62 protein-coding genes and 1 riboswitch (2 of these 63 cut by a window edge) are annotated in these 54,259 nt (G+C 71.0%); of the genes, 39 read left to right on the top strand and 23 right to left on the bottom strand.

The window, feature by feature from the left end:
* From Aco03nite_RS17505 to Aco03nite_RS17475, 7 genes are all read left to right on the top strand, one after another.
* A protein-coding gene (locus tag Aco03nite_RS17505) for a chemotaxis protein CheA (RefSeq protein WP_203796410.1) crosses the window boundary here: on the top strand, positions 1-471 show its final stretch. It extends 1,875 nt beyond the left edge of the window; only the last 471 of its 2,346 coding nucleotides appear in the window; its start codon lies off the left edge, out of view; the stop codon is at positions 469-471.
* Positions 452-724 carry a hypothetical protein gene (locus Aco03nite_RS17500; protein ID WP_203796409.1) on the top strand — a complete coding sequence of 91 codons (273 nt, stop codon included), beginning with the start codon at positions 452-454 and terminating at the stop codon, positions 722-724. The genes Aco03nite_RS17505 and Aco03nite_RS17500 overlap by 20 nt, the downstream gene beginning before the upstream one ends.
* Complete coding sequence (locus Aco03nite_RS17495) at positions 721-1,092, top strand: response regulator (RefSeq protein ID WP_203796408.1); 372 nt, start codon at positions 721-723, stop codon at positions 1,090-1,092. The genes Aco03nite_RS17500 and Aco03nite_RS17495 overlap by 4 nt, the downstream gene beginning before the upstream one ends.
* 3 nt (positions 1,093-1,095) lie before the next feature.
* Positions 1,096-2,142, top strand: coding sequence for a methyl-accepting chemotaxis protein (locus Aco03nite_RS17490; RefSeq protein ID WP_203796407.1), 1,047 nt, complete (start codon positions 1,096-1,098; stop codon positions 2,140-2,142).
* Positions 2,142-2,399 carry a hypothetical protein gene (locus Aco03nite_RS17485; protein ID WP_203796406.1) on the top strand — a complete coding sequence of 86 codons (258 nt, stop codon included), beginning with the start codon at positions 2,142-2,144 and terminating at the stop codon, positions 2,397-2,399. The genes Aco03nite_RS17490 and Aco03nite_RS17485 overlap by 1 nt, the downstream gene beginning before the upstream one ends.
* Before the next feature lie 47 nt (positions 2,400-2,446).
* A complete protein-coding gene (locus tag Aco03nite_RS17480; RefSeq protein WP_203796405.1) occupies positions 2,447-3,025 on the top strand; it encodes an HhH-GPD-type base excision DNA repair protein in 579 nt (192 codons plus the stop codon).
* Between the two features lie 121 nt (positions 3,026-3,146).
* A complete protein-coding gene (locus tag Aco03nite_RS17475; RefSeq protein ID WP_203796404.1) occupies positions 3,147-3,527 on the top strand; it encodes a DUF3099 domain-containing protein in 381 nt (126 codons plus the stop codon).
* Between the two features lie 86 nt (positions 3,528-3,613).
* On the opposite strand, the gene Aco03nite_RS17470 is transcribed toward Aco03nite_RS17475, so the two are convergent.
* Together Aco03nite_RS17470 and Aco03nite_RS17465 are read right to left on the bottom strand one after the other, a co-directional pair.
* Positions 3,614-4,504 carry a carbohydrate kinase family protein gene (locus Aco03nite_RS17470; RefSeq protein ID WP_239145226.1) on the bottom strand — a complete coding sequence of 297 codons (891 nt, stop codon included), beginning with the start codon at positions 4,502-4,504 and terminating at the stop codon, positions 3,614-3,616.
* Positions 4,501-5,451: a pseudouridine-5'-phosphate glycosidase gene (locus Aco03nite_RS17465; protein WP_203796403.1), complete on the bottom strand. Its 951-nt coding sequence runs from the start codon at positions 5,449-5,451 to the stop codon at positions 4,501-4,503. The genes Aco03nite_RS17470 and Aco03nite_RS17465 overlap by 4 nt, the downstream gene beginning before the upstream one ends.
* A gap of 102 nt (positions 5,452-5,553) precedes the next feature.
* On the opposite strand from Aco03nite_RS17465, the gene Aco03nite_RS17460 reads away from it, so the two are divergent.
* The 5 genes from Aco03nite_RS17460 to Aco03nite_RS17440 all read left to right on the top strand — a co-directional run bounded on the left by Aco03nite_RS17460 (position 5,554) and on the right by Aco03nite_RS17440 (position 9,022).
* A complete protein-coding gene (locus tag Aco03nite_RS17460) occupies positions 5,554-5,778 on the top strand; it encodes a DUF3039 domain-containing protein (RefSeq protein ID WP_203796474.1) in 225 nt (74 codons plus the stop codon).
* A gap of 7 nt (positions 5,779-5,785) precedes the next feature.
* Positions 5,786-6,400: a trimeric intracellular cation channel family protein gene (locus tag Aco03nite_RS17455; protein WP_203796402.1), complete on the top strand. Its 615-nt coding sequence runs from the start codon at positions 5,786-5,788 to the stop codon at positions 6,398-6,400.
* A 92-nt stretch (positions 6,401-6,492) separates the two neighbouring features.
* Positions 6,493-8,223 carry a DEAD/DEAH box helicase gene (locus Aco03nite_RS17450; protein ID WP_203796401.1) on the top strand — a complete coding sequence of 577 codons (1,731 nt, stop codon included), beginning with the start codon at positions 6,493-6,495 and terminating at the stop codon, positions 8,221-8,223.
* Between the two features lie 68 nt (positions 8,224-8,291).
* Positions 8,292-8,789, top strand: coding sequence for a hypothetical protein (locus Aco03nite_RS17445; RefSeq protein WP_203796400.1), 498 nt, complete (start codon positions 8,292-8,294; stop codon positions 8,787-8,789).
* On the top strand, positions 8,789-9,022 hold the full coding sequence (locus tag Aco03nite_RS17440; protein WP_203796399.1) for a helix-turn-helix transcriptional regulator: 234 nt from the start codon (positions 8,789-8,791) through the stop codon (positions 9,020-9,022). Before Aco03nite_RS17445 ends, Aco03nite_RS17440 begins: the two co-directional genes overlap by 1 nt.
* An 87-nt stretch (positions 9,023-9,109) precedes the next feature.
* Here the strand turns inward: Aco03nite_RS17440 and Aco03nite_RS17435 are convergent, their stop codons facing one another.
* Positions 9,110-9,352, bottom strand: a complete 243-nt coding sequence (locus Aco03nite_RS17435; protein ID WP_092558336.1) for a DUF7455 domain-containing protein — start codon at positions 9,350-9,352, stop codon at positions 9,110-9,112.
* Between the two features lie 266 nt (positions 9,353-9,618).
* Entirely contained in the window at positions 9,619-11,157 is a 1,539-nt protein-coding gene (locus Aco03nite_RS17430; RefSeq protein WP_203796398.1) for an RNA polymerase sigma factor, read from the bottom strand.
* 255 nt (positions 11,158-11,412) lie between these two features.
* Between Aco03nite_RS17430 and Aco03nite_RS17425 the strand changes: the two genes are divergently transcribed.
* Complete coding sequence (locus Aco03nite_RS17425) at positions 11,413-12,234, top strand: inositol monophosphatase family protein (protein ID WP_203796397.1); 822 nt, start codon at positions 11,413-11,415, stop codon at positions 12,232-12,234.
* A gap of 2 nt (positions 12,235-12,236) precedes the next feature.
* Here the strand turns inward: Aco03nite_RS17425 and Aco03nite_RS17420 are convergent, their stop codons facing one another.
* Complete coding sequence (locus Aco03nite_RS17420) at positions 12,237-12,788, bottom strand: LytR C-terminal domain-containing protein (protein WP_203796396.1); 552 nt, start codon at positions 12,786-12,788, stop codon at positions 12,237-12,239.
* A 346-nt stretch (positions 12,789-13,134) separates the two neighbouring features.
* On the opposite strand from Aco03nite_RS17420, the gene Aco03nite_RS17415 reads away from it, so the two are divergent.
* Both Aco03nite_RS17415 and Aco03nite_RS17410 read left to right on the top strand, forming a co-directional pair.
* Positions 13,135-13,431 carry a DUF4193 domain-containing protein gene (locus tag Aco03nite_RS17415; protein ID WP_014446959.1) on the top strand — a complete coding sequence of 99 codons (297 nt, stop codon included), beginning with the start codon at positions 13,135-13,137 and terminating at the stop codon, positions 13,429-13,431.
* Between the two features lie 133 nt (positions 13,432-13,564).
* Positions 13,565-14,383 (top strand): hypothetical protein, encoded by an 819-nt coding sequence (locus Aco03nite_RS17410; protein WP_203796395.1) that lies wholly within the window; start codon positions 13,565-13,567, stop codon positions 14,381-14,383.
* On the opposite strand, the gene Aco03nite_RS17405 is transcribed toward Aco03nite_RS17410, so the two are convergent.
* The gene (locus Aco03nite_RS17405; protein WP_203796394.1) at positions 14,346-14,846 is read right to left on the bottom strand and encodes a DUF3093 domain-containing protein; all 501 of its coding nucleotides are present in this window, start codon (positions 14,844-14,846) and stop codon (positions 14,346-14,348) included. The two genes, Aco03nite_RS17410 and Aco03nite_RS17405, sit on opposite strands and share 38 nt — an antisense overlap.
* Before the next feature lie 93 nt (positions 14,847-14,939).
* Here Aco03nite_RS17405 and dut point away from each other — a divergent pair, with 93 nt between their 5' ends.
* From dut to Aco03nite_RS17385, 4 genes are read left to right on the top strand one after another with little or no spacing between them, the layout of a single operon-like run.
* Entirely contained in the window at positions 14,940-15,392 is a 453-nt protein-coding gene (dut, locus tag Aco03nite_RS17400; RefSeq protein ID WP_203796393.1) for a dUTP diphosphatase, read from the top strand.
* Between the two features lie 28 nt (positions 15,393-15,420).
* Complete coding sequence (locus Aco03nite_RS17395) at positions 15,421-16,083, top strand: DUF3710 domain-containing protein (RefSeq protein WP_203796392.1); 663 nt, start codon at positions 15,421-15,423, stop codon at positions 16,081-16,083.
* A gap of 60 nt (positions 16,084-16,143) precedes the next feature.
* Positions 16,144-16,521 (top strand): OB-fold nucleic acid binding domain-containing protein, encoded by a 378-nt coding sequence (locus Aco03nite_RS17390; RefSeq protein ID WP_203796391.1) that lies wholly within the window; start codon positions 16,144-16,146, stop codon positions 16,519-16,521.
* Positions 16,518-17,375, top strand: coding sequence for a DUF3159 domain-containing protein (locus tag Aco03nite_RS17385; protein ID WP_203796390.1), 858 nt, complete (start codon positions 16,518-16,520; stop codon positions 17,373-17,375). Before Aco03nite_RS17390 ends, Aco03nite_RS17385 begins: the two co-directional genes overlap by 4 nt.
* Here the strand turns inward: Aco03nite_RS17385 and Aco03nite_RS17380 are convergent.
* Both Aco03nite_RS17380 and Aco03nite_RS17375 read right to left on the bottom strand, forming a co-directional pair.
* A complete protein-coding gene (locus Aco03nite_RS17380; RefSeq protein WP_203796473.1) occupies positions 17,372-18,040 on the bottom strand; it encodes a potassium channel family protein in 669 nt (222 codons plus the stop codon). The genes Aco03nite_RS17385 and Aco03nite_RS17380 overlap by 4 nt on opposite strands.
* Positions 18,037-18,702: a potassium channel family protein gene (locus Aco03nite_RS17375; protein ID WP_203796389.1), complete on the bottom strand. Its 666-nt coding sequence runs from the start codon at positions 18,700-18,702 to the stop codon at positions 18,037-18,039. The genes Aco03nite_RS17380 and Aco03nite_RS17375 overlap by 4 nt, the downstream gene beginning before the upstream one ends.
* A 90-nt stretch (positions 18,703-18,792) precedes the next feature.
* On the opposite strand from Aco03nite_RS17375, the gene Aco03nite_RS17370 reads away from it, so the two are divergent.
* Complete coding sequence (locus Aco03nite_RS17370; protein ID WP_203796388.1) at positions 18,793-20,823, top strand: APC family permease; 2,031 nt, start codon at positions 18,793-18,795, stop codon at positions 20,821-20,823.
* Positions 20,820-22,301 carry a class I SAM-dependent RNA methyltransferase gene (locus Aco03nite_RS17365; protein ID WP_239145225.1) on the top strand — a complete coding sequence of 494 codons (1,482 nt, stop codon included), beginning with the start codon at positions 20,820-20,822 and terminating at the stop codon, positions 22,299-22,301. Before Aco03nite_RS17370 ends, Aco03nite_RS17365 begins: the two co-directional genes overlap by 4 nt.
* 346 nt (positions 22,302-22,647) lie before the next feature.
* Here Aco03nite_RS17365 and Aco03nite_RS17360 read toward each other — a convergent pair whose 3' ends face one another.
* Entirely contained in the window at positions 22,648-23,508 is an 861-nt protein-coding gene (locus Aco03nite_RS17360) for a bifunctional 5,10-methylenetetrahydrofolate dehydrogenase/5,10-methenyltetrahydrofolate cyclohydrolase (protein ID WP_203796387.1), read from the bottom strand.
* 15 nt (positions 23,509-23,523) lie between these two features.
* Positions 23,524-23,606: riboswitch (ZMP/ZTP riboswitch) on the bottom strand.
* A 142-nt stretch (positions 23,607-23,748) separates the two neighbouring features.
* On the opposite strand from Aco03nite_RS17360, the gene dxs reads away from it, so the two are divergent.
* The 6 genes from dxs to Aco03nite_RS17330 are packed head-to-tail and all read left to right on the top strand — an operon-like array spanning position 23,749 to position 31,694.
* Positions 23,749-25,659: a 1-deoxy-D-xylulose-5-phosphate synthase gene (gene dxs, locus Aco03nite_RS17355; RefSeq protein ID WP_203796386.1), complete on the top strand. Its 1,911-nt coding sequence runs from the start codon at positions 23,749-23,751 to the stop codon at positions 25,657-25,659.
* 40 nt (positions 25,660-25,699) lie between these two features.
* Complete coding sequence (locus Aco03nite_RS17350) at positions 25,700-26,998, top strand: outer membrane protein assembly factor BamB family protein (RefSeq protein ID WP_203796385.1); 1,299 nt, start codon at positions 25,700-25,702, stop codon at positions 26,996-26,998.
* A 23-nt stretch (positions 26,999-27,021) separates the two neighbouring features.
* Complete coding sequence (locus tag Aco03nite_RS17345; protein WP_203796384.1) at positions 27,022-28,413, top strand: outer membrane protein assembly factor BamB family protein; 1,392 nt, start codon at positions 27,022-27,024, stop codon at positions 28,411-28,413.
* Positions 28,414-28,437: 24 nt separating this feature from the next.
* Positions 28,438-29,781 carry an outer membrane protein assembly factor BamB family protein gene (locus Aco03nite_RS17340; protein WP_203796383.1) on the top strand — a complete coding sequence of 448 codons (1,344 nt, stop codon included), beginning with the start codon at positions 28,438-28,440 and terminating at the stop codon, positions 29,779-29,781.
* Between the two features lie 36 nt (positions 29,782-29,817).
* Positions 29,818-30,492, top strand: a complete 675-nt coding sequence (locus tag Aco03nite_RS17335; protein ID WP_203796382.1) for a response regulator transcription factor — start codon at positions 29,818-29,820, stop codon at positions 30,490-30,492.
* A 26-nt stretch (positions 30,493-30,518) separates the two neighbouring features.
* The gene (locus Aco03nite_RS17330) at positions 30,519-31,694 is read left to right on the top strand and encodes a sensor histidine kinase (protein ID WP_203796471.1); all 1,176 of its coding nucleotides are present in this window, start codon (positions 30,519-30,521) and stop codon (positions 31,692-31,694) included.
* A 47-nt stretch (positions 31,695-31,741) separates the two neighbouring features.
* Here Aco03nite_RS17330 and Aco03nite_RS17325 read toward each other — a convergent pair whose 3' ends face one another.
* The 4 genes from Aco03nite_RS17325 to Aco03nite_RS17310 all read right to left on the bottom strand — a co-directional run bounded on the left by Aco03nite_RS17325 (position 31,742) and on the right by Aco03nite_RS17310 (position 37,539).
* The gene (locus Aco03nite_RS17325; RefSeq protein ID WP_203796381.1) at positions 31,742-32,638 is read right to left on the bottom strand and encodes a hypothetical protein; all 897 of its coding nucleotides are present in this window, start codon (positions 32,636-32,638) and stop codon (positions 31,742-31,744) included.
* A gap of 129 nt (positions 32,639-32,767) precedes the next feature.
* On the bottom strand, positions 32,768-34,828 hold the full coding sequence (locus tag Aco03nite_RS17320) for a 3-hydroxyacyl-CoA dehydrogenase NAD-binding domain-containing protein (protein ID WP_203796380.1): 2,061 nt from the start codon (positions 34,826-34,828) through the stop codon (positions 32,768-32,770).
* Entirely contained in the window at positions 34,825-36,021 is a 1,197-nt protein-coding gene (locus Aco03nite_RS17315) for a thiolase family protein (protein WP_203796379.1), read from the bottom strand. Before Aco03nite_RS17315 ends, Aco03nite_RS17320 begins: the two co-directional genes overlap by 4 nt.
* A gap of 213 nt (positions 36,022-36,234) precedes the next feature.
* On the bottom strand, positions 36,235-37,539 hold the full coding sequence (locus tag Aco03nite_RS17310) for a ribonuclease D (RefSeq protein ID WP_203796378.1): 1,305 nt from the start codon (positions 37,537-37,539) through the stop codon (positions 36,235-36,237).
* Between the two features lie 146 nt (positions 37,540-37,685).
* Between Aco03nite_RS17310 and Aco03nite_RS17305 the strand changes: the two genes are divergently transcribed.
* Entirely contained in the window at positions 37,686-38,729 is a 1,044-nt protein-coding gene (locus tag Aco03nite_RS17305; RefSeq protein ID WP_203796377.1) for a S1C family serine protease, read from the top strand.
* Between the two features lie 15 nt (positions 38,730-38,744).
* Here the strand turns inward: Aco03nite_RS17305 and Aco03nite_RS17300 are convergent, their stop codons facing one another.
* Entirely contained in the window at positions 38,745-39,311 is a 567-nt protein-coding gene (locus Aco03nite_RS17300; protein ID WP_203796376.1) for a DUF3000 domain-containing protein, read from the bottom strand.
* An 83-nt stretch (positions 39,312-39,394) separates the two neighbouring features.
* Here Aco03nite_RS17300 and hemE point away from each other — a divergent pair, with 83 nt between their 5' ends.
* Genes hemE through hemQ form a run of 3 tightly spaced genes read left to right on the top strand, consistent with a single transcriptional unit; the run spans position 39,395 to position 42,528 of the window.
* Entirely contained in the window at positions 39,395-40,429 is a 1,035-nt protein-coding gene (gene hemE / locus Aco03nite_RS17295) for a uroporphyrinogen decarboxylase (RefSeq protein WP_203796375.1), read from the top strand.
* 42 nt (positions 40,430-40,471) lie between these two features.
* Positions 40,472-41,830 carry a protoporphyrinogen oxidase gene (gene hemG / locus Aco03nite_RS17290; protein WP_239145224.1) on the top strand — a complete coding sequence of 453 codons (1,359 nt, stop codon included), beginning with the start codon at positions 40,472-40,474 and terminating at the stop codon, positions 41,828-41,830.
* The gene (gene hemQ / locus Aco03nite_RS17285) at positions 41,827-42,528 is read left to right on the top strand and encodes a hydrogen peroxide-dependent heme synthase (protein WP_203796373.1); all 702 of its coding nucleotides are present in this window, start codon (positions 41,827-41,829) and stop codon (positions 42,526-42,528) included. The genes hemG and hemQ overlap by 4 nt, the downstream gene beginning before the upstream one ends.
* Here hemQ and Aco03nite_RS17280 read toward each other — a convergent pair.
* On the bottom strand, positions 42,500-42,964 hold the full coding sequence (locus tag Aco03nite_RS17280; RefSeq protein WP_203796372.1) for a GNAT family N-acetyltransferase: 465 nt from the start codon (positions 42,962-42,964) through the stop codon (positions 42,500-42,502). The genes hemQ and Aco03nite_RS17280 overlap by 29 nt on opposite strands.
* Positions 42,965-43,018: 54 nt before the next feature.
* Here Aco03nite_RS17280 and Aco03nite_RS17275 point away from each other — a divergent pair, with 54 nt between their 5' ends.
* The 4 genes from Aco03nite_RS17275 to Aco03nite_RS17260 are packed head-to-tail and all read left to right on the top strand — an operon-like array spanning position 43,019 to position 45,195.
* On the top strand, positions 43,019-43,273 hold the full coding sequence (locus Aco03nite_RS17275) for an isoamylase early set domain-containing protein (protein ID WP_203796371.1): 255 nt from the start codon (positions 43,019-43,021) through the stop codon (positions 43,271-43,273).
* 38 nt (positions 43,274-43,311) lie between these two features.
* Positions 43,312-43,914 (top strand): NAD(P)H:quinone oxidoreductase, encoded by a 603-nt coding sequence (gene wrbA / locus Aco03nite_RS17270; RefSeq protein WP_203796370.1) that lies wholly within the window; start codon positions 43,312-43,314, stop codon positions 43,912-43,914.
* A gap of 10 nt (positions 43,915-43,924) precedes the next feature.
* Positions 43,925-44,722: a thymidylate synthase gene (locus Aco03nite_RS17265; RefSeq protein WP_203796369.1), complete on the top strand. Its 798-nt coding sequence runs from the start codon at positions 43,925-43,927 to the stop codon at positions 44,720-44,722.
* The gene (locus Aco03nite_RS17260) at positions 44,719-45,195 is read left to right on the top strand and encodes a dihydrofolate reductase (RefSeq protein WP_203796368.1); all 477 of its coding nucleotides are present in this window, start codon (positions 44,719-44,721) and stop codon (positions 45,193-45,195) included. The genes Aco03nite_RS17265 and Aco03nite_RS17260 overlap by 4 nt, the downstream gene beginning before the upstream one ends.
* Here the strand turns inward: Aco03nite_RS17260 and msrB are convergent.
* Entirely contained in the window at positions 45,173-45,571 is a 399-nt protein-coding gene (gene msrB, locus Aco03nite_RS17255; RefSeq protein WP_203796367.1) for a peptide-methionine (R)-S-oxide reductase MsrB, read from the bottom strand. The genes Aco03nite_RS17260 and msrB overlap by 23 nt on opposite strands.
* Positions 45,572-45,656: 85 nt before the next feature.
* Between msrB and Aco03nite_RS17250 the strand changes: the two genes are divergently transcribed.
* The 3 genes from Aco03nite_RS17250 (at position 45,657) to ligD (ending at position 48,118) form a co-directional block, all read left to right on the top strand.
* Positions 45,657-46,112 carry a hypothetical protein gene (locus tag Aco03nite_RS17250; protein ID WP_239145223.1) on the top strand — a complete coding sequence of 152 codons (456 nt, stop codon included), beginning with the start codon at positions 45,657-45,659 and terminating at the stop codon, positions 46,110-46,112.
* 96 nt (positions 46,113-46,208) lie between these two features.
* A complete protein-coding gene (locus Aco03nite_RS17245) occupies positions 46,209-47,021 on the top strand; it encodes an LPXTG cell wall anchor domain-containing protein (protein WP_203796365.1) in 813 nt (270 codons plus the stop codon).
* Positions 47,022-47,098: 77 nt separating this feature from the next.
* Entirely contained in the window at positions 47,099-48,118 is a 1,020-nt protein-coding gene (gene ligD, locus Aco03nite_RS17240) for a non-homologous end-joining DNA ligase (RefSeq protein WP_203796364.1), read from the top strand.
* Here the strand turns inward: ligD and Aco03nite_RS17235 are convergent.
* Genes Aco03nite_RS17235 through Aco03nite_RS17205 form a run of 7 tightly spaced genes read right to left on the bottom strand, consistent with a single transcriptional unit; the run spans position 48,107 to position 53,594 of the window.
* Positions 48,107-48,568: a GNAT family N-acetyltransferase gene (locus Aco03nite_RS17235; RefSeq protein ID WP_203796363.1), complete on the bottom strand. Its 462-nt coding sequence runs from the start codon at positions 48,566-48,568 to the stop codon at positions 48,107-48,109. The genes ligD and Aco03nite_RS17235 overlap by 12 nt on opposite strands.
* Complete coding sequence (locus Aco03nite_RS17230; RefSeq protein ID WP_203796362.1) at positions 48,565-50,133, bottom strand: alpha/beta hydrolase; 1,569 nt, start codon at positions 50,131-50,133, stop codon at positions 48,565-48,567. Before Aco03nite_RS17230 ends, Aco03nite_RS17235 begins: the two co-directional genes overlap by 4 nt.
* 36 nt (positions 50,134-50,169) lie before the next feature.
* Positions 50,170-51,237, bottom strand: coding sequence for an ATP-dependent DNA ligase (locus Aco03nite_RS17225; RefSeq protein WP_203796361.1), 1,068 nt, complete (start codon positions 51,235-51,237; stop codon positions 50,170-50,172).
* 25 nt (positions 51,238-51,262) lie between these two features.
* A complete protein-coding gene (locus tag Aco03nite_RS17220; protein ID WP_275415876.1) occupies positions 51,263-51,634 on the bottom strand; it encodes a DUF3037 domain-containing protein in 372 nt (123 codons plus the stop codon).
* Entirely contained in the window at positions 51,631-52,353 is a 723-nt protein-coding gene (locus tag Aco03nite_RS17215; protein WP_203796360.1) for a HipA family kinase, read from the bottom strand. Before Aco03nite_RS17215 ends, Aco03nite_RS17220 begins: the two co-directional genes overlap by 4 nt.
* A gap of 16 nt (positions 52,354-52,369) precedes the next feature.
* The gene (abmR, locus tag Aco03nite_RS17210) at positions 52,370-52,924 is read right to left on the bottom strand and encodes an ATP-binding transcription factor AbmR (RefSeq protein ID WP_203796359.1); all 555 of its coding nucleotides are present in this window, start codon (positions 52,922-52,924) and stop codon (positions 52,370-52,372) included.
* A gap of 37 nt (positions 52,925-52,961) precedes the next feature.
* Complete coding sequence (locus Aco03nite_RS17205) at positions 52,962-53,594, bottom strand: class I SAM-dependent methyltransferase (protein ID WP_203796358.1); 633 nt, start codon at positions 53,592-53,594, stop codon at positions 52,962-52,964.
* Positions 53,595-53,674: 80 nt separating this feature from the next.
* Between Aco03nite_RS17205 and Aco03nite_RS17200 the strand changes: the two genes are divergently transcribed.
* On the top strand, positions 53,675-54,259 hold the start of the coding sequence (locus tag Aco03nite_RS17200; protein WP_203796357.1) for a putative bifunctional diguanylate cyclase/phosphodiesterase. It continues 2,445 nt past the right edge of the window; the window shows 585 of its 3,030 coding nt (coding positions 1-585); the start codon lies at positions 53,675-53,677; the stop codon falls past the right edge of the window.

Genomic DNA, 54,259 nt, shown 5'->3' with positions numbered 1-54,259 from the left:
CGCTCCAAGCTGGGTCAGGGCACCTCCACCCGGCTGCGGCTGCCGCTGTCGATGGCGGTCACCCAGGTGATGGTGGTCAGCGTCGCCGGCCAGCGGTTCGGCATCCCGGTGGACCTGGTGGTCGAGACGGTCAAGGTCCCGGCCGGCGGGATGGGCCGGGTCCTGCACCAGGACGTGGTGATGATGCGCGGCGAGGTGGTGCCGGTGATCGACCTGGCCCGCGCCCTGGACATGCCCTGGTCGCTACCGGAGACCGCGGACCGGCCGATCCTGGTGGTGAGCGTCAACGGCCAGCGTGTCGGCCTGCTCGTCGAGCAGTTCCACCGCGAGGTCGACGTGATCCTCAAACCGATGGAGGGCCTGCTCGCGTACGCCGACGAGTTCTCCGGCACCGCACTGCTCGGTGACGGACTGGTCCTGCTGGTGCTCAACATGAAGGAGGTGCTCGGACTTGCCGCTCGAGTTGCATGAGGAGACCGCGAACCTGGTCGGCGTCGTCACCGTGGACGAGGTCGAACAGCTGGTGGGCTGGCTGCGGACCGCCAAGCGGCCGCGGGTGGCCCTGCGCCGTTGCAACCATCTGCACACCGGCGCACTCCAGGCTCTGCTTCTTTTCCGTCCGAAGATTTCCTCAGCACCGGCTGACGCGTTCCTCGCGGCACAGGTGCTGCCACTGCTCGCCGGGGGCGGTGGGCCAGCCAAACCGGGAAGTGAATCGCCATGACCACTGTGATGCTCGTCGACGACTCCGCCACCATGCTGATGAGCCTGAAGTCGATCCTGACCAAGGCCGGCTACTCCGTCGAGACGGCCGGCCACGGCAAGGAGGCTCTCGACAAGCTGGGCAAGGGCGTCAAGCCGAATCTGATCATCAGCGACGTCAACATGCCGCAGATGGACGGGATCACCTTCGCCCGCGAGGCCCGCAAGGCCCCCGGCATGCGGTTCACCCCGATCCTGATGCTGACCACCGAGTCGGAGCAGAGCAAGCGGGCCGAGGCGAAGGCCGCCGGCGCGACCGGATGGCTGGTCAAGCCGGTCGGGCCGGACCAGCTCCTGGGTGTCATCAAGCAGGTTCTGCCGGGCGCCTGAGACATGACGAATCTTCTCCGGAAGCTCTCGGTGACCTCCGCCGACCACGAGGACGACGGCCTGCGGGGGGACGTCGTGGCCGCGGCGCTCGACGAGGTCCCGGCGTACTGCGAGGTGGTCGACGGGCACCTGAAGGATGTCATCGAACAGACCGGGGAGGCGGCCGAGGCGATCGTCCACCAGCTCCTGAACGTCGACTCGCTGGCCGAGGTGATGGCCGGTGACGTCGCCCAGCTGGCCGGCACCCTGAGCCGGACCGAGACCGAGCTGAACCGGGTCACGTCCGGGAACGATCAGCTGGTCGGCCGGCTCATCGCCTACTTCCTGCACCGCGACCAGCAGATCCGCCGGCTGGTCGACCAGATGCGCGAGCTGGACCAGCACGTCAAGCAGATCGAGGAGGTCAGCCGGGCCACCAACATCCTCGCGCTGAACGCGATGATCGAGGCGGTCCGGGCCGGGGAGGCCGGCGAGGGTTTCTCGGTCGTCGCCGACGAGGTCCGCAAGCTGGCCCACCGGTCCGCCGAGGCCGCGCACGGCATCGGCTCCAGCATCGGCGACCTGACCGCCAAACTCGACGGGGTGCTCTCCGACGACAGCCAGTTCGACAGCGACCAGGCCGGGCCGGAGACCAGCGAGGAGACCGCGATGACCCGCCGGCTCGGTGGCATCGCCGACGCCCAGCGGGAGATGTCGGAGATGGTGGCCGGCATCCTCAAGGACACCGTGACCGCGGCCGGTCAGGTGCAGCGCAGTTCCTCGGCCCTGATCGCGGAGACCACCGGCGCGGTCGGGCACGTGCAGTTCCAGGACATCAGCCGGCAGATGCTCGAGCACGTGGCGGAGGCCGTCTCGGACGTCCGCCGGCAGTGCGAGGACGTGGCGTCGTACGTCCGGGACAGCCTGACCGAGGAGGATTTGCTGGCCCGGGTGATCAGCGTGGACGACCTGCGCCGCAAACACGTGATGTCCCGGCAGCGCACCACCCACTCCCAGCAGACCGGTGGCCCGGCCCACGACGACGCCGAACCACTCATCGAGCTGTTCTGATGGCCGTCCCGGACAGACCGACCGAACAGGACGCCGTGCGCGCCCTGGCCGACCTGGTCGGCCCGCAGATGGCCGAGGGCCTGTGGAACCTGTCGGTGCAGGCGCTGGGCCTGCACCGGCCGGTCGAGGACCCGGCCGACCTGCGGCGGATCGCCGAACACGTGATGGAGATCGGCGAGTTGAGCCGGGTCGCCGGCCGCTCCCTGAAGGTCCGGATCATCACGTACGAGTCCCTGACCCGCACGGTCCGGAACTGATCTCCCTGGTGGAACCGGGCACCGGGTGGGCGTAGCAAAATGGGCGCATGACGTTTTCGCTGCCCATCCCGGCCGAGGCCAACGAACTGCTCAACCGTGACCCGCTCGCGGTGACCCTCGGGATCGTGCTGGACCAGCAGATCACCCTGGAGAAGGCGTTCACCTCGCCGTGGGTGCTGGCGCAGCGGCTCGGGCACGAGCCCACCGCGGCCGAGCTGGCCGATTTCGATCCCGAGGCCCTGGTGGCGGTCTTCTCCGAGGCGCCCGCGCTGCACCGTTTCCCGAAGGCGATGGCGGCCCGGGCGCAGGAGGTCTGCCGGGTGCTCGCCGACGAGTACGACGGTGACGCCGCCGGCCTCTGGCGGGACGTGCCGACCGGCGCCGAGCTGTACCGGCGGATCTTCGCGCTGCCCGGTTTCGGCAAGCAGAAGGCGCAGATCTTCGTGGCCCTGCTGGGCAAGCTCTACGACGTGCGGCCGGACGGCTGGCGGGAGGCGGCCGGGGGTTACGGCGAGGACGGCTCCTACAAGTCGGTGGCCGATATCGTCGACGCCGAGTCGCTGGGGAAGGTCCGCGCCTACAAGAAGGCGGTCAAGGCCGAGGCGAAGGCCGCGAAAGAGGCGTAGGGCCGGTGGCGGGATTCGGCCGGGCCCGGCCGAATCCCCGGAACAGGGCCGTAGATCCCGGGCCCGCTGGGCGGTAGGTCCCGCCCGGTGGGAGGATGACGGGGTCGATCGGAGACCTCGCGTGAAGAAACACCCGGAGCGCCCGGTGTTGATCACCGACGCCGCTCGCAGCCAGGACGATCAGCTTCGCGGCCGGCAGATCCGCTACGTCACGATGATGAGTGTGCGGGTCGCCTGCCTGATCCTCGGCGGCATCCTGATCAGCGCCCAGGTCCCGCTGCTGCCACTCTGGCTGGTGCTGTGCGCTCTCGGCATGGCCCTGCTGCCGTGGATGGCGGTGCTGATCGCGAACGACCGCCCGCCCAAGACCAAGCAGGAGCGGGCGGCCGACGCGGCGGCCCGGGAGGACGTGCGCCGCGCCCTGACCCAGCCGGCCCCCGAGCCCACCAACATCACCATCGACGCCGACATCGTCGAAGAGTCCCGCCCCCGCACCGACTGACCCCAACTTCAAGATCAACCCCCGGCTGCGGTACGCGGGGAGAGGGTCAGCCCGCGCTACCTGTCGGTGGGGACGGCGAGACCGTGTTATCGGGCGGTGGGGGCCGGGCGGGCTCCGAAGTGGGAGACGGCCTGTGCGCCCAGGATGCCGCCGGACTTCAGGGCCGCCTCCGGGGACGCGCCGGAGCACCAGGAGCGCAGCAGGCCCGCCGCGAAGGCGTCGCCCGCCCCGGTCGGGTCGATCACCGGCACCGGGTCGGCGGTCACCGGGAAAACTCCGTCCGGGCCGGCCCACACCGCACCGCCCGCGCCCTGTTTGACGACCACGTTGCGGACGTGTGCGGTCAGCCGCGTGGCCTGCTCCTCCGGGCGGCCCGGCCCGGCCAGCACGTCCGCCTCGTCGGCGTTGCAGAGGAGCAGATCGATCCCTCGTACCCAAGCCAGGAAGGTCTGCGCCCCCACCGACCGCAACGGGGCCGCCGACGCCGCGTCGACGCTGACGGTGATCCCTCGCCCGGCCGCGGCGGAGAGGGCCGCCAGGCCCGCCGGACGGGAGCCGGCGTGCAGCAGCGGATAGCCGGACAGGTGCAGGTGCCCGGCGGCCGGACTGCCGGTGACCACCGCGGTCACGTGCTCCGCCCCGAGCCGCAGCGACGCGCCCCGGTCGGTGATCATGGTGCGCTCGGACGACCCGGTGAGCACCACCACGCTGCCGGTGGCCACCCCGGGCAGCGCCTCGACCGCGCAGCGCACCCCGGCCGCGGAGAGTTCCGCCACCCGGTCCCGGCCCGGCTGGTCGTCGCCGACCGCCGCGACCAGCGTCACCTGATGCCCGGCGTGGGCCAGCCAGGCCGCGGTGTTGGCGGCCTGACCGCCACCGGCGACCCGGATCGCGGCATCCGTGTCCGAGCCGGGCTGGATCGGCCCGTCGTGCTCGACCAGGACGTCGGTGACCAGGTCGCCGACGACGAGGATCACGCGGGGACGGCGAAACCGACGGGCGCGGCCGAACCGCTGGTGGCGGCCACCGCGATCTGCGCGGCCAGGGCGGCGTTGCGCAGGATGATCCGGATGTTGACCTCCAGGCTCTTCCCCTCGGTGCTGGCGTGGAAGTGGCCCAGCAGGAACGGGGTGACCGCCTTGCCGGTGATGTTCTGCTCGGCCAGCAGGTTCAGCCCGCTGGCCAGGGTGCGGTCGTGCAGAGCCGGGTCCAGCTGCTGGTCGGCCGGCAGCGGGTTGGCCAGGACCAGCGCGCCCTCGGTGACACCCTGCGCGGTGCGGGCGGCGATGAAGTCGGCCACCTGCTCCGGTGAGTCGAGCGCCCAGTCGATGTCGAAGCCGCCGTCGGTGATGAAGAAACCGGGGAACCGGCGGGTCCGGTAACCGGCCACCGACACGCCGAGCGTCTCCAGCCGCTCCAGCGTGGCGCCCACGTCGAGGATCGACTTGACCCCGGCGCAGACCACCACGATCGGCGTGCGGGCCAGGGCGGTCAGGTCGGCCGACTCGTCGTAGGTGACGTTCGCCTCCCGGTGCACCCCGCCGAGACCGCCGGTGGCGAACACGCCGATGCCCGCGGCGGCGGCGATCGCGCTGGTGGCGGCGACCGTGGTGGCCCCGTCGGCGCGCCGGGCGGCGGCGATCGCGAGGTCCCGCACCGACAGCTTGGCCACCGACTCGGCCGAGGCCAGCCGCTCGACCTGAGCGTCCTCCAGACCGACGATCACCTCGCCGTCGATCATGCCGATGGTGGCCGGGACGGCGCCGTTGTCCCGGACCGCCTGCTCGATCTCCCGGGCGACCCGGATGTTGTCGGGGTGCGGCAGGCCGTGCGAGATGATCGTGCTCTCCAGAGCCACCACCGGACGGCCGTCCCGGCGGGCACGGGTCACGTGCTCGCCGTATCGAATCGCGAAGTCAGTCACGGGGTTACGGTACGACGCTCGCGACCTGCGTTGTCGTTGGACCGGTCAGGCGTGAGGTGTCAGACTTACTGGCTGAGAACCGGCTCCTTTGATGAAGGGCAGATACCCGTGAGCACCCAGATCCTTGAGCGTCCGGAGACCCAGGACACCGATACCGGTCCGGAGATGTTCCATTACGTCCGTAAGGAGAAGATCGCCGAGAGCGCCGTCATGGGCAACCACGTGATCGCTCTCTGCGGCGAGACGTTCCCGGTGACCAAGTCGCCGAAGCCCGGATCCCCGGTGTGCCCGCAGTGCAAGGAGATCTACGAGGCGATGAGGGCCTGATCCTCCAGTGACGGGTGGGTACGCGCTGCTCGTCGCGGATCTGATCGGTGTAGCGGTGTTCGCCGCGTCGGGGGCCTCGGCCGCCGTCGCGAAACGGCTCGACCTGTTCGGGGTCGCATTCGTCGGTTTCGCGGCCGCGCTCGGGGGCGGCATCCTGCGCGACGTGGTGATCGGCGCGGTCCCTCCGCTGGCGTTCGCCGACTGGCGATATGCGGTGACCGCCGTCGTCGCCTCGGTCGCGGTCTTCTGGCTGCACCCGGCTCTGCACCGGGTGCGCCGGACCGTGCTGGTGCTGGACGCCGCTGGCTTGGGCCTGTTCACCGTGACCGGCACCCTGAAGGCCCTGGAGGCCGGTGTGCCGGCGGTCGGCGCCTGCCTGGTGGGAATGCTCACAGCCATCGGCGGCGGCCTGACCCGCGACCTGCTCACCGGGGAGATCCCGGCGGTTCTGCAACGAGAGATATACGCGGTGGTCGCCCTGGGCGGCGCCGTGCTGGTGACTGTCCTGTACCGGCTGGACCAGGCACACCTGCTGCCGCTGGCCGCCGCCGCGACACTGATCACAGGACTGCGGATCGTCGCGCTGTACCGGCGCTGGTCGGCTCCGGTGGCGGTGCCGTAACCCCGTGCAAGGGCCTTCCACGGCTATGCTGGATCCCGCCTCCGCGCCCCTTCACCGCGGAGGCTTTTCCGTGGAGAAGGGATCCTGGCAGCTTGAGTCCGCCTGTGCCGAACCTGGAGATCTTTCCGCCGCTGCGGGACTGGCAGCGCAAGGCGATGGTGACCTACCTCCGTCGTCGTTCCGAGGACTTCATGGCCGTGGCGACCCCCGGCGCCGGCAAGACCACCTTCGCGCTGCGGATCGCGGCCGAGATGCTCGTCGACGGCACCTGTGACGCGGTCACCGTGGTCTGCCCGACCGAGCACCTGAAGACCCAGTGGGCGCAGGCCGCCGCCCGGGTCGGCATCCAGCTCGACCCGAGGTTCCGCAACTCCGACGTGCACTCGTCGCGGGACTTCCACGGGGCGGTGCTCACCTACGCCCAGGTGGGCATGGCGCCGGCCGTGCACAAGCGGCGCACGCTGGCCCGCCGGACGTTCGTGATCCTGGACGAGATCCACCACGCCGGCGATGCCCGGACCTGGGGTGACGGGGTCAAGGACGCGTTCCTGCCGGCCGAGCGGCGGCTGCTGCTGACCGGCACCCCGTTCCGGTCCGACGAGAACCCGATCCCGTTCGTGACCTACGAGCGCGGTGGGGACGGGATTCAGCGATCAAAGGCCGATTCGGTGTACGGGTACGCCGACGCGCTGAAGGACCGGGTCGTCCGCCCGGTGCTGTTCATGGCGTACTCCGGCGAGACCCGCTGGCGTACCAACGCCGGTGACGAACTGGCCGCCCGCCTCGGCGACCCGATGACCAAGGACCTGGTCGCGCAGGCCTGGCGGACCGCCCTGGACTACCGGGGCGAGTGGATGCCGCAGGTGATGCGGGCCGCCGACGCCCGGCTCGCCAAGATCCGGGCGCACGGCATGCCCGATGCCGGTGGCCTGGTCATCGCGAGTGATCAGACCGCGGCCCGGGCGTACGCGAAACTGCTGCACGACATCACCGGCGAGCCGGCCACCATCGTGCTCTCCGACGACGACGGCTCGTCCGGCCGGATCGCCGAGTTCGCCGAGTCGGACAAGCGCTGGATGGTCGCGGTCCGGATGGTGTCCGAGGGTGTCGACATCCCGCGCCTGGCCGTCGGGGTCTACGCCACCAGCGCCTCCACCCCGCTCTACTTCGCGCAGGCGATCGGCCGCTTCGTGCGGGCCCGGCGCGAGGGCGAGACCGCCACGGTGTTCCTGCCGAGCGTCCCGCACCTGCTCGGGCTGGCCTCCGAGATGGAGGCGCAGCGCAACCATGTGTTGGGCGCGCCGAAGGAGAAGGACGGCCTCGACGACACCGCCCTGGAGCGGGCGCAGAAGGCCGAGGACGCGCTCGGTGACCTGGACAAGCAGTTCGAGGCGCTGTCCGCGGTGGCCGAGCTGGACCACGTCATCTACGACGGCACCGCGTTCGGCATGGCGACCCGGACCGGCACCGCCGAGGAGGCGGACTACCTGGGTCTGCCCGGTCTGCTCACGCCGGACGAGGTGACGGCGCTGCTGAACAAGCGGCAGTCCGAGCAGATGGCGGAGCGCAAGCGCCAGGCGGCCGAGGAGGCGCGGACGGCCGAGCCCGTGGTTGTCGAGAAGGTCGTCCCGATGAGTGCCGGGGAGCGCCGCAACAGTCTGCGCCGTCAGCTGAACACCCTGGTCGCGGCGCATCACCACCGGACCAACCTGCCGCACGGCAAGATCCACGCGGAGCTGCGCCGGATCTGTGGCGGGCCGCCGTCCGCCCAGGCCAGCATCGAGCAGCTGGAGGAGCGGATCGCGACGATCCAGTCGTTCTGACGTCTCTTCCGGCACCTGCGATGTTAAGTCGACTTGACGTCAAGTCGACTTAACATCATCATGGATCCATGACGACGACACTGCTGGATCGTTTCGCCGACTGGAACCTCGACCACGACGGTGATCTCTACGGGGACGAGCGCGAGCGGACCCGGTGGTATGAGGGGATCGCCGTCACCTGGCAGACCCAGATGATCCTGGTCCCGTGGACGATCACCGTGCTGGTCTGGGTGCTCGGCGGCTCCGCGGTCCTGCCGCTGGCCATTACGCTGGCGGTGCTGCTGGCACCCCTGTCGATCATGCAGATCTACGTGGCGCGCCGCCGGGTCGAGGTCACCCCGCGGGTCTGGACCACCAAGCGCAAGGTGATCGGCCTGCTCTCCGGCGCGCCGTACGTGCTCTTCATGATCGGCGTGGCGTTCCAGCTGGGCTGGCCGCAGGACGACTCCTGGATCTCGATGACCGTCGGCGCGCTCATCGGCCTGGCGTTCGGTGTCGTGATGCAGGCCCGGGCGTCCCGCAAGCGGCGCCTGGCCGAGGCCGCGATCGTCGCGGACGAGGACTGATGGCCCCGCCCGGCCCGGTCCGGGCCGCCGAGCCCGACGGCGCCACCGGTGCCCGGATCAAAGAGGCCCGCAAGGCCGCCGGGTTCACCCAGCAGAGCATGGCGGCCGAGATCGGGGTGAGCCGGCAGACGGTGATCGCGATGGAGAGCGGCGACTACGCTCCCTCGGTCTACCTGGCCCTGAAAGTGGCCCGGGTGCTCACCAGCACGGTCGAGGAACTCTGGGGCGCCTGAGAGGCTCTCAGGGCACGCAGGAAGGGCGCTCCCGGCTCGGGAACGCCCTTCCTTGTGTTCACGTCTTCAGTTGGGGGACCGCTGCTGCTAGTTGCTGGAGTTCGACATCATGTCCGCGCCACGCCAAGTGAATTCCGGATCGGCCTTGTACTGCACCGCGATCTTCACCAGGTCCTTGGCGTACCGGTTGGCGTGGTGGCCACAGAAAACCAGTTCACTGCCACCCGCCAGGGTCAAACGGAGCTTCCCGGCTGCATTGCAGCGGTCGCACCGTTCATCGGCTGCGGGGCCGGCCACACTTCCGGCCGGCGGCGTGAGGGTCGGGGTCATCGCCTTCCTCCTCTGTTCGTCACCGATGAACATGTTCCTCGGCTACTGCTCACACATCGTGCAACACCCTGCACCGTTGCAGCCTTCCCACTGTGCCCCGGGGGGACCGAGGTCACACCGGCAATTCAAGCCCGGCGTGCTGGTTCTAGCTAGTGTGCCGTGATCCAAGGGTGCCACGTCAACGATCACTTCTGCACAACGGTCTGATCACCACCCGTTGATGTACGGGTGGTGATCATTCAGACACGGACTGTTGACTGATCGGCCTAGTCCAGGTAATCGCGGAGAACCTGGGACCGGGACGGGTGCCGCAACTTCGACATCGTCTTGGACTCGATCTGCCGGATCCGCTCCCGGGTCACCCCGTAGACCTGGCCGATCTCGTCCAGCGTGCGGGGCTGACCGTCGGTGAGGCCGAACCGCAGCCGCACCACGCCCGCCTCGCGCTCGGAGAGCGTCTGCAGGACCTGCTGGAGCTGATCCTGCAGCAGGGAGAACGAGACCGCGTCGACGGCCACGACGGCTTCGGAGTCCTCGATGAAGTCACCGAGCTGGCTGTCGCCCTCGTCGCCGATCGTCTGGTCCAGGGAGATCGGCTCCCGGGCGTACTGCTGGATCTCCAGAACCTTCTCCGGAGTGATGTCCATCTCCTTGGCCAGCTCCTCCGGGGTGGGCTCACGGCCCAGGTCCTGGAGCAGCTCACGCTGGATGCGGCCCAGCTTGTTGATGACCTCGACCATGTGCACCGGGATGCGGATGGTGCGGGCCTGGTCGGCCATGGCGCGGGTGATGGCCTGCCGGATCCACCAGGTGGCGTACGTGGAGAACTTGTAGCCCTTGGTGTAGTCGAACTTCTCGACGGCGCGGATCAGGCCGAGGTTGCCCTCCTGGATCAGGTCGAGGAAGGCCATGCCACGACCGGTGTAGCGCTTCGCGAGCGACACCACGAGCCGGAGGTTGGCCTCGAGCAGGTGATTCTTGGCCCGCTCGCCGTCCCGGTTGATCCACTTGAGGTCCCGCTCGAAGTTGCGCTCGAGCGACTCCTCACCCTCGTCGGCGGCCCGCAGACGCTCGGCGGCGTAGAGGCCGGCCTCGATCCGCTTGGCGAGCTCGACCTCCTGCTCCGCGTTGAGCAGCGGGACCTTGCCGATCTGCTTGAGGTAGGCGCGGACCGAGTCGGCCGAGGCGGTCAGCTCCGCGTCGCGGCGGGCCTGCTTGAGGGCCTCGGACTCCTCGTCGTCCCACTCGAAGTCGCCGTCGGTGGCGGAGCTGGCGGCGTCGGTGGCGGCGGCGGCGACCATGGCGGGCGCTTCCTCGACCACCACATCGTCGACGACGGCGGCGAGCTCGGCGGGATCGATCTCCTCGCCGGGGCCCTCCTCGCCGGGCTTGCCGGCCACGGCCTTCTTGCCCGGGACGGCCTTGGCGGCGGCTGCCTTGCGGACCGGAGCGGCACGCTTGGCCGGGCCGGCGCCGTCACCACCGGGCGTGGACTGCTTGGGTGCGGGCGCCGCCTTCTTGACCGGCGCCGCCTTGGCGGTCGTCGCCCGGGAAGCGGGAGTCGTGGAACGGGCCGCGGCGACCTTGGGCCGCCGGGTGCTCGCCGACCCGTCGACGACGACGGTGATGCCCGCGTCCACCAACCCCCGCAGGATCTTCTTGGCCTGCGCCGGGTTTACCGCGGCGGACTCGAGCGTGTGCGCGACCTGGGCCGACGTGAGTTGCCCGCCCGCACCCTGAGCATGGGTGATCAAGGCCTCGGTGAGAGAGCGAACGTCGGCACCGTTCTGGTGGGCTTCTGTCACGAATGACCTTCCGGAGGCGATGAGGTTGGGCACGGCCAGATCCAGCGCAGCACGCGGGCGCGAGTGTCGCCGGAGTCGGTTTTTGGGGACTCCCGGGTCACGGACCATCCCGGTGTTGAGTGTCCGTGAAGCGGGTGCAGGGGTGAATTGTAGCGCCGCTTACCGAGATCCTCCGCCCACAGCACGCCGCCGGGGCCCGGCGACCTCGCCGGAAGTGCCGGACGCGAGAATGCTATCGGCGGAAAGGACCCATACGTGAGCGAGATTCCGGTGGTATCGACACCCGGCGAGTTGGCGGCGATCGCCCTCCGCGTGGCGCGGGAGGCGGCCGCGACGGCCCGGCGGATGCGCGACGAGGCGATCGTCGACGTCGAGACGAAGAGCACCGACACCGACGTGGTGACCGCGGCCGACAAGGCGGTCGAGCGCCAGGTGGTGGCGGCCCTGGCGGCCGAGCGCCCGGGCGACGCGGTGCTGGGGGAGGAGTACGGCGACTCGGCGGAGGTGGCCCCGGGCGCGGTGCGGTGGATCCTCGACCCGATCGACGGCACGGTGAACTACCTGTACGGCCTGCCCCAGTACGCGGTCTCGCTGGCCGCCGAGGTGGACGGCGAAGTGGTGGCCGGGGTGGTGATCAACGCGGCCACCGGTGACGAGTGGACGGCCACCAGGGGCGGCGGTGCGTGGCGCGCCGGGCGCCGGCTCACCGGCTCGGCCCGGACCACCCTGGACCAGACCCTGGTCGGCACCGGCTTCGGGTACGACTCGCGGAGAAGGGCCCATCAGGGCGAAGTTCTGGCCCGGCTGATCACCCGTGTGCGTGACATCCGCAGATTCGGCGCGGCGGCCCTGGACCTCTGCCAGGCTGCCGAGGGGTCGCTCGATGCCTATTTCGAGAAGGGACTGAATCTGTGGGACCACGCTGCCGGCGGCCTGATCGCGACGGAGGCCGGACTCGTCGTCGCCGGGCTCTCCGGGGCGCCGGCCGGCAAGCAGATGCTCGTGGCGGCGCCCCCGGCGATCTTCCCGGCCCTGCACGCGGCGCTGGTGGAGCTGGACGCCGCGGGCGGGCCGTAGGACTACTCGGCTTCCTTGCTGGGCGCCTCGACGGGCTTGAGGCAGGCGCCCGGCGGCAGCGTCGGCTCGCCCATCGCACCGAGGGACTGGTTGACCTCGGTGGTGGTGGCGAGCTGCTGGAACTGGTTGCCGATGACGATGTCGATGATGCCGTCGGTGCGCTTCGAGTTGTAGACCATCTTCGATTGGGCCAGGAAGTAGGCCCGCAGCAGCTGGGCGTCGCCGGCGGTCTCCGGTCCGAACCGGATCTCCGCGACGCCATCGAACTTGGTCTTGCTCTTGCCGGGATTCTTCACGGTGAACCGCCGGTTCTGGAACTCGGTGGTCACCTGCTCGGCCAGGCCGGCCCGGTTGGTGCCGTTGTAGACCTTGACGGTCACGTCCACCGGGTCGGTCGGCAGCCGGATGTCGGCGAGCGGGGCCCCGGCGGGACATTCGCCACCGGCGGACAGGCCACGCTGCGAGTCCCGGACGAGGGTGACGACGACGAAGACGATCGCGGCCACGGCCAGCACGCCGACGACGACGAGCGCTCGGACGCGGGCAAAGCTCATGGGGCTGGCTCCAGGATCGGACGGGGGACCCGGGTAAGGTGCCCGGACCTGTCGAGAGGTTAGCGTCTGTCCGCCAGGGGCGCGGAAACAGGGAATGCTTCCGGCGCGTTGACAATGATCCAGAGGCTGGTGCCCCTACTTTGATGTCGCCTCAGTCACATCGGGAACAATGTGCGGCCGGAGCGCGTACAAGCCTGCCGCGACAGCGGTAGGGTTCCGCGCTCACCAAGGCCGTTTCCGGTATAAGAACCGGTGTCAGAAATCGGCCGGCGGAACCGGGAACCGAAAGCCTGTCATCGGCGTTGACAACGCCAAATGACACATCGATACAGGAGAGTGAAGACCGATGGCCACCGACTACGACGCCCCGCGTCGCGATGAGGTCGACCTCGGCGAGGACAGCCTCGAAGAGCTCAAGGCCCGTCGCGCCGACTCACAGTCGGGCGCAGTGGACGTCGACGAGGTCGAGGTGGCGGAAAGCTTCGAGCTGCCCGGCGCCGACCTCGCCGACGAGGAGCTCACCGTCAAGGTCCTGCCCATGCAGACCGACGAGTTCCGCTGCTCCCGCTGTTTCCTCGTGCACCACCGCAGCCAGCTGGCGACGGAACGCAACGGGGAGCTGATCTGCCGCGAGTGCGCCTGAGCGCACTCGCGCGCAGCGCGGCACCACCAACCCGATCACGGCCGCCGTGGTCGGGCGTACGAGGTTTGACACGGGGTTTGACCCTGGGTCGTGACCGGGCATTGGACCGGTGACGACCACGGGAAGGACGACGATGAGCCAGCCGGATCGCGCGACCGAGCCTGAAACCGTGCCCGGGGCCGAGATCGTGCCCGTTGCCACCCCTGACGAGGTGGGCCGCACCGTCGCGGCCCTCACCGCGGACGACCTGGAGCCCGGCGGGCGACGCCGGCTCCTGGGGCGGCTGGCCGGCCACGTCCGCGGCAGCGGCGTCGGCCGGTTGTTCAAGCCGCGTTCCGCCGTGCGCTGGATGGCCGATCAGGTCGCCGAGGTGGCGCCGCACATCCCGGTCCGGGACCGGGAGACGCTGCGCCGGCACTTCCCCGGCCTGGGCGACTCCGAGCTGGCCGAACGCCTGATCCGCAACGCCGCCCGGGCCACCGCCGGGGTGGGTGCGGCCGGTGGCGGCATCGCCGCGGTGGAGTGGGTCGCCGCGCCCACCCTGCTCTCGGCGCCGGTGCTGCTGGCCACCGAGACGGTCGCGGTGGTCGCGATCGAGATCAAGCTGATCGGCGAGCTGCACGAGCTGTACGGGTACCCGGTCGCCGGCACCGGACCCGAGCGTGCCCTCAAACTGATCGAGGCGTGGTCCGGGCAGCGCGGGGTGAACCCGATGGTGCCCGGGGTGGGCGTGGCCAAGGTGCTGGGCACGGCGGCCCGCAAGGAGCTGCAGAAACAGCTGATGAAGCGGTTCGGGCGGAACCTGACCACGCTGGGCCCGATGCTGACCGGCGCGGCGGTGGCCAGTTACCTGAACCGGCGGGCCACCCGGACGGTCGGCGACAACGTGCACACCGACCTGCGGAAGAAGCCGATCAGGACGACGTCCGCTCGGCCCGCGCTCGACGGCTGACCTCCAGCAGGGCGGTCGCCAGCTCGACCGGCCGGCGGGTGCTGACCACCCAGTACGGCGTCGGGTCGGCCGGGTCGTCCAGGAGCACCTGCACGGCGGTGCCGATGGTGGATTTCTGCACCACGAAGGCGAGCGGGTGGGCGCCGACCCCGAGCACCTCGCGCTTGCCCGCGGCGTCCAGCGCCACCACACCGGAGATGAACTCGACCGGGAGCCGGGCGTCGTCGACCCGGAACTCGTCCGGGGTGACCTCGATCCGAAGTCGGCCCAGCGGGGCCAGGATCAGCAGACTCAGCGGGAGCAACACCGCGTACGGCAGCCAGATGGGTAGTTCCGGGGTGGCCAGCATCAGCTCGGTGGCCAGGACGGCACCCGCTCCGAGACTGGCGGGCCAGGCCCACCACGGGAGACTCAGCCGTTCCTGATGGGCCGCCACCACGCGGGCCGGGGACTCGGACGTCACTCCCGAAGGGTACGGCGCGCCTCCGTGGCCGGACGCGGCAGGATGGCAGGGTAGTTGCCGCCCGCAGTGCCCGCCCCAGTGAGGAACACCCCCGTGACCGATGTGAACGTCCAGGTTCTCCGGCTCGACCCGGACCTGCCCCTGCCGGCCTACTCGCACCCCGGTGACGCCGGGGCCGACCTGGTCGCGGCCGAGGAGGCCGAGCTCGCTCCGGGCGCCCGGGCGAAGGTCCGGACCGGGGTGGCGATCGCCCTTCCGGAGGGCTTCGTCGGCCTGGTTCACCCCCGCTCCGGTCTCGCCGCTCGGCTGGGGGTGACGGTCCTCAACGCGCCCGGTACGGTCGACGCCGGTTACCGCGGTGAGATCCTGGTGAATCTGATCAATCACGATCGGGAGAACACCGTCAAGATCTCCCGGGGCGACCGGATCGCCCAGCTCGTGATCCAGCGGGTGGAGCGGGCGGCGTTCCACCCGGTGGACGCCCTCGACGACACCGCGCGGGGCACCGGCGGGCACGGTTCGACCGGCGGCCACCAGGCACTCTGAGCTCGAAGACAAAGGAAGGCTGGCAATCATGTTCTCCCGTAAGCGCGGTGCCGCGAAGCATGTCCGCGCGACCGACGCGGCGCCCTCGAAGGCGCTCGCCGACAGCCTCGCCTCCGACGGTGAGCCGGTGGCTCCCGAGTTCGGCCCGTGGGACTCCCGGTTCGCCCCCGAGGGGGTGCAGCGTCTCGACCTCGGCAGCCTGTTGATCCCGGCGATCGAGGGTGTCGAGGTGCGGGTGCAGGCCAACCCGGAGGGCGGGGTGGAGCAGGTCGTCCTGGTGGACGGGGAGAGCGCTCTGCAGCTCGGCGTGTTCGCCGCCCCGAAGTCCGAGGGCATCTGGGTGGAGGTGCGGGAGGAGATCGCGTCCGCGATGGCGGCCGACGGTGTCACCCCGCGCGAGGTGCAGGGCCGCTACGGCGTCGAGCTGCACGCCCGGGTGAACACCCCGGACGGCCCGGCCGACGTCCGGTTCGTCGGTGTGGACGGGCCCCGCTGGATGGTCCGCGCGCTCTACCAGGGCGCCGCCGCGTCCGACCCGTCCCGTGAGGGTGTGCTCGGCGTGGTGCTCGAGGGCCTCGTGGTGATCCGGGACAACGAGCCGCGCCCGGTGCGTGAGCCGCTCCCGATGCGGCTGCCCAAGGAGATGGCCGAGCAGCAGCAACAGCAGCAGGCCGAGGCCGCCGGGCAGTGATCTGGATCACCGGGCGGGCCGGGCGTACCGTGGGCGTCGACGAAGGGTGACGGCGCAGTCATGACGACCGAAGAACGCACCGGGTTCCGCGGGTTCCTGAGCCGGCTGACGGCGACCGACTCGGAGCTCGACGCGGAGAAGTTGCAGCGGGACAGCGCCAAGTGCGGCGCCGTCCCGGCCGGGGCCTGCCACCGGGGCCAGATCGTCTCGGTATCGGGGCGTCTACGCACGGTGGCGTACACTCCACGGACCAACCTGCCTACGCTGGAGGCCGACCTCTACGACGGCAGTGACGTGGTCACGCTGGTCTTCCTGGGGCGCCGGTCCATCGTCGGCATCGAACCGGGGCGTCAGCTCACCGCGCGAGGCCGGATCGCGATCCGGGACGACCGCAAGGTGATCTACAACCCCTACTACGAGCTGGAGGCGCCCCGGTGAGTGGCACCGAGCCACGCCACGTCGCGCACGAGTCGGTCGAGGAACGTCTCTCCGAGGTGCTCGGTTCGGCCGAGGAGAAGATCGCCGAGGAGATCATCGCGGAGCACGATCTCCACGAGGTGAAGCAGCGGTCCGGTGACCTTCCCGCGGGGGAGAAGCCGGGAGAAAAGCCGGGGGAGAAGCAGGCCGACGACGAGGACGAGCTCCCGTCGATGAGCGAGCAGATCGCCGAGCAACTCGGCGGGGTGCGCGGTCTGATCGAGTCCAGCGTCCCGGTCCTGATGTTCGTGCTGCTCAACGTGATCCTCAGCATCGAGGCGCTGGGCCTGGAGAAGCGTGCGGCGCTGCTCTGGGCGATCGGTGGCTCGGTCGGTTCGGCGCTCGCCATCGGTGGTGTCCGGCTGGCCCGCAAGCAGCCGATCCGGCACGCGGTCAACGGCCTGTTCGGCATCGCGCTCGGCGCCTGGCTGGCCTGGCGCACCGGCGACGCGAAGAATTTCTACCTGCCCGGCATCCTGCTCACCTTCGGCCAGACCGCGGTGCTGCTGGCGTCGGTGGCGATCCGTAAGCCGCTGATCGGGTACGCCTGGGGCATCATGGCCAACAAGGGCCGCCAGGACTGGTTCGGCAACGGCCGGCTGTTCCGCACCTTCCAGTGGCTGACCGTGCTCTGGGCGGTTTCGCTCAGCGTCCGGGCCGGCATCCAGGCCTACCTTTACTGGCTCGGCGAGGCGAACGCGATCGGCGTGGTCCGGATCCTGGTGAGCTGGCCGATCTACGCCGCCACGTTCGCGTTCACCATCTGGGCCATCCACCGCGTGACGTCGGCCCAGAAACAGGAAGCCGGGGCCTAGGCGGAGCCGAGCACCACGGCCCGGATCTGCTCCTCGACCTCCGCGGTGCACACGAAGATCAGCTCGTCGCCGGCCTCGATCGGATCGTCCGGGGTCGGCACCAGCACCCGCTTGCCCCGCAGGATCGCGACCAGGGCGGCGTCCCGGGGCATCGGCACCGAACGGACCGGCTGACCCTCATACGGCGCGTCCTTCGGCAGGGTGATCTCCACCAGGTTCGCCTCGCCCTGCCGGAACGTCATCAGCCGGACCAGGTCGCCGACCGTCACCGCCTCCTCGACCAGCGCGGCCATCAGGCGGGGCTTGCTGACCGCGACGTCGACACCCCACTGCTCGGTGAAGAGCCACTCGTTCTCGGCGCGGTTCACCCGGGACACCACCCGCGGCACCGCGAACTCGGTCTTGGCCAGCAGCGACACCACCAGGTTGGCCTTGTCGTCGCCGGTGGCCGCGACCACCACGTCACAGCCGGCCAGGTCGGCCTCCTCCAGGCTGCTCAGCTCGCAGGCGTCGGCGAGCACCCAGCGGGCCTGCGGCACCCGCTCCGGGCACAGCTGCCGGGGGTGCCTCTCGATGAGCATGACCTCGTGCCCGTTGCCGATCAGTTCCTGGGCGATCGACCGGCCCACGTTGCCGGCTCCCGCGATGGCGATGCGCACCGTCAGTTCCCTTCCTTGTCGGCGCCCTGGGCGATGTCCAGCACCTGCTCCACGATCTCGTCGGTGACCAGCATGTAGACCTGGTCGCCGTCCTGCAGCACGGTGGACGGCTGGGCCAGGGTGCCGAGACCGAACCGGGACAGGTACGCCATCCGCGCGCCGGTCCGGTCCTCCAGCGACTTGACGGTCCGCCCGATCCAGTCCCGGTGCAGCGGCGTCTCCACGATGCTGACCACACTGGTCGGATCGCGGAACACCTCGACCCGGTCGTCCGGCACCAGGAACCGGTACATCCGCTCGGAGGCCCAGCGGATCGTCGCGATCGTCGGGATGCCCAGCCGCTCGTAGACCGCCGCGCGCCGGGAGTCGTAGATCCGGGCCACCACCCGGGAGACGCCGAACGTCTCACGGGCCAGCCGGGCCGCGATGATGTTGGAGTTGTCGCCGCTGGAGACCGCGGCGAACGCGTCGGCCCGCTCCACCCCGGCGGCCCGCAGCACGTCCCGGTCGAAGCCGATGCCGTTGACGGTGACGCCGCCGAAGTTGTCGCCGAGCCGGCGGAACGCGTCGGCATCCCGGTCGATCACCGCGACCTGATGACCCTCGGCGTCGAGCCGTTGCGCGAGCCCCGAACCGAGCCGCCCGCAACCCATGATGACCACGTGCACGGTTCGTCCCCTCCCGATTCTTCACGTACCGATGTGAGCCTGCCATGCCCTGGGCAACCGTGACGTCCGGGGCACGTACGCTTGGCAGTCGTGGCGAATACCACCTCCTTGGCCAAACGGCTTCTGCTCGGCCGGCCGTTCCGCTCCGACAAGCTGCAACACACGTTGCTGCCGAAGCGGATCGCCCTGCCGGTCTTCGCGAGCGACGCGCTCTCCAGCGTGGCGTACGCACCCGACGAGATCCTGCTGACGCTCTCGATCGCCGGTGCGGCCGCCTACGTGTTCTCCCCCTGGGTGACGCTCGCGGTCGCGGTGGTCATGGTGACGGTGGTCGCCAGCTATCGGCAGACGGTGCACGCGTACCCGTCCGGTGGCGGCGACTACGAGGTGGCCACGGTCAACCTCGGGCCGCGGGCCGGGCTCAGTGTGGCCAGCGCGCTGCTGGTCGACTACATCCTGACCGTGGCGGTGTCGATCTCGTCCGGGGTGAGCAACCTCGGCTCGGTGATCCCCTGGGTGGCCGAGCACAAGGTGATCATCGCGATCATCGCGATCGTGCTGCTCAGCTCGCTCAACCTGCGCGGGTTGCGGGAGTCCGGTGCGGCGTTCGCGGTGCCGACCTACCTCTTCATCGTCGTCATCGTCGGGATGATCCTGACCGGCCTGGTCCGGGTCTTCATCCTCGGCGAGGACCTGCGGGCGCCCAGCGCGGGCCTGACGATCGTGCCCGAGGAGGACCCGATCTCGCAGGCGATGTTCGCGTTCATCCTGTTGCGGACGTTCTCCTCCGGGTGCGCGGCGCTGACCGGGGTCGAGGCGATCTCCAACGGGGTGCCCGCCTTCAAGAAGCCCAAGAGCAAGAACGCGGCGACCACGCTGCTGCTGCTCGGGGGCCTGTCGATCGTGATGCTCTACGGCATCGTCCTGCTGGCCCAGGCGACGCACCTGAAGTTCGTCGAGAACCCGATGCTGCAGATCGTGCCGAACGCCGCCTCCGAGGGGTACGTCCAGAAGACCGTCACCACCCAGCTCGCCGAGACCGTCTTCGGTGACGGGTCGATGCTGCTCTACCTGGTCGGCGCGGTCACCGCTCTGATCCTGTTCCTGGCCGCGAACACCGCCTTCAACGGGTTCCCGGTGCTCGGCTCGATCCTCGCCCAGGACCGCTATCTGCCCCGGCAGCTGCACAACCGCGGCGACCGGCTGGCGTTCAGCAACGGCATCCTCTTCCTCGCGGTCGCCGCCATCGTGCTGATCGTCGCCTTCGAGGCCGAGGTCACCAAGCTGATCCAGCTCTACATCGTCGGCGTCTTCGTGTCGTTCACCCTCTCCCAGGCCGGCATGATCCGGCACTGGAACCGGCTGCTGCGGACCCAGCGTGACCCGGTCCGGCGCGGCCGGATGATCCGGTCCCGGGCGATCAACGCGTTCGGCATGTGCCTGACCGGCGCGGTCCTGATCGTCGTGCTGATCACCAAGTTCCTGCTCGGCGCGTGGATCGCGATCGCCGCGATGATCGTCATCTACGGGCTGATGGTCGCCATCCACCGGCACTACACCCGGGTCGCCGAAGAGCTGCGGCCCACCGACGAGCGGCCCGTCCTGCCCTCCCGCAACCACGCGATCGTGCTGGTCAGCAAGGTGCACCAGCCGACCCTCCGAGCGCTCGCCTATGCTCAGGCGACCCGGCCGGACACCCTCACCGCGGTCACCGTCAACGTCGACGACAACGACACCCGGGCCATCCAGGCCGAGTGGGAGCGCCGTCAGATCCCGGTGTCGCTGACCGTCATCGACTCGCCGTACCGGGAGATCACCCGCCCGATCCTCGACTTCGTGAAGAACACCCGCCGCGCCTCGCCGCGTGACGTGGTCACCGTCTTCGTCCCGGAGTACGTGGTCGGCCGCTGGTGGGAGAACCTGCTGCACAACCAGAGCGCCCTGCGGATCAAGGGGCGCCTGCTGTTCGAGAACGGCGTGATGGTCACCAGCGTGCCCTGGCAACTGCGCTCCAGCCAGGACCGGGACCTCGACCGCCTGGACCGGGTGCTCAGCCGTGCCCCCGCCCGTGGCCCGCGCAGCCACGGCACCGACGACCCCGGAGACAGTGACCCATCATGACCGTGCCGATCGAAATCCCCGGCGACGACCTGGTCGAAGGCGACCGGGTCGACGTCACCGTCGGCGCGCCCGCGCACGGCGGGCACTGCGTCGCCCGGATCGGCGGCCCCGGCGGCCGGGTGGTGTTCGTCCGGCACGCGCTGCCCGGCGAACGGGTCACCGTGGAGATCACCGAGCTGCACAAGGGCTGGCTGCGGGGCGACGCGGTGGAGATCCACGAGGCCTCCCCGGACCGGGTCACCCCGCCGTGCGCCTTCGCCCATCCCGGCGGTTGCGGTGGCTGCGACCTGCAGCACGCCTCCGGCGATGCCCAGCTGCGCTGGAAGACCGCGGTGGTCCGGGAGCAGCTGACCCGCCTGGCCGGTCTCACCGATCAAGAGCAGGACCAGCTTGCGGTACGCGTGGAGCCGCTCCCGCCCCGCCCGGCGACCGGACTGCCCCTCGCCCCGGCCGGCTGTCCCGCCCCGGCCGGGGAAGCCCACGGCGCGGCGGCCGACAGCGCGTCGACGCCGGCCGGGGGAGACCGTGACGCGGCGGTCGTGTCCCGGGAAAAAATCGGTGCGCCGGCGACGGCCGGGGGCGAGCGTGGGGTGGCGGGGCTGCTGGGGTGGCGCAGCCGGGTGCGGTACGCGATCGATGCGGCCGGGCGGCCGGGGCTGTTGCAGCACCGGTCGAACCAGGTGGTGGCGATCGACAGGTGTTTGATCGCGCATCCGGCCGTGCAGGAACTGGATCTTCTCGCCCGGGAGTGGCCGGACGACGACGCGGTGCAGGCCGTCGCCACCACCGGTGGGGACGTGGCGGTGCTGGCCCGGCCGTCGGGTTCGGCCTCGGGCTCCGGGCCGGGCGTGTCGCAGCCGGACGACGACCTGGGTGAGGCCGCCGAGTCGGGCCTGGTCCGGCTCTCCGGGCCGGCCGAGGTCACCGAGCAGGCCGCGGGGCGGGCCTGGCGGGTGCCGCCGCAGGGGTTCTGGCAGGTGCATCCGGCCGCCGCCGACACCCTGGTCGGCACGGTGCTGGAGATGCTGCGGCCGAAGTCCGGTGAGGTGTCCTGGGATCTCTACGGCGGGGCCGGCCTGTTCGCCGCGGCCCTGGCCGGCCGGACCGGGGCCCGCACGATCGTCGTCGAGTCGTCGCCGACCGGGGTGGCCGCCGCCCGGAACAACCTGGCCGATCTGACCGGGACCGAGATCGTCGAGGCCCGGGTGGAGCCGGCGCTGGCCCGCCGCCGGGTGACCGGGCCGGTCGACCTGGTCGTCCTGGACCCGCCCCGGGCCGGGGCCGGCGCCCGGGTGGTCCGCGCGATCGTCGCCGCCGGGCCACGGGCGGTTGCCTACGTGGCGTGCGACCCGGCCGCCCTGGCCCGGGACCTGAAGACGTTCCGGGCCGAGGGCTGGCGGGTCAGCGAATTCCGCGCCTTCGACTGTTTCCCGATGACCCAGCACGTCGAATGTGTGGCCCTGCTGCTCCCGGCCTGACGACCGGGGCTCGGATCGAACCCGGGGTCACCACGCGGGGCGCGGACCGGCCCGAACCCGGGGGCGCGGCTCGGCCTGAGCCCGTCACGCGGGGCGAGGCTCAGCTCGAACCCGCGTGCGGCCCGGGGGCTCACCCCGCGGGGTGCGGCCGGGCTCACCACGCGGGGCGCGGCCGGGCTCACCACGCGGGGTGCGGCCCGGGCTCACCACGCGGCGTGGGAGCGCAATCGGCTACCACGCCGGGGTGAACGGTGACCGCCGCCATCGGCCCGGCGGTCGCTGGGACGGCCTTGAGTCCCGCCCGCCTCGCGGGGACGGGACAGGGCTGTGACCGGCTCGTACAAAATCAGGGGTTGGCTCTTTCGGCGGCGGCCACCGCGTTGCGGAAGAGCATCGCGACAGTCGTCGGGCCCACGCCGCCGACCCTCGGGGTGATCGCCCCGGCGACCTCGGCGCACGACTCGTCGACGTCGGGGAGCAGGCGGCGGCCCTCGTAGCGGACACCCGCGCCGATCACCACCGCGCCCGGCTTGACGTGCTCCGGCTGGACGATGCCGGGGACGCCGACGGCGGCGATCAGGACGTCGGCACGCTGGGCGTACCGCGGCCAGTCCTTGACGCCGGTGTGCACGACGGTGACGGCGGCGTTGGCGGTCGGGCGTTTCTGGGCCAGCAGCATCGCCAGGGGGCGGCCCAGAGTGGCGCCGCGACCGAGAATGACCACCTCGCGGCCGGAGATCTCCACCCCGTGGAACGCCAGCAGCGCCTCGATGCCGGCCGGGGTGCAGGGCAGCGGGCCGGGCAGGCCGACGGCGAGCCGGCCCATGTTGAGCGGGTGCATGCCGTCGACGTCCTTGTCGGGGTCGAGGGTCTGCAGGGCCGCGTCGTAGTCCAGGTGGGCCGGGATCGGGTACTGGATCAGGACACCGTGCACGTCCTTGTCGTCGTTGTACCCGGCGATGACCTTGAGCAGGTCGGCCTGGGTGACGTCGCCGGCCAGGTGCTCGTGCGGGGACTCGAAGCCCAGCTCGGCGGCCTGCTTCTGCTTGATCCGGATGTAGCCGGCGCTGGCATCGTCGTCGCCGACCAGGATGGTGGCCAGGCTGGGCCGGACACCGCGGGCCTTCAGGGCGGTGACGCGCTCGCGCACGTCGCCGAGAACGGACTCCGCGACGGGGGCGCCGGGAAGAAGACGAGCAGTGGACATGCGTATCTCTCCTCAGGCGGGAGCCCAGGCGGTCGACTCCACGTGACTAGCTCCCCGATGGTTCGACCATCCCTGTGCCGCCAGTCGCTGCGTTCAGTCCAGGATGCCGGACGGCCCGATTCCGCAGCGACTCGGGGTGGTGAACCGCCGGGTAGGGGGATGTACCAATTGTGTGGAGGATTGGTGACGGTCCGTTCGCTCAAGTCGCGCCCCTGCGGTGCACGGATAGACTCGTGCCTCATGAGCGACTCCCCCTCGACCCCGGCCGGCCTGCTTTCCGGAATCACCGGCCCCGGTGATCTGAAGCGACTGTCCGCGGAGCAGCTGACCCTGCTCGCGGCCGAGATCCGTGACTTCCTGGTGACCAAGGTGTCCCGGACCGGCGGTCATCTCGGGCCGAACCTGGGTGTGGTCGAGACGACCCTGGCGATGCACCGGGTCTTCGACTCGCCGCGCGACAAGATCCTCTTCGACACCGGCCACCAGTCGTACGTGCACAAGATGCTCACCGGCCGGCAGGACGGGTTCGACCTGCTCCGCCAGCGGGGTGGCCTGACCGGCTACCCGAGCCAGGCCGAGAGCGAGCACGACCTGATCGAGAACTCGCACGCCTCCACCGCCCTGTCCTACGCCGACGGCCTGGCCAAGGCGTTCGCGCTGCGCGGCGAGGACCGGCACGTGGTCGCGGTCGTCGGTGACGGCGCGCTGACCGGCGGCATGTGCTGGGAGGCGCTCAACAACATCGCCGCCACGAAGAACCGTCTGGTGATCGTGGTCAACGACAACGGCCGGTCGTACGCGCCGACCATCGGCGGCCTGGCCGACCACCTCTCCACGCTGCGCCTCAACCCGGGCTACGAGAAGGTGCTCGACCTGGTCAAGGACGCGCTGGGCCAGACCCCGGTGGTGGGCAAGCCGGTGTTCGAGGTGCTGCACGCGGTCAAGAGGGGCATCAAGGACGCGGTCAGCCCGCAGCCGATGTTCGAGGACCTGGGCCTGAAGTACATCGGGCCGGTCGACGGCCACGACCAGCAGGCGATGGAGTCGGCGCTGCGCCGGGCCAAGGGCTTCAACGCGCCGGTGATCGTGCACGCGGTGACCCGCAAGGGCTACGGCTACCGCCCCGCCGAGACCGACGAGGCGGACTGCTGGCACAGCCCCAGCGCGTTCGACGTGGAGACCGGCAAGATGGTGCCGTCCTCCGCGCTGAAGTGGACCAAGGTCTTCGCCGAGGAGCTGGTCGCGATCGCCGACGAGCGCCCGGACGTGGTCGGCATCACCGCCGCGATGGCCGAGCCGACCGGGATCGCCGCGCTGGCCAAGAAGTACCCCGAGCGGACGTACGACGTGGGCATCGCCGAGCAGCACGCGGCGACCAGCGCGGCCGGCCTGGCGATGGGCGGCCTGCACCCGGTGGTGGCGGTCTACGCGACGTTCCTGAACCGGGCCTTCGACCAGGTGCTGCTCGACGTCGCGATGCACCGCCTGCCGGTGACGTTCGTCCTGGACCGGGCCGGGATCACCGGGCCGGACGGGCCGAGCCACTACGGCATGTGGGACATGAGCGTCTTCGGCGTGGTGCCCGGTCTGCGGATCGCCGCCCCGCGTGATGCCGCCACCCTGCGTGAGGAGCTGCGCGAGGCGGTCGCGGTGGAGGACGGCCCGACCATCGTGCGGTTCCCGACCGGCGCGGTGCCCTCGGACATCCCGGCGCTGCGCCGGGTGGGCCAGATCGACGTCCTGCGCTCCGACGACCGGCAGGACGTGCTGCTGGTGGCGGTGGGCTCGTTCGCGGGCCTGGCGCTGGACGCGGCCGAGCGGATCGCCGAGCAGGGTTACGGCGTGACGGTCGTCGACCCGCGCTGGGTGCGCCCGGTGCCGATCGAGCTGACCGGCCTGGCCGCGCAGCACCGTCTGGTGGTGACCGTCGAGGACGGTGTGCGGGCCGGCGGTGTCGGTGACGCGGTGGCCAGCGCGCTGCGGGACGCGGGTGTGACCACGCCGCTGCGCGACTTCGGGGTGCCGGTCGGCTTCCACCAGCACGGCACCCGCGCGCAGATCCTGGCCGACCTCGGCCTGACCGCGCAGGATGTGGCCCGCGAGGTCACCGCGACGGTGTCGAAGCTGGAGCCCGGCGAGCTTCACGTCTGACCCACTGGGCAGTTCGTTACTCAACCGTTACTTTTGACGGATGGGCGCGGACACCACCGTCATCATCGACCTCGGCCTCGACCGGGGCGAGCCGGAGAGTTATGCCCGGCCGGGGCGGCGCACCACGTCGCCCTGGTTCGGGCCGGCCCTCCTGGCCGTGCTGTTGCTGTTCTCCGTCACCGGCTCGGCGCCGCCGCCCGGCCCGCCGCTCAGCGCCCTGCTGCGGCTGCCGATCGGGCCCGGCGACCCGTTCACGACCAGCGGCGACCGGCTGCTGGTCCAGACCGCCGGTGAGCTGAGCGCCTACGACCTGGAGTCCGGCGCCCGCGAGTGGCGGGTGGACCAGGAGATTCCGGTCTACCGGCTGCGCACCGGCGGCGGGGTGCTCCTGCTGCGCCCCTGGTCACCCGGCCGGTCCGAGCCGGGCACCACCGCCCTCTCGGTCAGCAACGGCGGCCTGCGCTGGCACAACGGGCGCAACGTGATCGCGTTCCCGGGCAGTGGCCTGATGGTCGCCGTCGACGGTGTGCGCAGCGTCTACGGCTCCGGCCGCCGGGTGGAGCGATCGGTCGAGGTGCTCGACCCGCCGACCGGGTTCACCCGCTGGCGGCTGTGGGTGCCGTCGACGGCGGTGCTGCTCGGGATCCCGGCGCACGGCGACTCCCCGGCCCGGATGATGCTCGTCGGCGCCGACCTGACCGCCCAGCTCTACGACGTCGGCACCGGCGCGCTGCTGGCCCAGCGGAAACTGCCGTCGGCCAACTACGACCCGGACAACCCGGTGGTGGCCGGTGGGCTGGTGCTGATCCGGCATCCGGGCCCGTCCGGGGTGGAGATGTCGGCCCTGGACCCGGAGACGCTGCGGCCGCTGTGGACCAAACCGGCCGGCAGCCTCCGGGAGATCCGTGCGTGCGGGCGGCTGGCCTGCGTGATGGGGCTGGACGGGGTACGGATGATCGACCCGGCCACCGGTGACGAGCTCTGGCACCGGCCGGGCTGGCGCCGGGTCGAGGAGACCGGCGGGCATCTGGTGGCGTACGCGGACGGCCCGGACTCCCCGGCCGGAATAGTGCACCCGCGGACCGGCGAGGTCCAGGTCGACCTGACCGGCTGGCGGCCGGTGTCCGGGGTCACCGCCGACGGGAGTCTGCTGGTCGTCCGGGGGATCGCGCCCGGTCCGCGTACCATGATCGCGGTCGCGTCCCCGGGAGCGGCCCGGCCGCGGCTGCTCGCCGAGCTGCCCACCGGGACGGGGGAGTGCCAGACCGTTCCGGATCGGCTGATCTGCCGGTCGATGTACGGCGAGCTGAACGTCTGGGCGTACCGTTCCGGGTCCTGACGCCGACACCGGGAGGCCGTGCCGTGACACTGATCGAGCTGGACCGTGACGCCCCGCTCGATCCGGTCGCCGCGCCCGGCCCGCCTCCGCACCGCTACCGCCCGGCCGGGCTGCTGCTCGCGCTGGCCCTGGTGGTGCTGCTCGGCGGCGCGGCCCCGCCGTCCGGCACGATCTGGCGGCACCTGGGTGTGCTCCCGCCCACCGCCGGTCTGGAGACACCCATCCAGCTCGCCGGCGGCCGGCTGTTCACCGTCGCGCCGGTCGGCGGCCGGCGTGTGCTGACCGCCTGGACGCTGCAACCGGCGCCGGCCCGGCTGTGGAGCGCCGAACTGCCGCACGACCCGGCCGTCGACGCGAGCGTCCCGATCCCGGTCACCGTCCGGCAGCGCGGCGACCTGGTGCTGGCCACCGCGGGGATGACGACGGCGGCGCTGGAGAGCGCCACCGGCCGGCCCCGGTGGATCTTCGGGGCCCGGATCGCCGCGGCCGGCGGCGACCTCGGCGTGATGGTGGAGCGGATCTTCCGGCCCGGCACCGACTACGACCAGGAGTCCGGCGCACCGGGGCGGCTCTACTTCTCGGCCGACGGGCAGCCGCACACCGAGCCGCCGATCCGGACCGAGGTGCGCGGGATCGACCTGGCCACCGGCGCGGTGCTGTGGACCGCCACCCAGGCCGGCTCGGTCACCGCCGACCCGGTCCCCGGTGACCGCCCCGCGGTGCTGATCACCGCCTCGGACCGGCTCACCCTGCACGACGCCCGGACCGGCGCCGCGCTGCGTGAGACCGAGCTGCCGCAGCGCTCCGGTGCCGGGCCGGCCAGCAGCAGCGTGGTCGGTCCGGTGGCGGTGATCGGGTACGAGGAGGCCGGTGTGCAGGCCGGGTACGACACCCGGACCCTCGACCTGCTCTGGACCCGGGACCTGCACACCGAGATGGATCCGCCGTCCTGCGCCGGGCTGCTCTGCGCCGGGAGCCGGGACGCGACGGTGGTGCTGGACCCGCGGACCGGGCAGCCGCTCTGGGGTCTGGACCACCCGGCCGACCTGGAGGTCCGGGCCGGGTGGGTGGTGGACATCGATCCGTCCACCGGCGCCCCGGCACGGTTGCTGGATCCGGCGACCGGCGACCCCCGTACCGAGCTGACCGGCTGGACGGACCTGGTGGAGAGCTTCGCCGCCGACCGGCTGGTGCTGCGCCGCGACGGCCGGGCGTTCGGAGTCGTCCTGGCCGGGGGTCCGTCCGGCGCCGCCGGATCGGCCGGGGATCCGTTCGGTGCCGCGGGCCCGGCCGGGGATCCCGTGGTGCGGCTGCTGGGCGGGGCCGAACTCGACGGGCAGGAGTGCGCGGCCGACGACCGGTACGTGGTCTGCCGGGCCGTGCAGGGACTGCGGATCTGGGCATACCGCGTGTGAGCCCGGCGGCGGGACAATGAGGTCGTGCGCGAAGCCGTGATCGACCTCGGTGAGGTTCCGCCCGACGACCCGGGGGACACCGAGCCGGTGCGGCCACCGGGCTCGCCGCGGCACCGCTGGATCCTGACCCCGCTCACGGTGGCCCTGACCGTCGCGCTCGGCGGTGCCGTCCCGCCCCCGCCCGCACCGCCCGAGCCGCTCACCCTGGCGGTCACGTTGCGTGACTCGGTGCGGGTGTCCGGCGGCCGGGTGCACGTGATCGGGCCGGGGGAGGAGGCCGAGGGCACACCCCGGAGCCGCCGTCTGATGCGTTACCCGGTCCGCTCCTACACCCTGCCCGGCCTGACCCCGGCGAACTCCTGGACCACCGTGGTGGACGGCGACATCAGCTACGTCGGCGACGGGGTCGGCGACATCCTGCTCTACAGCTACCAGGGCAATTTCACCGGTGGGAACGCGGTGGCCGCGGTCCGGCCGGGCTCCGCGACGCCGGTGTGGGAACGGCAGGCGTTCTTCTACGCGGTCTCGCCGGACCGGGGCACCGTGCTCGCCTTCCGGGACACCACCGCCGAACCGGTCCGGCAGGACTGGCTCGGGGTGGACACCCGGACCGGTGCGATCCGCTGGCAGGTGGCGCAACCCGCCGGCGGGCACCTCACGCTGCGTGGCGCCGGGGATCCGGCCGCCTACCCGGCCCGGATCTACACCCTGCGGCCGGACGGGGTGATCGAGGCCCGGGACACCGCGGACGGGCGGCTCGCCGGATCGGTGCGGACCACGATCCCGGTGGACAAGGACACCCAGTTCTGGTCGGCGGGCGGTCTGCTGCTGGCCGGGCACCCGAGCACCGGGACGATCGCGTACGGCGACGACGATCTCGGCGAACGCTGGCGGCGGGGAGCGCCGGGTCTGCCGGAGAACAGCTCCCCGGCCGCGTGCCGTGCGGTGATCTGCCTGATCGAGAGGCCCGGGCAGCTGACCGGGGTCGATCCGGCCACCGGCCGGGAACTGTGGAGCGTGGCGGAGAGCCAGGTGTGGGGGCTCAGCCAGCCGGTCGGCGGCCACCTGTTGATCAGCGACGGCGATCCGGTCGACGCGAAGCTGTCCGTGCTGGACACGGCGACCGGCAGGTCCGTCGCCGTGCCCGGCGGCTGGCGCAGCGGCGGCCCGGGCCCGGAACCGGACACGGCGTGGGTCTACCTGGTCCGGACGCCGGGATACCAGATGCGGTACGGGGTTCTCGACCTGGCCACCGGGCAGGTCCGGGTGCTCGGGGCGGCCGACGAGATCGCCGGGGACTGCACGTTCGAGTCCGGGGCGCTGGTCTGCCGGCGTCTCGACTCGTCGGTGGGGGTGTGGCGACTCTGACGTAGTCTGCGGCTACAGCGGTTCATGGAGGCAGCGGTGCGTGTGCTGGTGGTGGAGGACGAGCGGGACATGGCCGACGCGATCGTGCGTGGGCTGCGCCGCAAGGGCATGGCGGTGGATGTCGCCTACGACGGGTCGATAGGCCACGAGATGGCCTACGTGACCCGGTACGACGTGGTCGTCCTCGACCGCGACCTGCCCGGCATGCACGGCGACGACATCTGCGCGGCCCTGGTCGCGTCCGGCGCCCTGACCCGGGTGCTGATGCTGACCGCCAGCGCCTCGGTGGAGGAGAAGGTCGAGGGCCTGGAGCTGGGCGCCGACGACTACCTGCCGAAACCGTTCGACTTCAAGGAGCTGGTGGCCCGGGTCCAGGCGCTGGGCCGTCGCGCCACCCCGGCCGCGCCACCCGTGCTCACCGTCGGCGACCTGGCGCTGGACCAGTCCCGTCGGGTGGTGACCCGGGGCGGTGTCGCGCTGGAGCTGACCAACAAGGAGTTCGGCGTCCTGGAGGAGCTGCTCAAGGCCAAGGGCGGGGTGGTCTCCACCGAGGAGCTGCTGGACCGGGTGTGGGACGCGAACACCGATCCGTTCACCACGACCGTCCGGGTCACCATCAACACCCTGCGCAAGAAGCTGGGCGACCCACCGCTGGTCGAGACCGTGGTGGGGGCCGGATACCGGATTCCCGACCCGGTCGTGGCCTCGTGACGCTCTACCCGGGGGTCAAACGGCGGATGCGGCCCACCCTGCGGCTGCGGCTCACCCTGCTCAACGGCATCCTGCTGGTCGGCGCCGGAGTGGTGCTGGTGCTGCTGGCCTGGCTGCTGGTCAGCGAGTCGCTGCATCCGGTCGACGAGCTGCGCGCCGGGTCCACCGTGACCCTGGCCGACGGCACCACCAAGGAGGCGCTGGTCTGGCAGGCCGAGATGGTCGCCCAGGCCTCCCGGGAGCTGCTGATCAAAGGGTTCAGCGCGCTGATCGCGGTCGGGATCATCGGGGTGGCGCTGGCCTACCTGATGGCCGGGCGGGCGCTGCGGCCGCTGCACTACGTCACCCAGACCGCGCAGCGGCTCGGTGAACAGACCCTGGACCAGCGGATCCGGTACTCGGGCGGGGACGACGAGGTGGCCGAGCTGGCCCGCACCTTCGACGCCATGCTGGACCGGCTGACCGCCGCCTTCGAGTCGCAGAAACGGTTCGTGGCCAACGCGTCGCACGAGCTGCGTACCCCGCTCGCGGTGATGCGCACCGAGATCGACGTGACGCTCAGCGACGACGAGGCCGACGTCGCCGAGTACCGGCGGATGGCCAAGGTGGTCCGCAACGCCTCCGAACGGGCCAACGGGCTGGTCGACGCGCTGCTGGTGCTGGCCCGGTCCGAGGCGCAGTCCGGGCGGCGGCTGGTCCGCAAGATGCCGGCCGACCTGTCGATGAGCGTCCACAACGCGCTGTCCGCGGTGAAGGCCGAGGCCGAGCGGCTGAAACTGGATGTCACCAAGGACCTGTCCCCGGCCCCGGTGGTCGGCGATCCGAGCCTGCTGGACCGGCTGGCCGGCAACCTGATCGAGAACGCGATCCGCTACAACCACCTGCTGGGCCGGCTGTGGCTGCGCACCGAGTCGGTGGACGGACGGTCCCTGCTGATCGTCGGCAACACCGGTTACGAGGTGGAGCCGGCCGACGTCCCCGGGCTGTTCGAGCCGTTCCAGCGCGGCGGCTGGGAACGGACCGGATCCCGCGGGTCGGGGCTGGGGCTCTCCATCGTGCGGGCGGTCTGCGACGCACACGGCGGCACCGTCTCGGCGGTGGCCCAGGTGGGCGGCGGCCTGGAGGTCACCGTGTCCCTGCCGGCCGCGGACACCACCCCGGTGGTGGCGGCGACCGCCAGCGTCCCGCGGGTCCGGACCTGAGAACGGGCCGGCACACGAGGCGCCGGCCCGTCCCTGTCAGCGCTGGATCAGCTCTTCGTCTCGATCTCGGCGCGCCGGTCCGGGAACTCGTCCTTGATGTCGGCGGCGGTCTTGAAGAAGTACATGATCATGCCGACGCTGCCCTCGTCGGCCCAGCCGCAGATCGCCACGTCGATGCCGGAGATCGCGCTGGTGCCGCACTGAGCGACGCCACCGAGGGTGCCGGTGCCGACGTCGACGATGCCGTTCACCTTCGAGCTCTGGCCGAACGTGGTGAACGAGGCGTCCAGTTCCTTCTGCGGGTCGGCGATCGTCGCCTTGGTGGCCAGGGCGGCGACCATGTTCTTGTCCTCGGGGGAGCCGTAGATGGCGCCGAAGGAGCTCTCCGCCCCCGGGTACTGGGCCAGCTCCTTCTCCATGTCCGCGGTGATCTCCTCGAACTCGGCGCTGTTCAGTTTCGCCAGGCCGCCCAGCGTGGCCGGCTCGGCGATGGAGATCTTGGCGGCGGCGTCCTCGGCGTTCTTGCCGATCAGGTAGAAGACGGTGGTGCCGCCGACACACAGGACCAGCACGATCGCCAGCGAGATCAGCACGATCGGGACGGCCTTGGACTTCTTCGCCGGCGGCTGCGGGAAACCGGGCGGCGGTGGGAAGCCGGGCTGGCCGAACGGCGGCTGCTGCGGCCCGCCGAACTGCGGCGGCTGGGGTGGCGGCGGCCCGCCGAACTGGGGCGGCTGCGGCGGCTGCGGCGGCTGCGGTCCACCGAACTGCGGCGGCTGCGGCTGACCGTACGGCGGGGGCTGCGGGGCGCCGAACTGCGGCGCGGGCGACTGCGGCTGGCCGTACTGCGGCTGCTGCGGCTGGCCGTAAGGCGGCTGGTATGGCTGATTCGGATCACCCTGGTTCGGGTATCCGGGCTGGCCGGGCGGAGGGGGGTAGGTCATCGACGCTCCATTGTTCGGTGGTCCCTATCGACGGCCGGAACGCCGACTGAAAGCTGAACGCTGAATTCGTGCACGATAACGCCGAAGGCCCCCACACCGGCAGTGCGGGGGCCTCGATCCGTCACCTGATCAGGCGCGGAGGTTCGCCACACCGTCGGCGAGGAACCTCTTGCCGGTGATCCGCTCGGCGGTGCCGCTGCGGTCCAGGTACGGCGTGATGCCACCCAGATGGAACGGGTAACCGGCGCCGAGGATCATGCACAGGTCGATGTCCTGGGCCTCGGCGACCACGCCTTCGTCCAGCATGAGGCGGATCTCCTGGGCCAGGCCGTCGAGCGCCTTCTGCCGGACCTCGTCGGCGGTCAGCGGGGAGTCGCCGACCTCCAGCAGCTCGATCACCGCCGGGTTGATCTCCTTGTCGACCATCACCGGAAGCTTGGAGTCGACGATCCGCTTGAGGTTCGGCGAGTCCACGTAACGGTCCGGGAAGGCCGTGTGCAAGGTCTCACCCACGTGGTACGCCACCGCCGGGCCGACCAGCTGCAGCAGCGCGATCGGGCGCATCGGCAGACCCAGCGGGTCCATCGCCACGTCCACCACGCTCAGCGGGGTGCCCGCGTCGATGGCCTGGAAGATCTCGCTGGTGACCCGGGTCAGCAGCCGGTTGACCACGAACGCCGGAGCGTCCTTGACCAGCACCGACGACTTCTTCAGGGTCTTGCCGACCTCGAACGCGGTGGCCAGCGTGGCGTCGTCGGTCTTCTCCCCGCGGATGATCTCCAGCAGCGGCAGGACGGCGACCGGGTTGAAGAAGTGGAAACCGACGAGCCGCTCCGGGTGCTCCAGATCGGCCGCCATCTCGGTGAGCGACAGCGAGCTGGTGTTGGTCGCCAGGATCGCCTCGGGCTTGACGATCTTCTCGAACTCGGCCCAGATCTGCTTCTTCAGCTCCAGGTTCTCGAAGACCGCCTCGATCACGAAGTCGGCGTCGGCGAACACCGACTTGTCCACCGAGCCGCTGACCAGCAGGCGCAGCCGGGCGGCGGTGCCCTCGTCCAGGCGCTTCTTGGCGACCAGCTTGTCGATCTCGGCGTGCACGTAGCCCACGCCCTTGTCGACCCGCTCCTGGTCCAGGTCGGTCAGCACCACCGGCACCTGGAGGCGGCGCACGAACAACAGGGCCAGCTGGGAGGCCATCAGGCCGGCGCCGATCACGCCGACCTTGGTGACCTTGCGGGCCAGCGAGCGGTCCGGAACCCCGACCGGGCGCTTGGCCCGGCGCTGGACCAGGTCGAACGAGTACAGGCTGGCCCGCGACTCGTCGCCCATGATCAGGTCGGCCAGGGCCTCGGTCTCGGCCGCCGTGCCGTCCTCGAACGACGCGGTCTTGGCCAGGGCCAGCAGCTCCAGAGCCTTGTTCGCGGACGGGACGGCGCCGTGCAGCTTCTCGTCCAGCACCGCCTTCGCGAACTCCAGGACGCCGTCCCAGTCCTTGCGCTCGATCTCCGGGCGCTCGACCGTGACGTCACCCTTGACCACACCGGCCGCCCAGGCCAGCGAGTCCTCCAGGAAGTCGGCCGCCTCGAACAGGGCGTCCGCGACACCCCACTCCTTGGCCTGCTTCGGGCGCAGCTGCTTCTGGGTCAGCGGGTTCTGCAGGATGACCGTGGCGGCGTTGATGATGCCGATCAGGTTCGGCAGGATCTGCGAGCCGCCCCAGCCGGGGATCAGGCCGATCGCGACCTCGGGCAGGGCCAGCGCGGCCGCGCCGGTGGAGACGGTCCGGTAGTGGCAGTGCAGCGCCACCTCCAGGCCGCCGCCCATCGCCGCGCCGTTGACGAACGCGAACGTCGGGATCGTGCTGTTCCGCAGCCGGGCGAACACCCGGTGGCCCATCTCACCGAGCGCGAGCGCCTGCTCGCGGGAGCTGATCAGCGGCATCCCGGTGATGTCGGCGCCGACGCAGAAGATGTACGGCTTGCCGGTCAGCGCGATGAACGCCGGATCCGCCTCGGTGGCCGCGGTGATCGCCTCGTCCAGCGAGGTCAGGCCGCCCGGGCCGAAGCTGTTCGGCTTCTTGTGGTCGAAACCGTTGTCCAGCGTGATCAGGGCGGCCGGCTTGTCCAGACCGGGCACCGGCACCAGGCGCAGCAGGGCCTTGGTGACTACCTCGTTCGGGTTCTCGATCACTTGGCCGCGCCTTCCCAGTACGGGTTCTCCCAGATCACGGTGCCGCCCATGCCGATACCGATGCACATGGCGTTGACGCCGTAGCGGACGTCGGGGCGCTCGGCGAACTGCCGGGCGAGCTGGGTCATCAGGCGGATCGCCGAGGACGCCAGCGGGTGACCGATGGCGATCGCGCCACCCCACGGGTTCACCCGGGGGTCGTCATCGGCGATGCCGTAGTGGTCCAGGAAGGCCAGTACCTGCACGGCGAACGCCTCGTTCAGCTCGAACAGGCCGATGTCGTCGATGGTGAGACCGGCCTTCTTCAGCGCCTTCTCGGTCGACGGGATCGGGCCGTAACCCATGATCTCCGGCTCGACACCGACGAACGCGTAGGAGACCAGCCGCATTGCCACCGGCAGGCCCAGCTCACGAGCGGTCTTCTCGTCCGCGATGATCGCCGCGGTGGCGCCGTCGTTCAGGCCCGCCGCGTTACCCGCGGTGACCCGGCCGTGCGGGCGGAACGGCGTCTTCAGCGTGGCCAGTTTCTCCAGCGACGTCTCGCGCGGTGCCTCGTCCACGGTGGCCAGGCCCCAGCCCAGCTCGGCGCTGCGGGTCGCGACCGGCACCAGGTCCGGCTGGATCTTGCCGTTGGCGTACGCCTTGGCCGTCTTGATCTGTGAATTGAGGCCGTAGAGGTCGGCCCGCTCCTTGGTGATGTGCGGCAGCCGGTCGTGCAGGTTCTCCGCGGTCGAGCCCATCACCAGGGCGGTCGGGTCGACCAGCTTCTCGGCCAGGATCCGCGGGTTCGGGTCGACGCCCTCGCCCATCGGGTGCCGGCCCATGTGCTCGACACCACCGGCGATGGCGATGTCGTACGCGCCCATCGCGATGCCGCCGGCGACGTTCGTCACCGCGGTCATGGCGCCCGCGCACATCCGGTCGACGGAGTAACCGGGCGTGGTCTTGGGCAGGCCGGAGAGCAGCGCGGCGGTCCGGCCGACGGTCAGGCCCTGGTCGCCGATCTGGGTGGTGGCCGCGATCGCGACCTCCTCCACCTTCTCCGGCGGGAGGTCCGGGTTCCGCTTGAGCAGCTCTCGGATGCAGCGGATCACCAGGTCGTCGGCGCGGGTCTCGGCATACATGCCGCCCGCTTTGCCGAACGGGGTGCGGACGCCGTCGACGAAGACGACCTCGCGTACTTCACGGGGCACAGCAAGCCTCCTTGCGGGCGTGAACCCAGAATGTGTCGGCAATGCTACTCGCCAGTAACTAGTAGCTGCCACACCCTCCGGGAATCGGCACCACGAAGGAGAAATGAAGCGGGACCACCGCATCCGGCCCGGCGGTCGCGATGCGGCCCGGTGGGGCCGCATCGCTCGCGCTGATGCCACGGTTGGTTCCGTTATTCGTACCGAAAAAGGGTTTTATTCCGGCAGGACCTTGGCCAGATCGTCGGCCAGCAGGACCACCTGCCAGTTCCGGGCGCCGAAGCCCAGCAGCAGGTCACCGACCGTGCGCGGAGTGACCTCGTTCGGCGGCGACCAGGCCAGCCGGCGGATGAAGTCCGGGCTGATCAGGTTCTCCGGCGGGAGATTGTGCTGCTCGGCGGTGCCCACCACGATCTGCCGGCAGCGGGCCAGCCGGGCCGCCGCGACCGGATCACGCTCGGCCCAGCGGTGCGGCGGCGGCGGTCCGTCCACCGGCTGGTTCACCGGCAGCGCGTCGTCCGGCAGGTCACGGGCCTGCTCCAGGGCGTCCAGCCAGATCTTGGCGAGCCGCCGCACCGAACGGCCACCGAAGCCGGAGATGCCCAGCAGGGTCCGCTCGTCCTTCGGATCGGCCTCGGCCGCGGCCACGATCGCCGAATCCGGCAGCACCCGGCCGGGAGCCGAGTCCCGGCGGGCGGCGACACCGTCCCGCGCGTACCAGAGCGCGCGCACCCGGGACTGCGCCCGCGCGCCACGCACCCGGTGGATGCCGGACGTGCGCCGCCACGGGTCCGGGCGCACCCGGGGTGGTCGGTCCGCGCCGGCCACCAGCGCGGCGAACTCCTCGGCCGCCCACGCGGTCTTGCCCTGCCGCTCCAGCTCGTCGGCGAGCAGATCACGCAGATCGGTGAGCAGCTCCACGTCGAGCGCGGCATAGGTCAGCCACGACTCCGGCAGCGGCCGGGTCGACCAGTCCGCCGCCGAGTGGTGTTTCTCCAGCGAGTAGCCGAGCAACTGCTCGGTCAGGGCGGCCAGCCCGACCCGCTCGAAACCGGCCAGCCGGGCCGCCAGCTCGGTGTCGAACAGGCGGCGCGGTTTCATGCCCAGCTCGGCCAGGCACGGCAGGTCCTGGCTGGCGGCGTGCAGCACCCACTCGGTGTCGGCGAGTGCCGCGTCCAGGGTGCGCAGATCGTCCAGCGGCATCGGGTCGATCAGCACCGTTCCGGCGCCGGCCCGGCGCAGCTGCACCAGGTAGGCGCGCTGGGTGTATCGATAGCCCGAGGCACGCTCGGCGTCCACGGCGACCGGGCCGGAGCCCGAGGCCATCCGGGCGACGATCTCGGCCAGCTCGGCCGAGGTCTCCACCGGTCGCGGCGTGCCGTCGCGAGGCGCGGTCAGGGGTGTCGAGGGACGGGGCTCTTCCTCGGGACCGCCAGATGTCGGGTCGGGCGGCACGAGGTGCGGTCCGTCTCCTGCCGTGTCCGGCGAGTCCCGACGGCGCAGGGGTGCTTCGTCGGTCACACCGTAACCGTACGGGGGTGGCACCCTTGCCGTGCGCAGCCGGGGTCCCGGCGCGTCGATTCTCGATCTTTCGGGGAGTTCATCCGTTCCGCCGTTTCATCCGTACCAATACCCGCAGCGCCGAATCGACCGGGAGGCCGCGCCGGATGAGCAACTCGTTCGAACCCTTCACGCCCGCCAACGGAGCCGGTGGAGGACGGCGATCCCAGGAGTGGTCCTGGCAGGAGTCGGACCGTTCCTGGAACGACACCCAGGCGCAGGATCCGTGGGCCCAGCAGCCCCCGGTTCAGCAGCAGCAGCCGGTCTACGAACAGCCCCAGGCCTGGTCGACCGGGTACCAGCAGCAGTATCAGCAGCCTTACCAGGAGCCGTATCAGCAGCCCTATCAGCAGCAGTCCTACACGCCGCCGCCGATGGAGGCCGCGCCGCCGCGGGCCGAGAGCCGGTCCAAGGGCGGCAAGCTCAAGGTGGCCGGCGTCGGCCTGGTCGCGGTCCTGGTGGCCGTCTCCGGCTGGCAGTTGCTGCGGATGGAGCGGGTGCTGGAGGCCAGTGAGGATCTGACCGAGGCGGTCGGCACCTCCCAGCAGCGCACCGAGGAGCTGGAGAAGAAGCTCACCTCGGTCTTCGACTCGGAGAGTGTCGCCGAGGGTGTGCTGCCCAGCGTCTTCCGGGTCCGGGCCGGCGAGTTCACCGGCACCGCCTTCTCGGTCGGCCAGTCCGACGGGCGCACCAGCCTCTTCACCAACTACCACGTGGTGGAGGAGACCTTCGAGGGCGGCGAGCGGCAGGTCGCTCTGGAACGCGGCAACACCCGGATCAACGCCACCATCGTCAAGGTGGACCCGGAGAAGGACCTGGCGCTGCTGCGGGCCAACCGGGAGATCGCCCCGCTCGAGGTGGCGTCCGGTGACGTGAAGCCGGGCCAGCAGGTGATGGCCGTCGGTGCGCCGCTCGGTCTGGAGGACTCGGTCAGCACCGGCGTGATCAGCGCCTTCCGCGACACCGAGGACGGCCCGACGATCCAGTTCGACGCGCCGATCAACCCGGGCAACTCCGGCGGCCCGGTGGTCAACGCGGAGAAGCAGGTCGTCGGCATCGCCACGGCCAAGGCACGGGACGCCGAGGGCATCGGCCTGGCGATCCCGATCGAGGTCGCCTGCGAGACCCTCGGGGCCTGCGGGAACGGCTAGCTCTTCGTACGCCTCTTACGCCCGGGCGTGGCGGTCGGTGATCGACGCCACGCCGGGCGGGGGCAGCCCCGCCGTCGACGACAGCATCACGCACCAGCCGCGCAGATGCGCGCCGAAGTCGCCGGAGGTCGGCGTCCAGGACGCGCGCACCTCCAGATCGGCCGTCGGCGCCGGGCCGGACAGCTCGCCGAACCGGGTGGACGCGGTCTGGGTGACCGTGCCGCCGATCGCCGTGTAGGCCGCCGCGTGCTGATCCAGCCCGTCGGTCAGCCAGGTCCAGGCCACCTCCGGCAGCAACGGGTCGGAGGCCAGATCCTCCTCCAACTCCGCCGTGACCAGCGTGACCAGCCGTAGGTCGCCGCGCCAGGCGTCGTGCCCGGCCGGATCGTGCAACAGGATGAGCCGGCCGCTCGCCACCTCGTCACCGGCACGGAGCACGGTGGCGCTGAGAGCGAACGAGAAAGGCGCGAGCCGCTGGGGCGCGGCGATCTCCTCGAGAAGGATCTCCGGCCGCGGCGACTCCGCGCGCAACCCGGCAACGGCGCGGGTGAACGCCTCGGGGGCAGCGGAGGGGGACGCCATGAGGGCAGCCTATGCCGATCAAGCGCGGGTACGGTGCTCGCCGCGCCGCCGGGCCGGATCTCCTCGCGTGACAGGATGGCCGGGTGACGGTTCTCGAGGATTCCCCCTTCGTCCGGGCGTGCCGTGGTCGATCGGTGCCGCACACGCCGGTGTGGTTCATGCGGCAGGCCGGGCGCTCGCTCCCGGAGTACCGCAAGATCCGTGAGGGCGTCGGCATGCTGGAGTCGTGCCGCCGGCCGGATCTGGTCACCGAGATCACCCTGCAGCCGGTGCGCCGGCACGGCGTGGACGCGGCGATCCTCTTCAGCGACATCGTGGTGCCGATCGCGGCGGCCGGCGTCGACCTGGACATCGTGGCCGGCACCGGCCCGGTGGTGGCCGAGCCCATCCGCGCCGAGGCCGATCTGGAGCGCCTGCGCCCGCTGGCCGCCGGTGACGTCGACTTCGTCAGCGAATCGGTGAAACTGCTGGTCGCCGAGCTGGGTTCGACGCCGCTGATCGGTTTCGCCGGGGCGCCCTTCACGCTCGCCAGCTACCTGATCGAGGGCGGTCCGTCGCGGACCTACCTGAAGACCAAGGCGATGATGTACGGCGCCCCCGAGCTGTGGAACGCGCTGCTCGGCCGCCTCGCCGAGATCACCTCGACGTTCCTGCGGGTGCAGGTCGACGCCGGGGTGAGCGCCGTGCAGCTCTTCGACTCGTGGGCCGGCGCGCTGTCCGAGGCCGACTACCGGCGCTATGTGATGCCGCACTCGGCGGCCGTGCTGCGCAGCCTGCTCGATGCCGGTGTGCCCCGGATCCACTTCGGGGTCAACACCACGGTGTTGCTGGAGGCGATGGGCGAGGCCGGTGCGGACGTGGTCGGCGTCGACTGGCGGACCCCGCTGGACGACGCGACCCGCCGGATCGGCCCGGACCGCGCGGTGCAGGGCAACCTGGACCCGGCGATGCTCTTCGCCGGCTGGGAGACCGTCGAGCGCGAGACCCGCCGGGTGCTGGCGCAGGGCAAGGCGGCCCCCGGGCACGTCTTCAACCTGGGCCACGGCGTGATGCCGGAGACCGACCCGGAGATCCTGACCCGTCTGGTGGCCCTGGTGCACGAGGTTTCCGGGACCTAAGACCCTGTCGTCCGGGAGTTGCCCCAGGGGAGGGTGAGAGGCGTGCGGAAACGGATCGCGATCATCGGCGGTGGCATCGCGGGCCTCGCGGCGGCGGTCCGCCTGCGAGACCTCGACCCACTGACAGACATCGTCGTGTACGAGCGGAGCGGCTCGCTGGGCGGCAAGCTGCACACCGGTGACCTGGATGGACTCACCGTCGAGCGGGGCGCCGAGTCGTTCCTGAACAGCGCGGCCGACGGCGGGGAGTCCGCGGCGGTCGCCCTGGCCCGCCGGCTCGGCCTCGATCTGGTGCACCCGGCCGCCCGCCCGGCGGCGCTGGCCATCCAGGGGCGGCTCGCTCCGATCCCCGGCGGCACCCTGGTCGGGGTGCCCGGTGACCTGTCGCTGCTCGACGGGGTGGCCCTCCCGAAAGCGCACGCCGACCGGGACACCGGCCGTCCGCTGCTGGCGCCCGGTCAGGACATCGCGGTCGGAAAGCTGGTGCGGGACCGGTACGGCGACGAGGTGGTGGACCGGCTGGTCGACCCGATGCTCGGCGGGGTCTACGCGGGCCGGGCCGATCAGCTGTCGTTGCGGGTGACCATGCCGCAGCTGGCGGCCACCGCGGAGACCGAGCGGACCCTGTCCGGCGCGGTCCGGGCGGCGCAGGCGCGCAGCAAGCGGGTGCCGGGGCGACCGGTGTTCGCGGCCGTCGACGGGGGGATGACCCGGCTGATCGCCGCCGCTGCCGCCGAGTCGGGGGCCCGGGTGGTGCTGGACGCCACGGTGCGGGAGTTGGGGCGTACCGCAACCGGGCGTTGGAAGTTGATCTTTGGTCCGGTGCCGTCGCCGCAGGTCGACGAGGTGGACGCGGTGATCGTGGCGGTGCCCGCCGCTCCGGCCGCGCGTCTGCTGGGCCGGTCGTTCGCGCTCGATTATGCGAGCGTCGCACTGGCGGGCATGGCTTTTGTCGCCGAGCTACCGGACATGTCTGGATTTCTGGTGCCGCCGGGTGAGGGCACCCTGGTCAAGGCCGCCACGTTCTTCACCACCAAATGGCCGCACCTGGCTGCCGAGGGCGGCCCCGCGATCGTGCGGGTTTCGCTCGGCCGCGCCGGCGAGGAGGATCGGCTGCAGCTCGCCGACGCGTCGCTGCTCGCCGTCGCCCGCCGGGAGCTGAGCGACCTGATCGGGGTCGAGCTGCCCGAGCCGGTGGACTCGTGGGTGCAGCGCTGGGGCGGTGGACTTCCGCAGTACGCGCCGGGTCACGCCGACCGGGTCTCCGAGCTGCGGGCCGGGTTGCCGCCCGGGCTGGCGCTGGCCGGAGCCGCCTTCGACGGCGTCGGCATCCCGGTGTGCGTGGCCAGTGGAGAGCGTGCGGCGGACGATGTGAGCAAGTTCCTGAAGGAGACACGATGACCGAGCAGACCAACGCCTCCCGCATCAAAGAGCTGAACGCGACGATCCGCTACACGATGTGGTCGGTGTTCAAGGCGACGACGCCGCTGCCGGCTCTGCGGGACGAGCTGGCCACCGAGGTGGACGGGCTGTTCGAGCAGCTCGAGGCCAAGGACGTGACGATTCGCGGCACCTACGACGTGTCCGGTCTGCGGGCCGACGCCGACATCATGGTGTGGTGGCACGCCAGCTCGTCGGACGCGCTGCAGGACGCCTACGGGCTGTTCCGGCGTACGGCGCTGGGCCGCCACCTGGAGCCGGTCTGGTCGCAGATGGCGCTGCACCGCCCGGCCGAGTTCAACCGCAGCCACCTGCCCGCCTTCCTCGCCGGTGAGGAGGCCCGCCACTACATCTGCGTGTACCCGTTCATCCGCTCCTACGACTGGTACGTGCTGCCGGACGAGGAGCGCCGGGCGATGCTGGCCGAGCACGGCAAGATGGCCCGGCCGTACCCGGACGTCCGCGCCAACACGGTCGCGTCGTTCGCCCTCGGCGACTACGAGTGGATGCTGGCCTTCGAGGCCGACGAGCTGCACCGGATCGTCGACCTGATGCGTGACCTGCGGGCCTCGAAGGCGCGGCTGCACGTCCGCGAGGAGATCCCGTTCTACACCGGCCGGCGGCGGTCGGTCAGCGAGCTGGTGTCGCACCTGCCCTGATCATCGGGACGTGGGGGATGCCGTCCTCCACGTATTCCGCGCCATTGACGACATATCCGAATTTGCCGTAAAAACCGGATAAATGGGCTTGAGCGTCGAGGATGCTGGGGCGATTGCCGATCACGGTGATCGCCTCGGTCAGTAGACGCGCGCCCAGTCCCGCTCCTCTCGCCTCTGCCGCGGTCACCACTCGGCCGATCCGCTCCACGCCTTCCGCGTCGCTCAGAATTCGGAGATAGGCCCGGATTTTTCCGTCTCTTTCGAACCACAGGTGCCGGGTTCCGGGCTCGGAGTCCCGTCCGTCCGGGTCGAGGTAGGCACATTCCTGCTCGACCACGAAGACCTCGCTGCGCAACTTGAGAATTTCGTAGAGGGTGGTGGTGTCGAGGTCGCGGAACGACGCCACCCGCAGCTCATCGTGAGGTTCGGGATGCATCGGCACAACATACGTGGCGGTCCCGCGTTGTACCGGTGGAGGCTGGAGGACGTCATGATCAAACGCAGTAAGTTGTTCGGGAGCAAGACCAGGGTGACCTTCTGCCTGCCCGCTGACGAGCCGGCCGGCACCGTCAGCGTGGTCGGCGACTTCAACGACTGGGAACCCGGTCGGCACGAGTTGCAGGTGCGCCGCAACGGCACCCGGACGGTCAGCGTGCCGCTCGATCCGGGGCACTACAAGTTCCGCTACCTGGCCACCGACGGCGTCTGGCTGGACGACGAGGAAGGTAGTGAACTTCATCTATAAGCGTTTCGGCCGGGGTCGCGGGGAGATTCCCTTGAGTCATGGCTGACGTCAAACTCGCGATCATCTATTACTCGTCGACGGGCACCGTCCACTCGATGGCCACGCGCCTCAAGGAGGCGGGGGAGAAGGCCGGGGCGGAGGTACGCCTGCGCCAGGTCGCCGAACTGGCCCCAGCCGAGGCGATCGCCTCGAACGCCGCCTGGAGCCAGCACTTCGACCAGACCAAGAACGAGCCGAAGGCGACCGCCGACGACGTGGTGTGGGCCGACGCGGTGCTCTTCGGCACACCCACCCGGTACGGCAACGTGGCCAGCCAGCTCAAGCAGTTCATCGACACGCTCGGGCCGCAGTGGGGGCAGGGGCTGCTGGCGAACAAGGCGTACGCCGGGTTCACCTCGACGATGACCGAGCACGGCGGGCAGGAGTCGACGCTGCTGGCGCTCTACAACACGATCTACCACTTCGGCGGGATCGTGGTGGCCCCCGGTTACACCGACCCGCTGAAGTTCGCCGACGGCAACCCGTACGGCGTCTCGCACGTCACCGGCGGCAACAACGACGCACCCCTGGGTGACGCTCAATACGCGGCACTCGATCACCTGGCGAGCCGCATCGTGACCATCGGCGGGAAGCTTCGCTAGTTTTTACGGCATGGCTGTCGACACCCAATACGAAGATCTTCTGCGGCGCGTCCTGGAGACCGGGACACCCAAGAGCGACCGCACCGGGACGGGGACGCTCAGCCTCTTCGGTGAGCGTCTCCGTTACGACCTGTCCCAGGGGTTCCCGCTGGTCACCACCAAGCGGGTGCACTTCAAGTCGCTCGCGGTGGAGCTGCTCTGGTTCCTGCGCGGCGACACCAACGTGCGCTGGCTGCAGGAGCAGGGTGTCTCCATCTGGGACGAGTGGGCGTCCCCGGACGGCGAGCTCGGTCCGGTCTACGGCAAGCAGTGGCGTTCGTGGCCGTCGTCACGGGGTGACGTCGATCAGCTGACCGAGGTCCTGTCGACGATCCGGAGCAACCCCGATTCGCGGCGCATGATCGTCTCGGCGTGGAACGTCTCGGACATCCCGGAGATGGCTCTGGCGCCGTGTCACGCGCTGTTCCAGTTCTACGTGGCCGACGGGAAGCTCTCCTGCCAGCTCTACCAGCGCAGCGCCGACCTGTTCCTGGGTGTGCCGTTCAACATCGCCAGCTACGCATTGTTGACGCAGATGGTCGCGCAGCACGCCGGTCTGCTGCCCGGGGACTTCATCTGGGTCGGCGGTGACGTGCACATCTACGACAACCACCAGGAGCAGGTGCGCGAACAGCTGACCCGGGAGCCGTACCCGTTCCCCACCGTGGAGATCGCCCAGCGGGACGGCCTCTTCGAGCACGAGTACGAGGACTTCACCGTGGTCGACTACCGGCACCACCCGCTGATCAAGGCGTCCGTCGCGGTATGACGATCCACATGATCTGGGCCGAGGCCCGCAACCGGGTGATCGGCGCCGGGGACACCATCCCGTGGCGGGTGCCGGGGGAACAGAAGATCTTCAAGGAGCGGACCGCCGGGTCGACCGTGGTGATGGGCCGGGCCACCTGGGACTCGCTGCCGCTCAAGCCGCTGCCGGGGCGGCAGAACGTGGTGCTCACCCGTTCTCGCCAGTGGTCTTCGCCCGGCGCTCTCGTCATCCATGGCGGTGACGGAGTGCCGGCGACGGACTTCTGGGTGATGGGCGGCGGAACCGTTTACGAGATGTTCCTGCCGGTCGCCGAGCACATCGTGCGGACCAGGATCGATCTGGACGCCGAGGGGGACGTCTTCGCGCCGGAACTCGGTGACGACTGGGCCGTCACCGAGTCCAGCGGTGTGATCGTCGCGCCGAACGGGGTCTCCTACGTCGTGGAGGACCTCAGGCGGACGGGTCCAGCCTGACCGACAGGCTGTTCACGCAGTGGCGCGTGTTCTTCGGGGTGAAGCCCTCGCCCCGGAACACGTGCCCCAGGTGCGAGTCGCAGTTGGCACATCGGATCTCGACCCGCACCATCCCGTGCGTGCGGTCCTCGATCTCGATGACCGCGCCGGGGATGGCGTCGTCGTAGGACGGCCAGCCGCAGTGGCTGTCGAACTTGCTGCCGCTCTCGTAGAGCGCCGCGCCACAGGCACGGCAGTTGTAGATCCCCTCGGTCTTGGTGTCCACGTACTCACCGCTCCAGGGCGGCTCGGTGCCGGCTTCGCGGAGCACCCGGAACTCGGACGGCGTGAGGCGGACACGCCACTCGTCGTCGGTGATGGGGAGATCGGTCGTCATGCCGTCAACGGTACGTCGCACCTCCGGTCCGGCGGCAGTGATGTCCGCCCCGCGTTGAGCGGTCATGGAAGGTGAATCTCCGGCGATGTTCCGGCCGACCTGGCGGCAGGGTCTCGGTCGTGGTCTCTACTTCGGTGCGCTCGGTGTGGTGGTCGGCGTCGGCACCGGGTCGATCCTGGTCCTGCTCTGGTCGCCACCCGTACTGGCCTGGCTGGTTCTGGTGCTGGGCCCGCTGACGACCGGGGTCGCGAGTGGGCTGGTGGCCGGCCGGCGGACCGGGGTCGAGGTGGGCGTGCGGGGGATCCGGACCTCGTCGGTGTTCGAGGCGGGCGAGGCGCCGTGGAGCCGGGTGGTCGATCTGCGGGCCGAGCGGCGGGGGAGCCGTACGGTGGTCGCGGTCTATCTGGATTCGGGGGCCAGCGTGACGCTGCACGCGCCGTACAGCGGGGGTCTGTTCGCCGCCGACCCCCGGTTCGAGCTGAAGGTATTCGCGCTGTCCAATCTGTGGCGCAGTCACCGATTCGGTGGTCTTCCCGGCTGAGGTCTCGTGCGGGGTTGTTTCCGGGTAAAACGGTCAATTAACGTTAAGCCCCCGTGCGATCATGAACCGTACCTTCAGCAACAGAACGGACTCCTCATGAGCTTCTCGCGTAGGCTGGCCGCTGGAATCACCACGGTCGGAGCCTCTGTCCTCATCGTTCTGGCTCCCGGCGGCGCCTCGGTGGCCCAGGCCGGCGACGTGACCGCGGTGACGGCGACCGACGCGACCGCCGTGGTCGCCTCCGATCTCGCCGCCGGTGAGCAGGCCGCCACGAGCGCTGGTGAGCAGGCCGCTGTTGAGCAGGTCGCCGTCGAGCCGGCCGCCGCTGCGCCGATCGCCGTCGACCAGGCCGCCGCTGAGCCGGTCGCGGCCCCCGTCCAGCAGGTCACCGTGGTGAAGAAGCGGGTTCTCACGCCGCCCACGGGCACCACGGAACCGCAGCGGGGCAACGCCGGTTACGGCGGCGCCGTCCCGGAGCTCCCGGCCGGCGACGTCAGCCCGGCCGGCGGGACCGCGCCCACGACGGCTCCGGCCACGCCGGCTCCGGCCGTCACCGCGACCCGGGGCGGACCGGGCTACACGACACCGCCCACCACGCCGCCGACGACTCCGCCGACGACGCCGCCCACCACGCCGCCGACCACTCCGCCCGCGACCACCCCGCCGGCCTCGCCGAGCGTCACCCCGGGCACGCCGGCCGCGGTCGCCGAGTCGACGCCGCCCACCGGGGTCCAGGACGAGACCGTCGGGGCCACGCCGAGCAAGTCGCCGTTCGCGGCCGGGCTCAAGGACGCCAGGAATCTGCCGGTGACCGGAGCGCCGGTGAACGGCACCCTGGCGCTGGGTGGCCTGCTGCTGATGGGTGGCGTGATGGCCGTCTGGTTCACCCGCCGCCGACGCACTGTCTGAATTATCGCGATAAATCAGTAGAGGGTCGTCCGGTTTGCCGGGCGGCCCTCCGCCGTTTCCGGGCATAGTCTCAGGGCATGCCGAAAGCCGCCGCGGAAGAGCACGAGATCGCCGGTCACACCGTGCGCCTGAGCAGCCCCGACAAGATCGTCTTCCCGGGCCGCGGATTCACCAAGCGTGATGTCTTCGGCTACTACCTCGCTGTCGGTGACGGCATCCTGCGCGCGCTGCGTGACCGCCCCACCACCCTGCAGCGGTTCCCGGACGGCGTCGAGGGCGAGATGTTCTTCCAGAAGCGCATCCCCACCCGCGGCGTCCCCGACTGGATCCGGACCGCGAGGATCAAGTTCCCCAGCATGCGTACGGCCGACGAGCTGAGCCCCGCCGACCTCGCGCACGTCGCCTGGGCCGCGCAGATGGGCACCGTGGTCTTCCACCCGTGGCCGGTCCGGGCCGCCGCCCCCGACGAGCCGGACGAGCTGCGCATCGACCTGGACCCGCAGCCCGGCCTCGGTTTCGGCGCGGTGGTCGAGACCGCGACGGTGGTCCGCGAGGTCCTCGCCGAGCTGGGCTGGACCGGTTTCCCCAAGACGTCCGGCGGCCGGGGTGTGCACGTCTACGTGCGCATCGAGCCGCGCTGGTCGTTCGTCGACGTGCGCCGGGCCGCGATCGCCCTGGCCCGCGAGGTGGAGCGACGGAACCCGGCCGGCATCACCACCTCCTGGTGGAAGGAGGAGCGTGGCGAGCGGGTCTTCCTGGACTACAACCAGATGGCCCGGGACCGCACCATCGCCTGCGCCTACTCGCTGCGCGCCAACGCCCGCGCCACCGTCTCCGCCCCGGTCACCTGGGACGAGCTGGCCGACGCCGAGCCGGACGACTTCGACCTGGCCACGATGCCGGCCCGGTTCGCCGCGGTGGGGGACCGGCACGCCGGCATCGACGACACCGCCCACGACCTGACCCCGCTGCTGGAGTGGGTGGAGCGGGACGAGAAGAACGGACTAGGCGACCTGCCGTACCCGCCGGATCATCCGAAGATGCCCGGCGAACCGAAGCGGGTGCAGCCGTCCAAGGACCGTGATCTAAAGGGCTAGCTTGAAACCCTCGTGCGACGCCGCGAAGCCGAGTTTCGTGTAGAAGCGGTGCGCGTCGGCCCGCTTCTTGTCCGAGGTCAGCTGGACCATCGTGCAGCCGCGGGCCCGGCCCTGCTCGACCGCCCAGCGGATCAGCTCGCCGCCCAGGCCCTGCCCGCGCCGGGCCGAGCTGATCCGGACCGCCTCGATCAGCAGCCGCTCGCCGCCGTTGCGGGTCAGGCCGGGGATGTAGGTGAGCTGGCAGGTGCCGACCACCTCGGCGCCGTCGGACGCCACGATCAGCTCGTTGCGGTCGTCGGCGTCGATCGCCTCGAACGCCGCCCAGATCCGGGCGTCGTCCGCCTCCGGCACCGTCCCGAAACCCCGGTCCCGGCTGACACCGTCGTCGGCGAGCAGGGTCAGGATCGCCGGGACGTCGTCCCTGGTGGCGGTCCGGAACGTGAGTGTCATTTCGCGGGGCATCGCAGGCCTTCCTTCGGCATCTTCAGGTCGACCAGGTATCCGTCGACCGCGTCCCGGATGCAGGCGGTCGACGGGTACGCGGTGTGGCCCTCGCCCTCCCAGGTCAGCACCTGCCCCACGCCCAGCATGTTCGCCAGATCGGCGGTGTTCTCGTACGGCGTCGCCGGGTCACCGGTGGTGCCGACCACCAGGATCGGCGGTGCGCCCGCGGCCTTGCCGGCCGGGTAGGGATCCCGGGTGCCGCCCCAGTACGCGCACGGCAGCATCCCGACCGCCAGCGCCGCACCGAACATCGGGTACTTCGTCTTCCACTCGCCCTGCAGCTTGCGGATCTCGGCGACCGTCGGCACCTGGTCGGAGTCCGCGCAGTTCACCGCCAGGTTCGCGTCGAACAGGTTGGTGTACTTGCCGTCCGGGCCGCGCTCGGCGTACTGGTCGGCCAGCTCGAAGATGCCGTCCGCGTCACCACCCTGCAGCGAGTCGATCGCCTCGGCCAGCGAGGTCCAGCCGGACTCGGTGTAGAGCGACGAGATCAGCCCGAGGAAGACCCAGCCGGCGGTGGCCTCCCGCCCGTCGCTGCCCGGCACCGGCGACGTCTTGGCCTTGGCCAGCGCGTCGGTCACCGCGCCCCGGGCGTCCGGTGCGATCGGGCACTTGCCGACGTTCTGCTTGCACCACTCGGTGAAGTTCGTGAACGCCCGCTCGAAACCCTTCGCCTGCTGCTCGGAGCCGGACGTGTAACCCTCGGTCGGGTCGACCGCACCGTCCAGCACCAGCGCCCGCACGTTGTTCGGGAACAGCTGGGCGTAGGTGGCGCCGAGCAGGGTGCCGTACGAATAGCCCAGGTAGGTCAGCTTCTCGTCGCCGACCGCGGCGCGCAGCGCGTCCAGGTCACGGGCGGCCTGCTCGGTGGAGAAGGTGTGCAGACGGTCGCCGTACTTCTCGGCGCAGCCGTCCGCGATCTTCTTGGTCAGGGCGGCCATCTCGTCGAACGCCGCCTGGTCCGGCGGGTCCTGGTCGGCGGCGAGGTTCCGGTCCTGGTCGGCGTCGGCGATGCACTTCACCGGGCTGGACCGGCCCACCCCGCGCGGGTCGAAACCGACGATGTCGAACCGGTCGGTGACCGAGGTCGGCAGCCCGCCGAGCGCCTGCCCGAACGACAGATAGACCGCCACGTCGACACCGGAGCCGCCGGGGCCGCCCGGGTTGAGCAGCAGCGAGCCGATCCGGTTCTTCTGCTTGTCGGAGCGGATCCGGATCAGGGAGATGTCGTACGTCTCGCCGGTGGGTTTCGCCCAGTCCTGCGGAACCTGCACGGTGGCGCAGTCGTAGTCCATCCCGCGCGCGGCCCGGCCCACCAGATCGGTCGGCACGTCCGGGCACGGTTTCCAGCTCGCGGTGCCGGACGTCGTGCCGCTCGATCCGACACTCCCGCCCGGCTTGGCCGGATCGTCGGCCCCGGTGGGGGCGAACGACGGCAACGTGCAGCCCGCGGCGGTGGCCAGAACCAGCACGGTCAGGAGGGCGACGGGCAGACGTGAGCGGCGATCCACAAAAACGACCCTATCCGGTCCGGGGAAACGCCAGTCTCAGCGGCTGGTGAGCACCTCGGCCAGGTCGAACCGCACCGGGCGCTCCAGCTGCTCGTACGTGCAGGTCAGCGGGTCGCGGTCGGGACGCCACCGTTCGAACTGGGCGGTGTGCCGGAAGCGGATGCCCTCCATGTAGTCGTAGCGCACCTCGACGACCCGCTCCGGGCGCAGCGGCGTGAACGACAGGTCCTTGCCCGCGTTCCACCGGCTCACCTCGTTCTTGCGCGGGGTCCGCTCGCCCTGCTCGTGGGCGGCCCAGTTCCACGGGTGGCCGTCGAACCCGGTCACCAGTGGCTGCAACTCCTCGAACAGCTCCTCGCGCACCTTCATCGGGAACGAGCCGATCACCCCGACGCTGACCAGGACGCCGCGCTCGTCGTGCAGGCCGAGCAGCAGCGAGCCGATCCGGTTCTCCGCCGACTTGTGCACCCGGTAGCCGGCCACCACGCAGTCGGCCGTCCGCTTGTGCTTGATCTTCGTCATCACCCGTTTGTCCGGCTGATAGGTCAGCTCCCGGCCCTTGGCGATCAGGCCGTCCAGACCGGCGCCCTCGAACTCGGCGAACCACCGGCGGGCGGTCTCCAGGTCGTCGGTGGCCGGAGTGACGTACACCGGCGGTTTCGCGTCCTTCAGGGCTTCCGACAATCGGGCCCGGCGCTCGGCGAACGGCAGCCCGGTCAGGTCCTCGTCGCCGAACGCGAGCAGGTCGAACGCCACAAAACTCGCCGGGGTCTGCTCGCTCAGCAACTTGACCCGGCTCGCCGCCGGGTGGATGCGCTGCTGGAGCGCCTCGAAGTCCAGGCAGTTGCGCTCGGTGTCGGCGACGATCACCTCGCCGTCGATCACCGCCCGCTCCGGGAGGTTCGCCAGGATCGCCGCCACCACCTCGGGGAAGTAGCGGGTCATCGGCTTCTCGTTGCGGCTGCCGATCTCCACCTCGTCGCCGTCCCGGAAGACGATCGACCGGAAACCGTCCCATTTGGGCTCGTAGATCTGCCCCGGTGGAATGTCCGCGACGGGTTTGGCGAGCATCGGCTTGACCGGCGGGTTCAGCGGCAGCTGCATCCGCTCAGTCTGCCGCCTGTCATGGTCATCGGACCAGGAGTTCGACAAGCCTTCCCAGTTCGGGTTCCGGCTCGGCGGCCAGGCCCATGTGGACCGGCCCGGCCCGCAGGATCGTGCTGCGCGGCGCCACCAGCCAGCGGAACCGCTCACCCAGCCGCATGCCCTCGGCCGCGCCGCCACCGGCACACGTCCGGTCCCACGCGGCCAGCGCCGACCGGATCGCCTCCACATCGGCCGACGGATCCAGCGCCCGCAGCCGCGTCTCGTCCAGATGGGTGCGGGCCGACAGGAAGTCGTGCCGCTGGCTGTAGAGCAGCACACCCACGTTGATCAGCTCGCCGCGCTCGATCCGGGGCATCGCCTGGATGATCGCGTACTCATAAGGGGTCCTGGTCACGGCAGCCACGCCTCCGGCTGCTCGGCGCGACGGGACAGGTGGCTCAGGTAGGCCTCGCGGTCGCCGTCCTCCAGCCACTCCTCGGGCACCAGATCGATGACCTCCCGCAACAGGTCCGGCGTGATCCTCGCGGCCAGCGCGGGTCCTTCTTGACCCAATTGCTTGGCGTACGGCTTGAGCACGTGATCGTCCCACTGGTAGGGGCGGTGCACCACGTTCTCGGCACGCGGCCAGTTGTGGTGGAAGTACAGGGTGGCCCCGTGGTCGATCAGCCACAGGTCGCCGTGCCAGATCAGCAGGTTCGGATTGCGCCAGCTGCGGTCCACGTTCTCCACGAACGCGTCGAAGGCCACGATCCGGCTGGCCAGCCCCTCGTCGACCGGGTGCGCCACCGGGTCGAAGCCCAGCGCGCCGGGCAGGAAGTCCATCCCGAGGTTGCCGCCGGCGCTGGCCTTGATCAGCTCCTGGACCTCCTCGTCCGGCTCGGCCCGCGCCACCACCGGATCCAGCTCGACCCGGGCCAGCTCCGGCATCGGCAGCCCCAGCCGGCGGGCCAGCTCCCCGGCGATGACCTCGGCGACCAGGGCCCGTGGCCCCTGCCCCGCGCCGCGGAACTTGACCACGTAGGTCCCCAGGTCGTCCGCCTCGACCACGCCGGGCAGCGAACCGCCCTCCCGCAGGGGCGTCACATAGCGGATGGCGGTCACGTCACGTAGCACGCCGCCAGCCTACTGATCAGGCGTCGGGGCCCTGTCGGCGCAGCTCCTCCACCTTGGTCAGGGCGGTCCGCAGCTCGTCGAGCCAGTCCTCGGTGTGCTTGCCGACCAGTTTCACGCACCAGGCCAGCGCCTCCGACCGGGAGCGGGCCACCCCGGCGTCGACCAGGGTGTCCAGCACCTGCCGCTCGGGCTGGCGCAGCCGGGTCATCACCGGCGCGGACAGGTGGGTGAACAGGTCCGAGGTGTCGCCGCAGCGGGCACCCCAGGCGACCTTTCGCTGGTAGCGGTGCTCGACCTGGCGGGCCACCCGGATCCGGGCGTCCCGGGTGTCCTCCCGGAACTGGGCGATCCGGCCGGACTGGCCGGTGGCCCGGTCGGCGTCGGTGGCGTCGGCGGCCAGCTCCGGGCTGGGCAGCCGGCCCCAGATGATGATCTCGTCGCGGTCCACCACGATCTCGGGCGGCTCGGTGAACCAGCCGTCCGGGATCGATCCGGTGATCCAGGCGGGTGCGTCGTCGGCGGCGGGGGGTTCGGCGGCCCGGCCGCCCGGTGGGGTCATTCGAACGCGCATGATTACATGCTTACACCCGCTAACCCGTAATCGGCTACTACCCGACCGTCAATTGCCACACCGTGGTACGACGGACCAGGACGCTCTCCAGCTCCTCGACCACCGGCACGTCGTAGACGGCGCGCTCGATCAGGCCCTCCGGCAGGTACGCCCGGCCCGGATCGCCGACCAGCACCAGCGAACCGTGGAACGCCGCCCGCTTCAGGAACGGCAGCACCCGGTTCGCCATCTCCCGGCTGTAGAAGACGTCACCGGCCAGCACCACGCCCCACCGCTGGTCGGAATCGAGCAGATCGTCCTCGACCGTCTCGATCCGGACCTCGTTCGCCTCGGCGTTCGCCCGGGCCGCCGCCAGCGAGTACGGATCGATGTCGTTGGCCGTCACCGGGGCCGCGCCGGCCTTCGCCGCGGCCACCGCCACCAGGCCGGACCCGGTCGCCAGGTCCAGCACGCTGCGCCGGGCCACCAGGTCCGGATCGTCCAGCACGTGCCGGGCCAGCGCCTGACCACCGGCCCAGGCGAACGCCCAGAACGGCGGGGGCTGCGACGTCCCACCCTCCTCGGTCGCCTCCCACAGGGCGATCGGGTCATCCGCCTGCAACAGCGTGACCTCGGGGACGAACGGGACCGGGGCGGCAACGGTGTGCGCGCGTACGAAGTCGAGAAGCACACCCCGATTGTTCCGTTGTCGCTCAGATACGCGGCGACCGGGCCGATCAGTCCGACAAGGGTCGAGAAAAGGAGCGGCGGATGCCGACACGATGGCCGGCCACCATCTTCGGCGCCGGGATGGTGGTGCTCGCCCTCGCCTTCGGGTTGCAGCCGGCGCTCCAGTCCCCGCTCCGGCTCGTCGCCGGGATCGCGGCCGTGACCGCGATGAGCTTCGGGATCCGGCACAGCCGCCCGCAGGACGTACACCCGTGGTGGGTCCTGGCCGGCGCCGTCGGCATCTCCGCCACCGGTGGCGCGATCGCCGACATCCCGCGCGGCCTGACCGGCTCGGCCACCTGGATCCAGTCCGGCGGAACCGCCCTGCTCCTGGTCGGGTACACCGCCCTCGCGGTGGCCCTGGCCGGTTTTGTGGACCGGCGCACCAGCGCCTCCCGGGACCGGGCCGGACTGCTCGACGCGCTCACCGTCACCTCCGGCACCGCGCTGCTGATCTGGACGTTCGTGGTCGGCCCGCGGATCACCGGCTCGGTCACCACCGGCTGGACCGAGATCGCCATGCCGCTCGCCGACCTGCTCTGCCTCGGCCTGCTGGTCCGGCTGGCCACCGTGCCCGGCCGGCTGGTCGCCCCCGGATACCTGCTCGGCGCCGGCGTGGTCGGGCTG

The sequence above is a fragment of the Actinoplanes couchii genome, assembly GCF_016862075.1.
In the GTDB taxonomy this organism is placed as follows: Bacteria; Actinomycetota; Actinomycetes; order Mycobacteriales; family Micromonosporaceae; genus Actinoplanes; species Actinoplanes couchii.
Note: the sequence above shows the minus strand (reverse complement) of the source record. Positions and strands in the feature narration are given on the sequence as shown.

Bases quoted from the DNA above. Each gene is read 5' to 3' on its own strand.
- Aco03nite_RS17325 (WP_203796381.1), bottom strand. From the start codon at position 32,638: ATGACCTACCCCCCTCCGCCCGGCCAGCCCGGATACCCGAACCAGGGT.
- Aco03nite_RS17390 (WP_203796391.1), top strand. From the start codon at position 16,144: ATGACGACCGAAGAACGCACCGGGTTCCGCGGGTTCCTGAGCCGGCTG.
- hemQ (WP_203796373.1), top strand. From the start codon at position 41,827: ATGACCGAGCAGACCAACGCCTCCCGCATCAAAGAGCTGAACGCGACG.
- Aco03nite_RS17350 (WP_203796385.1), top strand. From the start codon at position 25,700: ATGGGCGCGGACACCACCGTCATCATCGACCTCGGCCTCGACCGGGGC.
- Aco03nite_RS17330 (WP_203796471.1), top strand. From the start codon at position 30,519: ATGCGGCCCACCCTGCGGCTGCGGCTCACCCTGCTCAACGGCATCCTG.
- Aco03nite_RS17480 (WP_203796405.1), top strand. From the start codon at position 2,447: ATGACGTTTTCGCTGCCCATCCCGGCCGAGGCCAACGAACTGCTCAAC.
- msrB (WP_203796367.1), bottom strand. From the start codon at position 45,571: ATGACGACCGATCTCCCCATCACCGACGACGAGTGGCGTGTCCGCCTC.
- Aco03nite_RS17235 (WP_203796363.1), bottom strand. From the start codon at position 48,568: ATGACACTCACGTTCCGGACCGCCACCAGGGACGACGTCCCGGCGATC.
- Aco03nite_RS17435 (WP_092558336.1), bottom strand. From the start codon at position 9,352: ATGACCCCGACCCTCACGCCGCCGGCCGGAAGTGTGGCCGGCCCCGCA.
- Aco03nite_RS17410 (WP_203796395.1), top strand. From the start codon at position 13,565: ATGAGCCAGCCGGATCGCGCGACCGAGCCTGAAACCGTGCCCGGGGCC.
- ligD (WP_203796364.1), top strand. From the start codon at position 47,099: ATGCCGAAAGCCGCCGCGGAAGAGCACGAGATCGCCGGTCACACCGTG.
- Aco03nite_RS17250 (WP_239145223.1), top strand. From the start codon at position 45,657: ATGTTCCGGCCGACCTGGCGGCAGGGTCTCGGTCGTGGTCTCTACTTC.
- Aco03nite_RS17395 (WP_203796392.1), top strand. From the start codon at position 15,421: ATGTTCTCCCGTAAGCGCGGTGCCGCGAAGCATGTCCGCGCGACCGAC.
- Aco03nite_RS17265 (WP_203796369.1), top strand. From the start codon at position 43,925: ATGGCTGTCGACACCCAATACGAAGATCTTCTGCGGCGCGTCCTGGAG.
- Aco03nite_RS17275 (WP_203796371.1), top strand. From the start codon at position 43,019: ATGATCAAACGCAGTAAGTTGTTCGGGAGCAAGACCAGGGTGACCTTC.
- Aco03nite_RS17440 (WP_203796399.1), top strand. From the start codon at position 8,789: ATGGCCCCGCCCGGCCCGGTCCGGGCCGCCGAGCCCGACGGCGCCACC.
- Aco03nite_RS17445 (WP_203796400.1), top strand. From the start codon at position 8,292: ATGACGACGACACTGCTGGATCGTTTCGCCGACTGGAACCTCGACCAC.
- Aco03nite_RS17490 (WP_203796407.1), top strand. From the start codon at position 1,096: ATGACGAATCTTCTCCGGAAGCTCTCGGTGACCTCCGCCGACCACGAG.
- dxs (WP_203796386.1), top strand. From the start codon at position 23,749: ATGAGCGACTCCCCCTCGACCCCGGCCGGCCTGCTTTCCGGAATCACC.
- Aco03nite_RS17305 (WP_203796377.1), top strand. From the start codon at position 37,686: ATGAGCAACTCGTTCGAACCCTTCACGCCCGCCAACGGAGCCGGTGGA.
- Aco03nite_RS17360 (WP_203796387.1), bottom strand. From the start codon at position 23,508: ATGTCCACTGCTCGTCTTCTTCCCGGCGCCCCCGTCGCGGAGTCCGTT.
- wrbA (WP_203796370.1), top strand. From the start codon at position 43,312: ATGGCTGACGTCAAACTCGCGATCATCTATTACTCGTCGACGGGCACC.
- Aco03nite_RS17420 (WP_203796396.1), bottom strand. From the start codon at position 12,788: ATGAGCTTTGCCCGCGTCCGAGCGCTCGTCGTCGTCGGCGTGCTGGCC.
- Aco03nite_RS17495 (WP_203796408.1), top strand. From the start codon at position 721: ATGACCACTGTGATGCTCGTCGACGACTCCGCCACCATGCTGATGAGC.
- Aco03nite_RS17260 (WP_203796368.1), top strand. From the start codon at position 44,719: ATGACGATCCACATGATCTGGGCCGAGGCCCGCAACCGGGTGATCGGC.
- abmR (WP_203796359.1), bottom strand. From the start codon at position 52,924: ATGCGCGTTCGAATGACCCCACCGGGCGGCCGGGCCGCCGAACCCCCC.
- Aco03nite_RS17365 (WP_239145225.1), top strand. From the start codon at position 20,820: ATGACCGTGCCGATCGAAATCCCCGGCGACGACCTGGTCGAAGGCGAC.
- Aco03nite_RS17245 (WP_203796365.1), top strand. From the start codon at position 46,209: ATGAGCTTCTCGCGTAGGCTGGCCGCTGGAATCACCACGGTCGGAGCC.
- Aco03nite_RS17280 (WP_203796372.1), bottom strand. From the start codon at position 42,964: ATGCATCCCGAACCTCACGATGAGCTGCGGGTGGCGTCGTTCCGCGAC.
- Aco03nite_RS17485 (WP_203796406.1), top strand. From the start codon at position 2,142: ATGGCCGTCCCGGACAGACCGACCGAACAGGACGCCGTGCGCGCCCTG.
- Aco03nite_RS17225 (WP_203796361.1), bottom strand. From the start codon at position 51,237: ATGCAGCTGCCGCTGAACCCGCCGGTCAAGCCGATGCTCGCCAAACCC.
- Aco03nite_RS17300 (WP_203796376.1), bottom strand. From the start codon at position 39,311: ATGGCGTCCCCCTCCGCTGCCCCCGAGGCGTTCACCCGCGCCGTTGCC.
- Aco03nite_RS17415 (WP_014446959.1), top strand. From the start codon at position 13,135: ATGGCCACCGACTACGACGCCCCGCGTCGCGATGAGGTCGACCTCGGC.